This is a genomic window from Streptomyces sp. NPDC055099, assembly GCF_053607685.1.
Genome location: NZ_JBSGUA010000025.1, coordinates 28255 through 84685 on the forward strand (window position 1 = coordinate 28255; position 56431 = coordinate 84685).

Sequence of the window (56431 nt, forward strand, 5' to 3'; positions counted from 1 at the left end):
TTCACCCCCCCCCCCCCTCGCCCGCGGCGCCCCCCCGCCCGCCCCCGTTCCCCCGCCCCCCGCCGGGCGGGGCCGGGGCCCCCCCCGGGGCCCCCCCGGGCCCCGGCGATACTCTTGGGCCTTGTTCGAAACATGATTCGAGGCGCGAGGCGCGGGCGCGAAGCGCCTGCGCGGCGAAGGAGTTGAGGCCAGGTGGAGTTCCAGCTGCTCGGACCGGTGAGCGTCGCCGGAGGCAGCGGACCCGTCCCCCTCGGCCCGGCCAAGCGCCGCAGCCTGCTCGCGGCGCTGCTGCTGCGGGCGGGCACGCCGGTCTCGGTGGACGCCCTGACCGAGACCCTGTGGGACGGCGAACCGCCGCTGCACGCGCGCACCGTCATCCAGGGCCACATCTCCCGGCTGCGCGCCCTGCTCGTCGAGGCGGGCCTGGACGCGTACGGCGTGGAACTCGCCACGCAGGGCGGCGCGTACGCCCTCCAGTTCCCGGAGACCCTGCTCGACGTCAGCCGCTTCGAGGACCTCGTCAAACTGGCCGGACGGCAGCGCGAGCCCTCGGACACGGCGCTGATGCTGCGGGAGGCGCTCGCGCTGTGGAACGGGCCCGCGCTGACCGGCACCGTCGCCACCGAGCCGATGCTGGCCGCCGCGCGGGGCCTTGAGGAGAGCCGCCTGGTCACCGTAGAGCAGCTCGCCGAGGCGTACGGAAAGCTCGGCTCGCACGGCCAGGCCGTGGGGCTGCTGCGCGCGGAGTCGGTACAGCACCCGCTGCGGGAGGCGCTGGTGGCGGCCCTGATGCGGGCCCTCCAGCGGTGCGGCAGGCAGTCCGAGGCGCTGGAGTTCTACCACCGGACGCGCGAACTCCTCGCCGAGGAGCTGGGGGTCGACCCCGGCAAGAAGCTGCGCCGGGCGTACGAGGAGATCCTCAACGGCGAGCCCGACACCGGGGCCCACCCGATGCTGGGCGCTCCTCCGCCGCGCCCGCGGGGGCGGTACGACATGGGGTTCGGGGGTGGCGGTGCTTCGTCCGCCGCGTCCGCGGGCCCTGCCGGGGTCGCCGCAGCCGCCGGGGCTCCCGCTCGCGGGGAGGCCGGCCGGGGCGTGCGGCAGGCAGACCCGCCTCCGGTCGAGCAGGGCCGGGGGCCCACGGTTGCAGGGCGGACGCAGCCCGCGGTGCCCGGCGCGGGTGCCGGCGCGGGTGCCGGTGCCGGTACCGGTACCGGTACCGATGCCCAGGGCGCGAGCCCCGCCGCCGCACCCGTCACTCCCGCCACACCCGTCACGCCCTCCGCTGCCGCCACCCCCGACACCCCGGCGGACGCGCCCCCGCCGGGCAACGCGATCCCCCGCCTGCTGCCCCGGGCGCCCCGCGCCTTCGCCGCCCGCGAGGAGCAGCTCGCCGCCCTGGAGACCGTGCTCGCCGAGGAGACGGAGGCGCCGATCGTCCTGCTCACCGGCCCCGCGGGCGTGGGCAAGACCGCCCTCGTCCTGCAGTGGGCGCACCACCACGCGGACCCGCAGGCGGAGGGCCACCTCTTCGCCGACCTCCGCGGCTTCAGCGGCGGCGACCCCGCCCACCCCGAACGCGTCCTGCGGGAGTTCCTCCTCGCCCTGGGCGTACGGCAGCAGGACGTGCCGGCCGGCATCGAACCGGCGGCGGCCCTCTACCGCTCGCTCCTCGCCGAACGGCGCATCGTCGTCGTACTCGACAACGCCCACGACTCCGCCCAGGTCCGCCCGCTCCTGCCCGGCGCGCCCCACTGCACCACCCTGATCACCAGCCGCAACCGCCTCGACGGCCTCGTCGCGTCGGACTGCGCGCGCCCCGTGCCGGTCGGCGCGCTCAGCGAGCGCGACGGCGCCGAGCTGTTCCTGCGCGCCCTGGGGCAGAGCGCGGGCCTGGACGCCGACTCCGATGACGTACGCCGGATCGCCCGCCTCTGCGACGGGCTCCCGCTCGCCCTGCGCACCGCCGCCGCCCGGCTCATCGGGCGCCCGCAGCGGTCCGTGGCCAGCCTGGCCGCCGAACTCGCCGACGAGGAGCAGCGGCTGGCCCTGCTCTCCGCCGAGGACACCGGGGTCGCCGCCGCGCTGCGCACCTCGGTGGGCCAACTGCCGGGCAGTGACTCCTGGTTGCTCGCCGCACTGGCCCGCGCCTCCACCCCGGACGTGGACGCGCACCGCGCCGCCGACCTCGCGGGGGCGAGCCTGTCCGCCACCCGCGAGGGGCTCGACCGCCTGGCCGCTGCGCACCTGATCCAGGAGGAGGGCGCGGGGCGCTACGTCCTGCCCGATCTGGTGCGGCTCTTCGCCCGCGGCCTGGACGGATCGGCGACCACGACGTTCCGCAGGCCCCGTCCCGAGGAGCTGCGGCGGCATTAGCCAGGTGTTAGCGGAACGCCAGTGGCGGGCGGCAGGCTCAGTGGAACAAGCCCGAGCGACCACCACTGACGGGGGAGTCACCGCCATGCGCACCACCGCTCGCAGCACGCGTGCCGCGCTCGCCGTCGCGGCGCTCGCCGCGCTCTCCCTCTCGCTCACGTCGTGCCACGGCGACAGCGGGAGCGGTGACGGGAGCAACGACGGGAGAGCGAGCACGGCCGGAAGCGGGAGCGGGGGCTCCGGGGGCGAGGCCTCCGGCACCGGCAAGGCGTCGGCCACCGCGTCCGGCGGCCCTGAATCGGAATCACCCGCTCCGGCCGCCGACGGCGACTGCACGCCGCGCACCGCGCAGATCAGCATGGAGGACACCGGCGGCACCGCGCCGCTCGTCCTGCTCAAGATCACCAACAACGGCGGCAAGGCCTGCGCGGTCCTCGGCGCCCCCGTCGTCAGCGACCCGACGGCGGGCAAGAACCTCCCCGTGGCCAAGGACACCCGCCCCCGGTCGGTCGTCCGCCTCGCACCGGACCGGTCCGCCTACGCCGCGATCAGCCTCGCGAGCATCGACGCCGACAGGACCCACCGCGCCAAGAAGCTCGGCGTCACGCTCGTCACCAAGGGCGGCAAGGCCACGGACGGCCACGTCACGGTGAACTCCCCCGGCGCGGCGGGCCTGCTGCTCGACGCGGGCTCGCACGTCACGTACTGGCAGAACAACCTTGAGGACGCCATGTCGTAAGGACGACGGCCTGGCGCGACGCCTTCGCGTCCTCCCCAGATCCACAGCCGGTCTGTGTCCCACTTTCCCCCGAGTGGCACGGGCCGGCTGTGTCATGCGCGCCACGGGGTAGGCATCGCCGCATGAAACTTCTCGTACGCGACCGGCTGCTCGGCATCGGTGACGACTACTGGATCGAGGACGACCGGGGCCAGAAGGTCTTCCTCGTCGACGGCAAGGCGATGCGCCTGCGCGAGACCTTCGAGCTGAAGGACATGGAGGGCCGCGTCCTCATCGACATCCGCGCCAAGATGCTGTCGCTGCGCGACACCATGGTGATCGAACGGGACGGCGGGGAGCTGGCCACGGTCAAGCGCAAGCGCCTCTCGCTCCTGCGCAACCACTACCGCGTGGACCTGGTCGACGGCACCGAGCTCGACGTGAGCGGCAAGATCCTGGACCGCGAGTTCGCCATCGAGTACGACGGCGAACTCCTGGCCGACATCTCCCGCCGCTGGTTCCGGGTCCGCGACACGTACGGCCTGCAGATCGTGCGGGACGACGCCGACGCGTCCCTCCTCCTGGCCGTCGCGGTCTGCGTGATCCGCCTGGCCGAGAAGGAGAGGGGCGACGACGACTGAGCGGGCCGGACACGGCGTCCGGGCGGGCCTGTCCCGGCGTCAGCGCTGTGGTGCGTCCATTCCGAGGAGCCGGTCCTTCAGCGCCGGGAACTGCTCGCGCGTGGCCGCGACCTTCGCCGGGTCGAGCTCGACGGTGAGGACCTCCTCGCCGTCCCCCGCCTCGGCCAGCACCTCGCCCCACGGGTCGACGACGACGCTGTGCCCGGCCTGGGGAACCCCGGCGTGCGCACCGCCCGTTCCGCACGCGAGGACGAACACCTGGTCCTCGACCGCCCGCGCCCGGGCGAGCAGCGTCCAGTGCTCACGCCGCCGCGCGGGCCAGCCCGCGGGGACGACGAACATCTCGGCGCCCGCGTCGACGAGCCCCCGGAAGAGCTCGGGGAAGCGCAGGTCGTAACAGGTGGCGAGCCCGATCGTCGTCTCCGGCGTGCGCACGGTGACCAGTTCGCCCCCCGCGCCCATCAGGACGGCCTCGCCCTTGTCGAAGCCGAACCGGTGGATCTTCCGGTACGAGGCGGCGAGTTCACCCTCGGGCGAGAAGACGAGCGAGGTGTTGTAGAGGTCCCCCGAGGCGTCCCGCTCCGGAATGGACCCCGCGTGCAGCCAGACGCCCGCGTCGGTCGCGGCCTTGGCCATCGCCTCGTACGTAGGCCCCTCAAGCGGCTCCGCCTCGCCCGCGAACGACTCGTACGCGAAAGCGCCCGTGGTCCACAGTTCGGGAAGAACGACGAGATCCGGCCGCTCTCGCGCGGCTGTCTCACGCACCAGTGAAGAGACCCGCGAGCGGCGGGAATTGACCGATTCGCCCTCGTCTACGGCGATCTGGATGAGGGAGGCGCGCACACTACCACCGTCCTGGCATTCGAGCCGTCAATGCAGGCCTACGATCGTCACACGAAAGCACTGCCGGGGTGCCTGCGGGCAGCGTAACTTAGCGTCCCAGACACCCACCGCCCGCGTACGACCGTCGAGGGGTCCCGTGAGTCTCCATCCCAGCCTGCAAACCTACGCCGACGCCTGGACCCAATCCGTATCAGCCATATCCGAGCTGGTGTCACCGCTCGCCGAGGGAGAGTGGAACTGGGCCACGCCCTGCCCCGGCTGGTCGGTGCGGGATGTCGTCTCCCACGTCATAGGCCTGGACTGCGAGATGCTGGGCGACCCGCGTCCCATCCACACCCTGCCCCGCGACCTGTACCACGTGAAGACCGAGGGCCAGCGGTACATGGAGGTGCAGGTCGACGTCCGGCGCCACCACACCGCGCCCGAGATGACCTCCGAGCTGGAGTACACGATCATCCGCCGCTCACGGCAGCTGCGGAACGAGTCGCGTGACCCCTCCCACAAGATCCGTGGCCCGCTCGGCACCGAGCAGACCCTCGAACTGGCCATGCGCATGCGGGCGTTCGACGTCTGGGTGCACGAGCAGGACCTGCGCACGACGCTGAAGAAGCCCGGAAACCTGGACTCCCAGGGCGCGTTGGTGGCGCGGGACCTCCTGCTGCAGGGGCTGCCCAAGGTCGTCGCCAAGAAGGCCGCGGCCCCGGCGAACTCGGCGGTCGTCTTCGACGTGAGCGGGCCCGTCGAGTTCCTGCGCACGGTCCGTGTCGACGCCGACGGCCACGCCACGGTCGACAGCGCCCCCTCGCTCGGCCCGCTCGCCACGCTGAGCCTGGACTGGGAGACGTACTTCCGCCTGGCGTGCGGCCGCGTCACGCACGCTGCGGTGGCCGACCGGATCAAGATCGAGGGCGATCACGGCCTGGGCGAGGCGATCCTGCGGGAGTTCGCGGTCACGCCGTAGCCCTGGTCCTGAGTGGGTCAGACAGGTACGTGGACTGCCTCGACGCGGCTGGCGACCAGGCGCTCCTTCTCCCTGCGCACCGCGCGCGTGCGCAGCCGCAGGATCTGGCTGAGGCCCACCGCCTCCAGGACGAAGACGGCGGAGAAGGCGATCCGGTAGTTGTCGCCGGTCGCGTCCAGGAGCACGCCGATGGCGAGCAGCGTCGTCATGGAGGCGACGAAGCCGCCCATGTTGACGATGCCGGACGCGGTGCCCTGGCGCTCCGGCGGGTTCGCGGGCCGCGCGAAGTCGAAGCCGATCATGGACGCGGGGCCGCAGGCGCCGAGCACGACGCACAGCGCGATGAGCAGTCCCATCGGGGCGTGGTCGCCGGGGTAGTGGATGGTGACCGCCCACATCACGGCCGTCATGGCGACGGTGCCGATGGCCAGGGGTGTGCGGGCCGCGTGGTGCCGGGCGACGATCTGGCCGTAGACCAGGCCCACCACCATGTTGGACAGCACGACGAGGGTGAGCAGCGCCCCGGCCGTCCCGCGCGTGAGCCCCTGCGCCTCGACGAGGAACGGCAGGCCCCACAGGAGCAGGAAGACCATCGCGGGGAACTGCGTGGTGAAGTGCACCCACAGTCCGAGCCGGGTGCCGGGCTCGCGCCAGCTCAGGGCGATCTGCTTGCGCACGAAGGCCCCGCCGGTGTGCCGCACGGGCTCCGGCTCGTGCCCCTCGGGGTGATCCTTGAGGAACAGCGTCATCAGGACGAGGACGACGACTCCGCACAGCGCGCTGCCCGCGAAGGCCGCGGTCCAGCCGACGGAGTGCAGCAGCCGGGCGAGGACGAGGGTGGAGACGAGGTTGCCCGCCATGCCGACCAGGCCGGCGAGCTGGGCGACCAGCGGGCCGCGCCGGGCCGGGAACCAGCGGGTGCCCAGGCGCAGGACGCTGATGAAGGTCAGCGCGTCACCGCAGCCGAGCAGCGCGCGGGACGCGAGCGCCATTGCGTACGAGGGGGAGAAGGCGAAGCCGAGCTGTCCCAGCGTGAAGAGCACGACTCCGATCGTCAGCACGCGCTTGGTGCCGAGCCGGTCGACCATCAGGCCGACGGGTATCTGCATGCCCGCGTAGACGAGCAGCTGAAGGATCGAGAAGGTCGAGAGCGCGGACGCGTTGACGTGGAACCGGTCGGCGGCGTCGAGCCCGGCGACGCCGAGCGAGGTCCGGAAGATGACGGCGACGAAGTAGACGGCGACACCGATCCCCCAGACGAGCATGGCTTTCTTGCCGCCGGGGGGATCGCCGGGGAGGGAGACGGGGGCGGAGGCAGAACTCATCGCGAGAACCTCCGGGTGCCCCAGGGGCTCCTACGGGGGTGGTGTGCTGCGGGGTTTCGGGTGGGCGGGTGGGAAACATGCCGCGAAGCGGCAAAAGAAATCCCACCACCGGCGGACGGAGACCGGTCAAAGAGCAACCTCACCGGACCTCACCCCGAGCAAGATCCCGGAACCACCCCACGTGCCGGGTGACCACGGCAACCGCACCCTCCGCGTCCCCGGCCCGCAACGCCTCAAGAATCTCCTCGTGCTCGGCGAGCGTCTTGGCGATCCGGTCGGGATGGGAATGCATCACCGCAACCCCCATCCGCAACTGCCGGTCACGAAGCTGGTCGTACAGCCGGGCGAGGATCTCGTTCCCCCCGCTCCGCACGATCTCGGCATGAAAGCACCGGTCGGTGACGGCGGCAGCGGAAAGATCCCCGGCGGCGGCCTGCTCCCGCTGCTGCCGCAGCAGCTCCTCGAGGCGGGCGATCAACGCCGGAGGCGCGGGCACCGCCTTGCGCACCGAGTGCGTCTCCACCAGGAGCCGCGTCTCGACGACATCGGCGATCTCCTGCACGGACACCGGCAGGACCAGCGCGCCCTTCTTCGGGTAGAGCCGCAGGAGCCCCTCCACCTCCAGCTTCAGGAGGGCCTCGCGCACCGGGGTGCGGGACACCCCGACGGCCTCCGCCAGCTCACCCTCGGTGAGCAGCGTGCCGCCCTCGTACCGGCGGTCGAGCACGCCCTGCTTGACGTGCGCGTACACGCGCTCGGCGGCGGGTGGCTGCTTCAAGGTTCGAGCAGGGGCCCGGGAGGGGGAAGAGGCGGGTGCGACAGGCATGCGCACAGCATAGATACAACACGTACCCATGAGGTCGTCCATTCCACGATCCGGACATCACCCACATCACCCTTAATTGACGGTGTTCAGGCGCATCCATTTGCCCCTCTCGTGTGTCTCACTATCGAGCGGCACCCTCATGTGGCCGCATTCCAGGGGCATTTGGAGCATTCATCTTGAACACCCCCATTAAGGGCATTCGCCGCGCATCGGCCGTAATCGTCACCGCGGGTGCGGTAATCGCGGGCGGAGCCCTCACGACCCCGGCCCATGCGGCCGCACTGCCCAAGCCGTCGATCGCCGCCAAGGGCGGCTACGTCATGAACAACGGCACGGGCAAGACGCTCTTCACCAAGGCCGCGGACACCCGCCGTTCGACGGGCTCGACCACCAAGATCATGACGGCGAAGGTGGTGCTGTCGCAGTCGAACCTGAACCTCAACTCCAAGGTCAAGATCGAAAAGGCCTACAGCGACTACATCGTCAGGAACACCGCCTCGTCCGCCCGGCTGATCGTCGGCGACAAGGTCACCGTCCGCCAGCTCCTGTACGGCCTGATGCTGCCGTCCGGCTGCGACGCGGCGTACGCGCTCGCGGACAAGTTCGGCAAGGGCTCCACCCGCTCGGCCCGCGTGAAGTCGTTCATCGGCAAGATGAACGCGCAGGCCAGGAGCCTCGGCATGACGAACACGCACTTCGACTCGTTCGACGGCATCGGCAACGGAAGCAACTACTCCACGCCCCGCGACCTGACGAAGCTCGCCAGCAGCGCGATGAAGAGCTCCACGTTCCGTACGGTCGTGAAGACGAAGTCGACGAAGCAGAAGGTCACCACGAAGAGCGGCGGCTACCGCTACATGTCGTGGACGAACACGAACACCCTGCTCGGCAGCTACAGCGGCGCGATCGGCGTGAAGACCGGCTCCGGCCCGCAGGCCAAGTACTGCCTGGTCTTCGCCGCGACGCGCGACGGCAAGACGGTCATCGGCACGGTCCTCACCTCGACCTCGTCGACGAACCGCACCAAGGACGCGAAGAAGCTGATGGACTACGGCTTCAAGAAGTAGGCGGACAATCCTTCACCGGATACGCCAAAGGGGGCCCGCCGCGCTGCACGCGGCGGGCCCCCTTTCACGTGATCTCCGGTTCTACGCCCAGGTCATGAGCCGCTTGGGCTGCTCCAGGATCGCCGCCACATCGGCCAGCACCTTGGAGCCGAGCTCGCCGTCGACCAGCCGGTGGTCGAAGGAGAGCGCGAGCGTCGTCACCTGACGCGGCTTGACCTTGCCCTTGTGGACCCAGGGCTGGAGCTTGATCGAGCCCACCGCGAGGATCGCGGACTCGCCGGGGTTCAGGATCGGCGTGCCGGTGTCGACGCCGAAGACGCCGACGTTCGTGATCGTCACCGTGCCGCCCTGCATCGCGGCCGGCGACGTCTTGCCCTCGCGGGCCGTGGACACCAACTCGCCGAGGGACTCGGCCAGTTCCGGCAGCGTCTTGGCCTGCGCGTCCTTGATGTTCGGCACGATCAGGCCGCGCGGGGTCGCGGCGGCGATGCCCAGGTTCACGTAGTGCTTCTGGACGATCTCCTGGTTCGCCTCGTCCCAGGCCGCGTTGACGTCCGGGTTGCGCCGGATCGCCACGAGCAGCGCCTTGGAGATGAGCAGGAGCGGGTTCACGCGCAGACCGGCGAACGCCTTGTCCTGCTTCAGCTCCTCGACCAGCTTCATCGTCCGTGTCACGTCCACCGTCACGAACTCCGTGACATGCGGTGCCGTGAAGGCCGAGCCGACCATCGCCTGCGCGATGGCCTTGCGCACGCCCTTGACGGGGATACGTGTCTCGCGGGCGCCCGCGCCGACCGCCGTGGCGGCTGTGGCTGCGGCTGCTCCGGCGGGAGCGGAGGCCTCGGTCGGCACCTGCTCCGGCGCGGACGCCGGGGCCGGGGCGGTGGCGGGGGCGGCAGCGGAGGCGGGGGCCGGGGCGACCGCCGCGTGCACGTCCTCGCGCGTGATGATCCCGTCCGGGCCGGACGGGACGATGGCCGCGAGGTCAACTCCCAGGTCCTTGGCGAGCTTGCGCACCGGCGGCTTGGCCAGCGGCCGGCTGCCCACGGGGGCGGCGGGCGCGGCGGCGGCTGCCGAGCCGGAGCCGTTCAGCTCGGCCTGGACCGCTGCCGCGTAGTACGTCCCGGCGGCCTCCGCCTGCTCCGAAGCGGCCTTGCGCGCGCGCCGCTTCGTCGAGGACTCGGCGACCCCGTAGCCCACGAGCACGGGCTGCCGACCCTCGGGAGCGGCCTCCTCGGCAGGAGCTTCCGCGGCGGGAGCAGCCGTGGCGGGAGCTTCCTGCGCCGGAGCTGCGGCTTCGGCGGCCTCAGCAGGCGCGGCGGCCTCAGCAGGCGCGGCGGTCGCGCTTCCGGCGCCTCCGCCGGACACGTCCACCGCGATGATCACCTGGCCGACATCGACCGTGGTGCCCTCGGGAAAGCGCAGTTCGCTCACGACACCGTTGAACGGGATGGGCAGCTCGACGGCGGCCTTGGCCGTCTCGACCTCGCACACCACCTGCCCGTCGGTGACCGTGTCACCCGGCGCCACGAACCACTTGAGGATCTCTGCCTCGGTGAGCCCCTCGCCCACGTCGGGCATCTTGAACTCGGCGAGCGCGGCACTTGTCATCGTCGTCACGACCCTCTCCCTCAGTACGCCAGCGAGCGGTCGACAGTGTCGAGCACCCGGTCGAGGCCCGGCAGGTACTCCTCTTCCAACCGCGCCGGCGGATACGGCGCGTGGAAACCGCCGACCCTCAGCACGGGAGCTTCGAGGTGGTAGAAGCACCGCTCGGTGATGCGCGCCGCGATCTCCGCGCCCGCACCCAGGAAGACGGGGGCCTCATGGACCACGACGAGCCGCCGGGTCTTCTCGACCGAGGCCTGCACCGCGTCGAAGTCCATCGGCGACATGGAGCGCAGGTCCACGACCTCAAGGGACTTGCCCTCTTCGGCGGCCGCCGCCGCGGCCTCCAGACAGACCTTCACCATCGGGCCGTACGCGACGAGCGTCAGGTCCGTGCCCTCGCGGGCGACCCGGGCCTTGTGCAGCGGCGCGGGAATGGCCTCGGTGTCGACCTCGCCCTTGTCCCAGTAACGCCGCTTCGGCTCGAAGAAGATCACCGGGTCGTCGCTCTGGATGGCCTGCTGCATCATCCAGTAGGCGTCGGACGAGTTCGACGGCGAGACGACCTTGAGCCCCGCCACGTGCGCGAACAGCGCCTCGGGCGACTCACTGTGGTGCTCGACGGCGCCGATGCCGCCGCCGTACGGAATGCGGATGACGACCGGCATCTTGATCTTGCCGAGCGCGCGGGCGTGCATCTTCGCGAGCTGCGTGACGATCTGGTCGTACGCCGGGAAGACGAAGCCGTCGAACTGGATCTCCACCACCGGGCGGTAGCCCCGCAGGGCCAGGCCGATGGCCGTGCCGACGATGCCCGACTCGGCGAGCGGGGTGTCGATGACACGGTCCTCGCCGAAGTCCTTCTGCAGCCCGTCCGTCACCCGGAAGACGCCGCCGAGCTTGCCGACGTCCTCACCCATGATGAGGACCTTGGGGTCGGTGTCGAGCGCCGTACGCAGCGATTCGTTGATCGCCTTGGCGAGGGGAAGTTTCTGTACGCCCATGGTCACTTACCGCCTTCTTCAGCGAAGGACGCCTGGTACGCGGCGAACTGCGCGCGCTCCTCGTCGACCAGCGCATGCCCGTCCGCATACGCGTTCTCGAAGATCGCCATCAGATCCGGATCCGGCATCGCCCGCACCACCTCTCGCACTCGCTTTCCCAACGCTTCGCTCTCCGCCTCGAGTTCCGCGAAAAATCCCTCATCAGCGTGACCTTCGGACTCGAGATAGGTCCGCAGGCGCAGGATCGGGTCCTTGGCCTCCCAGGCCTCGCGCTCGTCGTCGTTGCGGTACTTGGTCGGGTCGTCGGACGTGGTGTGCGCGCCCATGCGGTAGGTGAACGCCTCGATGAGCGCGGGCCCCTCACCCGTACGCGCCCTCTCCAGGGCCCACTTGGTGACGGCGAGCACGGCGAGGACGTCGTTGCCGTCGACCCGCACACCCGGGAAGCCGAAGCCCTGCGCGCGCTGGTAGAGCGGCACCCGGGTCTGCTTCTCGGTGGGCTCGGAGATCGCCCACTGGTTGTTCTGGCAGAAGAACACGACGGGAGCGTTGTAGACCGCGGAGAAGGTGAACGCCTCGGCGACGTCGCCCTGGCTGGAGGCACCGTCCCCGAAGTACGCGATCACGGCCGAGTCCGCGCCGTCCTTGGCCACGCCCATCGCGTAGCCGGTGGCGTGCAGGGTCTGCGAGCCGATGACGATCGTGTAGAGGTGGAAGTTGTTGCTGTTCGGGTCCCAGCCGCCGTTGTTGACGCCGCGGAACATGCCGAGCAGGTTCGTCGGGTCCACCCCGCGGCACCACGCGACACCATGCTCGCGGTAGGTGGGGAAGACGTAGTCGTCGTCGCGGGTGGCCCGGCCGGAGCCGATCTGGGCGGCCTCCTGGCCGAGCAGCGACGCCCACAGGCCCAGCTCGCCCTGACGCTGCAGGGAGGTGGCCTCGGCGTCGAAGCGGCGGGTGAGGACCATGTCGCGGTACAGGGCGCGCAGCTCGTCGGCGGTGATGTCCGCGACGTAGGCGTCGTACTCGGAATTCTTGACCCGCTTGCCTTCAGGGGTCAGCAGCTGAATGAGCTGGGGTTCCGTGCTCCCCGTGCCGGCCGTGCTTTTCTTCGGCGCGGCCTTCTTGGCGCTGGCGCGCTTCCCGCCGCTGGTCGTGCTGCGGCGCGGTGTGCGCGCGGCGGTGCTCTCCACGGTCACGTGTGCTCCTCCGTCGGTCCGGCCCCCGGGATTACCGGGTAAGCCAGTGCGGCTCGCCTGATCCGTGCCCGCGCACGGGGTGGGTGCGACTCGGCCGGGAACAGGCGTGACAGGTGCCCCGGCGAGCGCCCTGCACAATGCACGTTACCCAGTGCTTCCCATTTCTGTGAAACCCCATCTGACCTGCGAATTTGCTTGGATTTCCAAGTATCTGACTGCTTGGATTACCGAGTAAATCCAGAAAGTCGGGAACAGTTCCTGGTCACAGCACTGATCACAGCCTGGCAGGGGGCCGGAACACCGGCACGTTATCCCGGCCACCCCGCGCACGGGAAGGGTTCAGCCCAGGCAGCGGGAGAGATCGTGTGTGAGACTGACTCCGTGCGCGATGACGGAAAAATTACGGTATTTCTCCTCGACGACCATGAAGTGGTGCGGCGGGGAGTCCATGAGCTGCTCTCCGTGGAGTCCGACATCGAGGTCGTCGGAGAGGCCGGAACAGCGGCGGACGCCCTGGTCAGGATCCCGGCGACACGCCCGGACGTGGCCGTTCTCGACGTGCGCCTTCCGGACGGCAGCGGCGTGGAGGTATGCCGCGAGATCCGTTCCCGGAACGAGGACATCAAATGCCTGATGCTCACCTCGTTCGCGGACGACGAGGCCCTCTTCGACGCGATCATGGCGGGTGCTTCCGGCTATGTCCTGAAGGCCATTCGCGGCAATGAACTCCTCTCCGCCGTACGTGATGTGGCAGCCGGAAAGTCCCTGCTCGACCCTGTCGCCACGGCCCGCGTACTGGAACGGCTGCGTGACGGAAACACTCCCAAGGGCGACGATCGTCTGTCGAACCTCACGGACCAGGAGCGGAAGATCCTGGACCTGATCGGCGAGGGTCTGACCAACCGGGTGATCGGCGAACGGCTGCACCTCGCCGAAAAGACGATCAAGAATTACGTCTCCAGTCTGCTCTCGAAGCTCGGCATGGAGCGCCGCTCCCAGGCAGCCGCGTACGTGGCCCGAATGCAGGCGGAACAGCAGCACTGAATGCGGGCGGAACAGCGGCACTGACGCTTTCCGTCACGATGCGTGACAATTCGTGACCGGAAACGGGACTTACGTCCCCGTCGCACAGGGCCGGGATCCCCTTCCCCGGCCCCCCGCCGGTGCCAGAGGGTGGACGCATGCCCTCCGACGCCCATGAACAGGACGAACGGCTCGCCTTCGAACTGCTCGGCCGCACCGACTACGGCCGGGTCGCGACCAGCATGCGCGCGCTCCCCTTCCTCGCCGCGGCCCGCCACGTCGTCGCGGACGGGCGGATTCTGCTGCGGATGCACAAGGGATACGGCTACCACGAGGCCTGCATCGGCAGCGTCATCGCCTACGGGGCGGACAACCTCAGCGCCGAGACCGCGCGCACGGGTCAGTGGACCGTGCAGTTCGTCGGCCTGTGCGAGGCCATCGAGCCGACCACCGCCGAACTGGAACTCTTCGGCCCCGGCCCGCATTACGTGGACGGTGAGCTCTACGACCCGGTCTACATGCGCATAGAGCCGCAGGTGGCCACGGTGCACACCCTGCACGGCGGCCGGCGGCAGGAGCCCCGGCGCAGCTTCTCGACGAGCGCACCCGCCAGGTAGAGCGGGCAGAAAACGAGCACGCGCGCGTGGTGCCCTTTCGGGGCTCCACGCGCGCGTGCGTCTCGTCTACGGGCCGTGCGGCCCGGTTCAGCCGTCGCCCTCGTTGCCGCCGGCGACCTCGCCGGTGCCGCCGTTCGTCACCGGCGGGTCCTCGGTGTCCGGATCGCTGGGCTCCCCGGTCGGCGTCGTCGGGTCGTCCGTCGGCTCGGTGGGCTCGTCCGTCGGCTCCGTCGGCTCGTCCGTCGGCTGGCTCTCGGTGGGCGTAGTGGGAGCCGTCGGGCCGGTGGTGTTCGGCTGCTCGGGCGTCCAGTCGCCCTGACCGCCCGACCCGTCGCCGGGCGTCGCGGTCTCGTCCGAGGTCTCCTCGTCCGCGCTCTTGCTCGGCTTCTTGGACTCCGACTGCTTCGTCGGCGCCTTGGTCGGCGTCTCCTTGTCCTTCGTCTTGTTGTCGGCCGCCGACAGCGCGAACGCGACACCCACGGCGATCGCGATGATCGCGAGCACGACGAGGATCCACACCTTGCCCCGGCCGCCGCCCTTGCCGTCGCGGTGACCGCCCTCGAAGCCGCCGTCGTCGCCGCCCGGCGGACGCAGCATGGCGCCCGGGATCTGCGCGGTGCCGGAGTCGCCCGGGTGCTGCATCGCGGCGGCGCCCGCGACGCCCATCGCCGGGGTGCTGCCGCCCTCGTGCATGCCCGCGACATCGACCGGGCCGGTGTTCCAGGTCCCGGTGTGGCTGCCCTGCTCGTGCAGCATCTGCAGCCCGTACTGGACCAGGCCACGCATCTCCTCGGCCGTCTGGAACCGGTCGTCCGGGTCCTTGGCGAGCGAACGCATCACGAGGCCGTCGAGCTCCGGCGGCGCGGCGTCCGAGGTCTCGGACGGCGGGACCGGGATGTCCTGGACGTGCTGGTACACGACGGAGAGCGGCGTCTCACCGGTGAACGGGGGCCGCAGCGCGAGGAGTTCGTAGAGCAGACAGCCGGTCGCGTACAGGTCGGAACGGTGGTCGACGGCCTTGCCGAGCGCCTGCTCAGGGGAGAGGTACTGGGGCGTGCCCATGACCATGCCGGTCTGGGTCATCGTCGACTGGGCGCCGTGCAGCGCACGGGCGATGCCGAAGTCCATCACCTTGACCGCGCCGGTGTTGGTGATGATCACGTTCGCGGGCTTGATGTCACGGTGCACGATGCCGTGCTGGTGCGAGTACGCGAGCGCCTCGAGCACCCCGGAGACGATGATCAGGGCCTGCTCGGGACCCGGCGCCTCCGCGTTGAGCAGCAGATCGCGGATCGTCCGGCCCTCGACGATCTCCATGACGATGTACGGGACGACGCTCGGCCCGACGACGTCCTCACCGGAGTCGTAGACCGCCACCACGGCGTGGTGGTTGAGCCCCGCCACCGACTGGGCCTCGCGCGTGAAGCGGGCCTTGGAGACCGGGTCCTCGGCGAGGTCGGAGCGGAGCAGCTTGACGGCCACCGTACGACCGAGCCGTACGTCCTCGGCCGCGAAGACCTCGGCCATGCCGCCCCGGCCGAGTCTGTGGGTGAGCCGATACCGGCCATCCCCTACAAGCCCGCCGTTGCCCCACAACTCCGGCGCATCTGACATACCGCCGCCAGTCGCCTCGGGGTCGGACGGGCCCTGAGCGCGCTGCGTCTGTGCCATCAGTCCTCGCCGTCGTTTCTGGTCGTGGTGCTCGGTGGTACCGGGGGAACCCCGCCGGGCCACGCTACAGCCTTCGGGCGGCACGGCGGTTCGAGGTGGACCGGACATCAAACCCGCCGAGTGCCCCCGCGCGCAAACTTGTAACGCTTCCGAGACGCTTCTTGCGCGTACGGTCACGGAACGGGCATCGAGCTTGACGTGTCGGTGCCCTCGGGCAGACTTGGCCAGGAATAGCGGGAATCGATCACCGATCGCGGAGCCGTCCGGCACACCGCGCCGATGGGGGACGCACGACATGAGCAGCCAGGACGGCGCACAGGGACGGTATGCGGGGCGCTCGCTGGCCGGCGGCCGGTACCAGCTGCGCGATCTTCTCGGTGAAGGCGGCATGGCCTCCGTTCACCTGGCGTACGACTCCGTGCTCGACCGTCAAGTCGCGATCAAGACGCTTCACACCGAGCTCGGCCGCGAACAGTCCTTCCGCGAGCGCTTCCGCCGCGAGGCCCAGTCGGTGGCCAAGCTCACGCACACGAACATCGTCTCGGTCTTCGACACCGGCGAGGACGAGCTGGACGGCGCGACGATGCCGTACATCGTCATGGAGTACGTGGAGGGCAAGCCGCTCGGCTCCGTGCTCGACGCGTCCGTCACCCAGTTCGGCGCGATGCCGACCGACCAGGCGCTGAAGATCACCGCCGATGTGCTCGCCGCCCTCGAGATCAGCCACGAGATGGGCCTGGTCCACCGCGACATCAAGCCCGGCAACGTGATGATGACGAAGCGCAACGTCGTCAAGGTCATGGACTTCGGCATCGCCCGCGCCATGCAGTCCGGCGTCACCTCCATGACGCAGACCGGCATGGTCGTCGGCACCCCCCAGTACCTCTCCCCGGAGCAGGCGCTCGGCCGCGGCGTGGACGCCCGGTCCGACCTCTACTCCGTCGGCATCATGCTGTTCCAGCTGACCACCGGACGGCTGCCCTTCGAGGCGGACTCGCCGCTGGCCATAGCGTATGCGCACGTCCAGGAGGAGCCCGTCGCTCCGTCCTCGATCAACCGCTCGCTGCCGCCCGCGGTGGACGCGATCGTCGCCCGCGCGCTGAAGAAGAACCCGAACGAGCGCTTCCCCACGGCCGAGGCGATGCGCGACGAGTGCCTGCGCGTCGCCCAGTCCCTGCAGGCGGCCGCGCCGAGCATCGTGCCGGGCGCCCAGACCGCGAGCGGCGCGGGCGTCGGCGCCGCGGTCTTCCCGCCGGTCGACTCCTCGCTCCCGCAGCAGGGCGGCGTCCAGACGCCGTACCAAACGGGTCCCCAGTCGGGTCCGTACGGCTCGCCCACCCCGGCCCCCGGCCCCGTCACCCCGGGCTACGGCTACCCGCAGCAGGGCGGCTACCCGACCCCGGCGCCCACCAACGCGTACGCCCCGCAGGGCGCGCAGACCCCGCCCCCGTACACGCTCTCGCCGCAGCAGTCGCAGACCTCGGTGCAGGGCTCCGGCTCGGGCTCGGGCGGCGGCAAGCGGAACATGCCGGTGATCGTCGGCTCGATCGTCGTCGCGCTGCTCGCCATCGGCGGTCTGATCACGGCGATGTCGATGAGCGGGGGCGACGACGACGGCAAGGGCGACAAGGGCAAGGAGTCGGCCGCGCCCGTCGCGGGTCACCGGGGTCCTGACCGGTCGAAGACAATCGAGACCGAAGAGTGCACGGAACCCGACACGGCGTACAACGACGAGAACAAGATCAAGGTCCCTGACTTCACGTTCAGGGACTGGCGCTCGGTGCAGAAGTGCCTGCAGGCGGCCGGCTGGCAGTTCGACAAGCGCACGATCGACGAGAACACCTATGGGGAGGACACGGTCATGATGCAGTCCCCCAAGGAAGGCTCCGACGTCGACCCGGACGACGTGAACATCGAGTTCACCATCTCCACGGGCAACCCGGCCTGATCTTTGGCGCACTTGAACGTGAAGGGCCCGGTCACCTCGTGACCGGGCCCTTCACGTAGTCCTGTCCTGCCACCGCCTAGAGGTAGGGCCCTCCGGTCCGTCCCGCGATGCCGCCGTCCTCTTCCTCCTCGCCGCCGCCCACACCGGGCGGCAACGCGCGCCGCATCGATTCGAGCTGCGCCCGCGCCGCCATCTGCTGCGCGAAGAGGGCCGTCTGGATCCCGTGGAAGAGCCCCTCGAGCCAGCCCACCAGCTGGGCCTGCGCGATGCGCAGTTCGGCGTCGCTGGGTACTCCGTCGTCGGTGAAGGGGAGGGAGAGCCGCTCCAGTTCCTCGACGAGCTCGGGGGCGAGACCGTCCTCGAGCTCCTTGACCGAACTGGCGTGGATCTCCTTGAGGCGCACTCGGCTCGCCTCGTCGAGAGGTGCCGCCCGCACCTCCTCGAGCAACTGCTTGATCATGCTGCCGATGCGCATGACCTTCGCCGGCTGTTCGACCATGTCCGTCACCGGGACCTCGCGGGATTCGTCGTCTCCGCCGCCGCCGAGTGCCATTCCGTCCTGGCCCACGACCAGGACCTGCGGGCTCTCGGGCGACCTTTCGTTCCTCGGCATCTCCATGCCGCCATTCTCTCGCACCCGTACATCACACATCGGTGGTGCCCCCATTTGCCACTGATCCACCGTGTACGAAGGGTCCGTACGTGTCAGCCCATCTGTGTCAGCCCGCCCGTGTCAGCCGCGGCGCAGCCGTACGGCGAAGAACCCGAGACCGAGGCCGATGAGGACCAGGCCGCTGCCGAGCGGCAGGACGCGAAGGGTGGGTACGACGGGTTCGGCGGCCGTCCGGCGGGTGACGTCGGACGCGGTGGTCGCCCGGCCCTGGGGCCACACCTCGGGGGCCGGGGTGGCGGCGGGCGTGGGAATCCGTGGCGGTGGCCTGCGGGGCGGCTCGGACGCCGCCGCCGACGGCGGGGGTTCGTCCCGGCCGGGCCTGGCACGGCCCTCACCGGAGACGCTGCCGGCCCGGGTCCCGCCGGGAGAGGGCTCGACCGCGTACGAGAGGGAGACAGGGGAGACGGCCATCAGCACCGTCAGGATCATCAAGGGGCGAAGCCATGGAGTCACCGCGCCGGCTCCCTCCCGTTTCCGGGTCGGAGAGATCACTGAAGCTGGAGCAAGCGTCACATGGTGACGCTTGTCCGGCATCTCGAGTGCTCACCGGTCATCCCGGCCGTCCAGCGGCGCGCTCAGCGCACGAGCAGCACCTTCCCGATGTGGTTGCTCTCCTCCAGGACGCGGTGGGCGGTCGCCGCGTCACTCATCGGCACGGTCTGGTCGACGATCGGGCGTACGTGACCGGTGGCGATCAGCGGCCACACATGCTCGCGTACGGCGGCGACGATGGTCGCCTTCTCCTCTGCGGGGCGGCCCCGCAGCGACGTCGCGGTGACGGCAGCGCGCTTGTTGAGGAGTGCGGCGATGTTCAGCTCGCCCTTGACGCCGCCCTGCATGCCGATGATCGCGAGGCGGCCGTTGGTGGCCAGCGCCTGCACGTTCCGGTCCAGGTACTTGGCGCCCATGTTGTCGAGGATGACGTCCGCGCCCGCGCCGTCCGTGGCCTTCTTGATCTCCTCGACGAAGTCCTGCTCGCGGTAGTTGATGAGAATGTCCGCGCCCAGCTCCGCGCAGAAGTCGAGCTTCTCCTTGGTGCCCGCCGTGACCGCCACCTTGGCGCCGACGGCCTTCGCCAGCTGGATCGCCATGGTGCCGATACCGCTGGAACCGCCGTGCACGAGGAACGTCTCGCCCGGCCGCAGGTGGGAAATCATGAAGACGTTGGACCAGACGGTCGAGGTCACCTCGGGCAGCGCGGCCGCCGTGACGAGGTCGACGCCGTCGGGCACGGGCAGCAACTGCCCGGCGGGGACGACGACCTGCTCGGCGTAGCCGCCACCGGCGAGCAGCGCGCAGACCTCGTCGCCGATCTTCCACCCGGAGACGCCCGGGCCGATGTCGGTGACACGGCCCGCGCACTCGAGCCCCGGATAGGGCGACGATCCGGGTGGCGGGTTGTAGAAGCCCTGGCGCTGGAGCAGGTCGGCGCGGTTCACGGCGCTGGCCACGACGTCGACCAGCACCTCGCCCTCGCCGGGTACGGGATCGGGGACCTCGGCCCACACGAGCGCTTCGGGTCCGCCGGCTTCGGGGATCGTGATCGCATGCATGCGGGCGAGGCTACTCTCTGCGCTTTCCCGACGGTCCGATTACGTGCGCAGACCTCCGCGCGGCGGATTCGACTTGGCGTCGGGCGCCATCGGTGAGGTCGGTGTCGCCCGCACGATAGTGATCAGACGGTCCATCAACTGCAGCTTGCCGACGGCGGGATCGTCGTAACCGAGCACCCGATGTCCGCGTACGACACTCACGACGAGGTCGTCCGTCTCGCGGACTCCCATCCCTACCTCGGCCTTTATCACCGGCCGCTCGACGAGATCGAGTCCGCTGCCCTGCTGGATCAGGTCCTCCATGACCATGCCCGCGCTGGGGCTGAGCACGGAGAGGCCGAGCAGCCGTCCCGCCGCGCTGGCGCTGGTGATCACGGCGTCGGCGCCGGACTGGCGCAGCAGCGGCGCGTTCTCCTCCTCGCGCACCGCGGCCACGATCTTCGCCCCGCGGTTCATCTGCCGGGCGGTGAGCGTGACCAGGACGGCGGTGTCGTCCCGCTGGGTCGCGATGATGATCTGCCGGGCGCGCTGCACCTCGGCACGCAGCAGCACATCGCTGCGCGTGGCGTCGCCGATGACGCCCGCGTACCCCTCCGCTGTGGCGGCGTCGACGACCTTCGCGCTCGGGTCGACGACCACGATCTGTTCGGGCTTCAGACCGGTCGCGCAGACGGTCTGGATCGCCGAGCGACCCTTCGTGCCGAAGCCGACGACGACGGTGTGTTCACGCAAGTTGGACCTCCAGCGGTTCAGACGCCATTCCTCGCGCGTACGTTCCGTGAGCACTTCGAGAGTGGTGCCGACCAGGATGATCAGGAAGAGCACGCGCAGGGGCGTGATCAGGAGAATGTTGCAGAGCCGCGCGCTGTCGCTGTACGGGACGATGTCGCCGTACCCGGTGGTCGAGAGCGTCACGGTCGAGTAGTAGGCGGCGTCGAGGAAGTCGAGCCGGTTGTCCGAGTTGTCGTGGTAGCCGTCGCGGTCGATCCAGACGATGAAGGTCGTCAGGGCGAGCACCGCGAGCGCCATGAGGAGACGCTTGGCGACCTGCCGCAGAGGCCGCTCGACGATCTGGCGCGGCAGCTTGATGCGGTGGGTGACGAGGTGCTCGTCGGGGTTGCGGGCGATGGCGTCATGGCCGGGCAGTTTCACGTGAAACACTCCCCGGCCGTGTCGGTGTGCAGATCCGGACCGGCCCACGGGAGGTCGAGGACCTCCAGCTCCTGGCCGCGCCGCGCGCCGCCCGGTGGGACGACCGCGAGCCCGTCGGCCACCGCGATCCCGCGCAGCATCGCCGGGCCGTTGTAGTGCAGGGGCACGGCGTGATCGGCGCGGAGGGTGACAGGGACGAGCCGGGTGTCGTGCGGGTGCCCATGCACGTCCTCGCGCAGCACGGCGGTGTACGGCGACGGCGCGGGGCGCCCGGAGAGCGTACGCAGCAGGGGCTCGGCCAGGGTCAGCAGGCCGGAGACCGCGGCCAGCGGGTTGCCGGGCAGGCCGACGAGGTGCTGATCGGGGCGGATGCGGGCGAGCAGCATCGGGTGCCCCGGGCGGACGGCGACGCCGTCCACGAGGAGCTCGGCGCCGATGCGGCGCAGGATGGGGTGGACGTGGTCGACCGGACCGGAGGCGGTACCGCCGGTGGTGACGATGAGGTCGGCCGCGGAGGTGGTGAGGGCCTGGTGGAGCGCCTCGGCATCATCACCGAGCCTGCGTACGGCGATGACGTCGGCGCCCAGCGAGCGCAGCCAGGGCGGCAGCAGCGGCCCGAGCGCGTCACGGATGAGCCCCTCGTGGGGGAGCCCCTGGGTCAGCAACTCGTCCCCCAGGATCAGCACTTCGGCGCTGGGCCGGGGGACCACGGGCAGTTCGTCGTACCCGGCGGCTGCAGCGAGGCCGAGCACCGCCGGGGTCACCAGGGAGCCGCTCGGCAGGAGTTGGTCACCGGAGCGGCATTCCTGGCCGCGGGGCCGGATGTCCTGCCCTTGGGTGACATCGCGCCGGGGGTGCAGCCGCCCCTTGTCGTCGGTGAGGCCGTGCTCGCTGCGGATGACGGCGGTGGCCTCCTGCGGGACCCGCGCGCCGGTCGCGATCCGCACGGCTTCCCCGTCGGAGAGCGGCTCGGGCCGCCCGTGCCCGGCAAGAATCCCGTCGGCCCGGACATCCCAGGGACCGGGCCCCGCGACGACCCAGCCGTCCATCGCCGAGGTGTCGAAGGAGGGCAGATCGGTGAGGGCGACGAGCGGCGCGGCCAGAACGAGGCCGAGCGCTTGCCCCAGGGGGACGGTGACGGGCGCGGAGGACGCCGGCCGTGGGGCACGGCCGGCAGCGGTGCGGGCGGCCGGCCAGGGGGTGATGTCGCGGTGCTGAGGTTGGGCGGTGGGGTCGGTGTCGCCGCGGAGGTCGGACGCGGCGGGGGTGGGCGCGGGGGCGGCGGGGGGCTGGGGCACGGTGGCGTGTCCGGGGCCGCCCGAGGTGTCTCGCGCGTTTCGGGGGTCGCCGCCTGCGGGACCGGCGTCGGCGCGCCTGCTGGTCCTGCGGTCATGGTCGTCGTTCACCAGGGCGAGAGCCTCGTCGAGCTCGGCGTCCGGCGCGGGCTGCCCACTCATCCGGCATCCGGCCGCATGTCGCCCCTGGCACCCTGCCCCGGGTCGGGGCGGGCGCCCTGGGGCTTGGCGTCGGGGTGGGTGCCCTGGTGAGTGACGCCGGGGCGGGCGCCCTGCTGGGTGGCGCCGGGATGGGTGGTGTCGGGGCGGGCGCCCTGCTGGGTGGCGTCGGGCGTGGCGGTCGGCTTTCCGCCGGGGACCGCTTCCGGGGCCACGGCAGGCGCACCGGCAGGCCCCGCGTCGGCGTCGGCCTCCTGGGCCCATCGCGTGGCCAGCGCCGCCGCCTTGCGGGCCGCGTCGGCCACGGCTTCGGGTCCGCCGCCCTGCGCGGCCCGCGCCGCCGCGTACCCCACCAGGAAGGTGGTCAGCGGAGCCGCAGGCCTGGCCACGCCGTGTGCGGCGTCGCGCGCGAGGTCGAGCAGCAAGCTGGTGTCGACGTCGAGCTCGATGCCCAGTTCGTCCTTGACTGCGGAAATCCATTCATCCAACACGTGCCCATGCTCCCTGATGCGGGCCCGAGCGGCCGCGATGTCGTCCCAGGTGTCGCAGTCGAAGGACGCCACCGCGTCGGTGACCCGGGTGAGTTCGAGCCGCGCGGTGAGTGACCGCAGCGGAAGTCCCGTCAGACCGTCGTGCTCGGCGGCGAGCCGCGCGATCTCGCGTCTCAGCGCGGCACTGCGATAGGCGGCGACCAGCGGCTGGTCCCGGCCGCCGGGATCTCTCAGGACCGCGCCGTCCGCGCCGCTCTCACGCAGCTCGGCGAGGAGACTGCCCACCGTCCGCTCCTCCAGGAACGGCAGATCGGCGGAGAGCACCACCACGTGCTCCGCCCGCGTACACCGCAGCCCCGCGTCGAGCGCGGCGAGCGGCCCCGCCCCGGCGGGTTCCTCGCGCGCCCACTCCACGGGGCGGGCGGTCGGGCGGGGCGCGGCAACGACCACGGTCGTCCCCGCGCCGGAACACGCGCCGAGCACCCGGGCGAGCAGCGCGCGGCCACCTACCCGCAGGCCCGGCTTGTCCACACCGCCGAGCCGCCTCGCGCCACCGCCCGCGAGCACCACGGCGTCGTACGGAACGGCTCTCGGGGAGGCATTCTGTGAGGCGTACGCGGCATCGGTCGGGGCGGCATGCCGAGGATCGGGCGGGTCGGCATGCCGAAGATCGTTCGGGGCGGCGTCCGAGGCGGCGGAATCGGCGCCGCCCGGAGCCCTCTGCGCGGTCATGCCCCGAGTATGGGCGCACGAAGGATCAATGCCACCCCTCATACGGGGTCTGACATCACCTCTGTACGCAGACTCACATCACGGCGCCGCCGCCCGCACCGCCGTCCCGCCCCTCTTCACACCGACCGCAGCAGCATCGCGGGCTGCTCCACGCAGTCCGCCACGAACCTCAGGAAGCCGCCCGCAGTGCCGCCGTCGCAAACGCGGTGGTCGAAGGTGAGCGAGAGCTGCACGACGTGCCGCACCGCCAACTCCCCTTGGTGCACCCACGGCTTGGGCACGATCCGGCCCACGCCGAGCATGGCCGCCTCGGGGTGATTGATGATCGGCGTGGAGCCGTCGACCCCGAACACCCCGTAGTTGTTCAACGTGAACGTGCCGCCCGTCAGTTCCCCGGGCGTCAGCTTTCCGTCCCTCGCCGACTCCGTCAGACGGATCAGCTCGGCGTTGACCGATTCGGTGGTCCTCGTGTGCGCGTCGCGCACCACCGGGACGACCAGACCGCGGTCGGTCTGCGCGGCGAAACCGAGGTGGACATCGGAGAGCCGGACGACCTCGCGCGCTTCCATGTCCACGGTGGAGTTGAGCATCGGATACCGGGCCAGCGCGGCCACGCTGATGCGGGCGAACAGCGCGAGCAGCGAGATCTTCTGGCCTGCGCCCTCCTTCGCGGCGCCCGACTTGACGGCTGCGTTCATCGCGGCGCGCGCCGCGAGCAGTTCGGTCGCGTCGGCGTCGACCCAGCAGGTGGCTTCCGGTATCTCGCGCCTGCTGCGGGACATCTTGTCCGCGACGAGGCCGCGGATGCCGGTCAGCGGATAGCGCTCCTGCGCCCCCGCCTGCGCGCCATGCGTCTCCTCGCTCGACGGCCCCACCGGCGTACCCGTGATCGGGGCCGTGTCCGCGGCCGTACGCTCCGCCGCGATGGCGCTCTCCACGTCGGCCCGCATGATCAGCCCGTCCGGGCCGGTGCCCGTCAGCTCCCGCAGCTCCACGCCGTTCTCACGGGCCAGCTTGCGTACGAGCGGTGAGATCACCGGTATCGGACCGTCGGGGCGCGGAAGGGCGCCCGGGACCGTGAACGGCTCCTCCGGCGGGGCGGTCCGCGGCGCAGGCCGCGCGGCAGGCTTCGGCGCGGTCTTCGTGCCGAACCCCACCGATCGCACCCGCCTGCGTCGCGCGGGCGCCGCCGCCGTGCCGTACCCCACCAGGACGTTGCCGGACGACTCCTCGGCGACAGCCGCCTGAAGGGCCCGCTCCGCGGGCTCCTGGGGGGCGGCGGACGTGTCCGAAGCTCCGGCCGCGGCGCCGACGGCGACCGTCAACAAGGGCGCCCCCACCGGCAGTTCCACCCCCTCCTCGCCGAAGCGGGCCGTCACCACGCCCTCGTACGGGCAGGGCACCTCGACCATCGCCTTCGCCGTCTCGACCTCGACGACGGGCTGGTCCACGGCGACGAAGTCGCCGACCTGCACGAGCCAGCGGACGATCTCCGCCTCCGTGAGCCCCTCGCCGAGATCCGGCAGCTTGAACTCAAGGCTGTTCACGTTCAGACCGGGCGCCATCAGCTGTCCGCCTCCCACTGCAACCGCGCGACCGCGTCCAGGATTCGGTCCACGCCCGGCAGGTGATGCCGCTCCAGCATCGGCGGCGGATACGGGATGTCGAATCCGGCGACGCGCAGGACCGGCGCCTCCAGGTGGTGGAAGCACCGCTCGGTGACGCGAGCGGCGATCTCTCCGCCCGGTCCGCCGAATCCGCTCGACTCGTGCACGACGACAGCGCGACCGGTCCGGCGCACGGAGGCGGCCACCGTCTCGTCGTCGAAGGGGACGAGGGAGCGCAGGTCGACCACTTCGAGGTCCCACCCCTCGGCCACCGCAGCCTCGGCCGCTTCAAGGCAGACGGGGACGGAGGGCCCGTACGTGAGGAGCGTGGCGCTGCGCCCGGGGCGTCGCACCACGGCTTTGCCTATGGGTTCAACGGCCTGCGGCGCGTCCGGGTTCCAGTCGGCCTTGGACCAGTAGAGGCGCTTGGGCTCCAGGAAGACGACCGGATCGTCGGAGGCGATGGAGGCCCGCAGCAGGCCGTAGGCGTCGGCGACCGTGGCGGGCGTGACGACATGCAGCCCCGGTGTCGCCATGTAGTACGCCTCGGAGGAGTCGCTGTGGTGCTCGACTCCGCCGATGCCACCGCCGTAGGGCACGCGGACCGTGATGGGCAGCGGCATCGCGCCCCGGGTGCGGTTGCGCATCTTCGCCACATGGGAGAGGAGCTGTTCGAAGGCGGGGTAGGCGAACGCGTCGAACTGCATCTCGACGACGGGCCGCAGCCCGTACATCGCCATGCCGACGGCCGTTCCCAGGATGCCCGCCTCGGCGAGCGGAGTGTCCGTGCAGCGGTCCTCGCCGAACTCCTTGGTGAGTCCGTCGGTGACCCGGAAGACCCCGCCGAGCGCCCCGACGTCCTCCCCGAGGACGTGCACGGCCGGGTCTTCGGCCAGGGAGTCGCGCAGGGCGCGCCCGAGCGCCTGCGCCATGGTGGCCGGTTTGGCTGCCTTCTTGGTGGCCCGTTCGGCCGCGACCGTACTCATCGCGCGTTCTCCTCGCCGTCCGTGCCGTCCGTGCCGTCTTCCGATGCCTCGAGTTCAGCCCGCAACTGGGCTGCCTGTTCGCGCAGTTGCGAGGTCTGCTCGGCGTACACATGGCCGAACAGGTCCATGGGGTCGAGCTCGGGGTCCTGGTTCATGCGTTCTCGCAGATCGGCTGCCATGGCCTCGGCGTCGTCGCGGGCCGCCCGCACCCGGTCCTCGTCGAGGAGGCCCCGCTCGGTCAACTCCCGCTCCAGGAGCAAGATCGGGTCGTGCGCCCGCCAGGCCTCGACCTCGGCGTCCCCGCGGTAGCGCGTGGCGTCGTCGGCGTTCGTGTGGGCGTCCATGCGGTAGGTCACGGCCTCGACGAGCGTGGGCCCGCCGCCTTCCCGCGCGCGGGAGACCGCTTCGCTCAGCACCTCGTGCATCGCCGCCGCGTCGTTGCCGTCCACCAGGCGTCCCGGCATTCCGTACCCGACGGCCTTGTGGGCCAGGGACGGGGCCGCCGTCTGCTTGTCGAGCGGCACGGAGATCGCGAAGCCGTTGTTCTGCACCAGGAAGACGACGGGTGCCTGCCAGACAGCCGCGAAGTTCAGCGCCTCGTGGAAGTCGCCCTCGCTGGTGCCGCCGTCGCCGACCATGGCGAGCGCGACCACGTCGTCGCCCTTGAGGCGTGCGGCGTGCGCGAGCCCCACGGCATGCGGGAGCTGGGTCGCGAGGGGGGTGCACAGGGGCGCTATGCGGTGCTCGCGCGGGTCGTACCCGGTGTGCCAGTCGCCGCGCAGCAGGGTCAGCGCCTGGACGGGGTCGAGGCCGCGGGCGACCGCGGCGAGCGTGTCCCGGTAGCTCGGGAAGAGCCAGTCCCGCTCCTCGAGGACCAGCGCGGCGGCCACCTCGCACGCCTCCTGACCGGTGCTGGAGGGGTAGACGGCGAGTCGGCCCTGCTTCGTCAGGGCGGTCGCCTGCGTGTTGTACCGCCGTCCGCGCACGAGCTGGGCGTACAACCGGGCCAGGAGTTCCTCGTCGGCCTTGCCGGCGGCCTCCGTGCCCAGGACGCGATACGGCTCGGCGTCGGGCAGCAGCGGCGCGGGATCGGTCCTGAGCTGCCATGCGGGTGGCGGGGTGGGCCGGTAGACGCCCCGCTGCTCCATGACCGTCATGTCGGCACCTCCAGGTGGAAGCGGTCTCCTCGTGGGAGCGGCAAAGAGGCGCGGCAATGTGAGGCGCCTCACCTACCGATTGTTCGGTCGTCGGCACATTTTGGCTACAGGCACCTCCAGGCTGTGGACAAACGGTTCTGCACAGCCTGGGATGGATGCAGTACGTCCATGGTAGGGAGGCGGGGGGACATGGCATCTGAACGAATGGCCGACGGACGCGACGGTGATCGTCCGGAAGGCCGGCCCGGGGACCGCCAGGAGGGCCTGCCCCGCCCGAGGGACCCGGCCGGGGACCGCCAGGAACCCCTGCCGCGCCCGCTGGACTCGATCGACCGCGACATCCTGCAGATCCTGCACACGGACGGTCGCGCGTCGATACGGGCCGTGGCCGAGCGCGTCCATGTGTCACGGGCGAACGCGTACGCGCGCATCAACCGGCTCATCGACGACGGGGTCATCCGGGGCTTCGGCGCCCGGATCAACCACGAGCGGGCGGGCCAGGGCGCGTCCGCGTACATCACGCTCAAGATCGTCCAGAACACCTGGCGCACGGTCCGCGAACATCTGCGCACGCTGCCGGGCGCCTCGCACATCGCGCTGGTCAGCGGCGACTTCGACGTGCTGCTCCTGGTGCACACGCCGGACAACCGAGCGCTGCGCGAGCTGGTCCTGACCCGGCTTCAGTCCATCCCCGAGGTGCTCAGCACGCGTACGTTGCTGGTCTTCGAGGAGGACGACCTGGAGCCGGAGAACTGACCGGGCGGGCCTGGCTGACCGAGCCGGAGAGCTGTCCCGTCAGCCGCTGCTGCGGAGCCCCGCGAAGGCGAGCTGGACGACGGCATCGGCGACCTGCTCGCCCGACGAGGCACCACGGGCGTCCGGGCGGTACCACTCCACGATCGAGTTGATCATCCCGAAGAGCAGCCGGGTGGCGAGGCGCAGCTCGACGTCCGAGCGCAGGTCGCCGTCGGCCACGGCCTCCTTGAGCAGGTCGGCGACCTGCTGGTCGAACTCCCTGCGCCGCTCCATGGCCCACCGCTCGGTGTCCGTGTTGCCGCGCACGCGCAGCAGCAGCGTCACGTAGGGCAGTTCCGCGATCAGCACCTCGACGGTGCGCCGCGTGACGTGCTCCAGGCGCTGCACGGCGGTGCCCACGCGCGCGTGGTCCTCGGTGAGGATCCCGAAGAGCCCGTCGAGCGCCCGGCTCACCGCGCGGCGCAGCAGCTCTTCCTTGCCGGAGACGTGGTGGTAGATCGAGGACTTGGAGATACCGGCGGCCTTGGAGAGGTGCTCCATGGACGTGCCGTCGTAACCGCGCTCGTTGAAGACCCGGACCGCCACCGTCAGGAGGGTCTCCGGGGTGTACGTGTCGCGCCTGGTGGTGGTCATGAGCGGTGGTCCTCTCGCGCTGCCGCGCGGCGCAGCGCCTGGGAGGGCGCGTAGCGGCCGGTGGGGTACTCCAGGTGCAGTCTCTCCAGCGTTTCGCGGACCCAGCCCGCGCCGAGTTCCTCGCCCCACGCGAGCGGTCCGCGCGGGTAGTTGACGCCGAGGCGCATCGCCGTGTCGACGTCCTCCTTGTCGGCGACACCGCGTGCGACGGCGTCCTGGGCGAAGTCGACGAGCATGGCGACGGTACGGGCCACGATCAGCCCCGGGACGTCGGCGACGACACTGACCTGCTTGCCCAGCGCCTGGAAGAGACCCACGGCCTCACGGAGCTGGTCGTCGCTCACCTTCGCGGCGGGCGCCAGGGCCATCCTGGTCGCCGCCCTGTAGTCCAGCGCTAGATCGAAGTGGATGACCGGTGCGTCGGCGTCGTCCGCGGCACAGCCGTCGGCGAGGAAGAGCTTCCCTCCGGCGGGCAGTTCGATCCAGCCGGGGTGCTCGGGGTCGATGGGCTCCTCGTACGCGACGTCGATCCCCGCGCCGACGATCAGCTCGATGAGGGCGTGCGCCTGGAAGAGCCTCCCGTGCACCGCGACGGACGCCGGGGCCGGTGCGGGGGCCGCGGTGTGCGGCTCCGCGCGCGGGGCGTCGTCCCCGTAGGCGTACCAGCCCTGTCCCGACTTGCGGCCCAGGCGGCGTGATTCGACGAGGCGGCGCTGGGCGAGTGACGGCGTGAACTTGGGGTCCTGGAAGAAGGACTCCCACACGGAGCGGGTGACGGCCTCGTTCACGTCCTGGCCGATGAGGTCGGTCAGCTCGAAGGGGCCCATCTTGAAGCCGCCGCATTCGCGCAGGACGGCGTCAATGGTGGCCGGGTCGGCGGCCCGCTCCTCGTGCAGGCGCAGCGCCTCGGCGTAGAAGGGGCGGGCGACGCGGTTGACGATGAAGCCGGGGGTGTCCGCGCTGCGCACCGGTGTCTTGCCCCAGGCGCGCGCCGTCTCGTACGCGCGCGTGGCGGCCGTTTCGTCGGTCGCGGAGCCGCTGACGACCTCGACGAGGGGGAGCAGCGGTGCGGGGTTGAAGAAGTGCAGGCCGACGAAGCGGCCTGGCTTCTTGAGCGTGCCCGCGATGGCGGTGACGGAGAGGGAGGAGGTGTTCGTGGCGAGGAGGCAGTTCTCGTCGACGATCTCTTCCAGCTCTTCGAAGAGGCGCTGTTTGACCGGAAGTTGCTCCAGGACCGCCTCGATGACGAGTCCGCACCCGGTGAGCTCGGCGAGACCGGCGACCGGTGCGAGCCGGTCCCCCGCGGCGGACCGGTCCTCCGCCGTGAGCCTGCCCTTGGCGACGAGGCGGTCGAGGCGTGCGGCGATGGCGGCGGCCGCGGTCTTCGCCTGCCCCTCCATGGCGTCGTACAGCCGCACGGGGTGGCCCGCCAGCAGGGCGACCTGGGCGATGCCCTGGCCCATGGTTCCGGTGCCGACGACGGCAACGGGGCTGCTGAGCTCGAGTGCTGTCATGCTCGCGATCCTCCCGCACGAGGTGTCCGCCGGAGGGTGCGGGGGTGCCCGGCGAGAAGTTGTCCACAGGTTGGCCGGACCCCCTTGTCCCGACCGATCGTTCGGTTACTCTAGCTCTGTCCGTGCGTTCCCGCACTGCCCTGCCCAGCTCGCCGGCTCGACGAAGAGCCGGCTCGACGAGGAGTTGGTCCGATATGGCCGCCGAACTCACTGCGCACCAGCTGATCGCCACGCACCGGCCCACACTCGACCAGGCGCTGGAGACGATCCGCACGCGCGCGTACTGGTCGCCGCACCCCGAACACCCCAAGGCCTACGGGGAGAACGGCAGCCTGAGCCTGCCCGACGGCAAGGCCGCCTTCGACGCCCTCCTGGGCAGCCGCTTCGAGCTCGACCAACCGGGCACGGACGACTGGACAGGCGCGGAGGTCTCTCCGTACGGGCCCGAGCTGGGCATCACGTACCCCCACCCGGACATCGACACGCTGCTGCCCGCCATGCGCACCGGGATGCGCGCGTGGCGCGAGGCGGGCGCGGAAGTGCGCGCGATGGTCTGTCTGGAGATCCTGTCGCGCATCAGCGCCCGCACGCACGAGATGGCGCACGCGGTCATGCACACCAGCGGCCAGGCCTTCATGATGGCCTTCCAGGCGGGCGGCCCGCACGCCCAGGACCGAGGCCTCGAAGCGGTGGCGTACGCGTACGTCGAGCAGGCCCGCACCCCCGACAACGCGGAGTGGTCCAAGCCCCAGGGCAAGCGGGACCCGATCGGCCTGGACAAGCGCTTCACGCCCGTGGCCCGCGGCATCGCGCTCCTGATCGGCTGCAACACCTTCCCGACGTGGAACGGCTATCCGGGCCTGTTCGCCTCCCTGGCCACCGGCAACCCCGTCCTGGTCAAGCCCCACCCGCGCGCGGTGCTCCCACTCGCGCTGACGGTGCGCATCGCGCGCGAGACCCTCGCCGACGCGGGCTTCGACCCGAACCTGGTGTGCCTGGCCGCCGAGCGACCGGGCGAGGGCATCGCCAAGACCCTCGCCGTCCGCCCCGAGATCAAGATCATCGACTACACGGGGTCGACCGCCTTCGGCGACTGGCTGGAGGCCAACGCCCGCCAGGCACAGGTCTACACGGAAAAGGCCGGCGTGAACACGGTCGTCGTGGACTCGACGGACAACTACAAGGGGATGCTGTCGAACCTGGCCTTCTCCCTGTCCCTCTACAGCGGCCAGATGTGCACGACCCCGCAGAACCTCCTGATCCCCCGGGACGGCATCACGACGGACGCGGGCGCGAAGTCGTACGACGAGGTGGTGTCCGACCTGGCCGCGTCGGTGAACGGCCTGCTCGGCGACGACGCCCGGGCGAACGGCATCCTCGGCGCCCTGGTGAACCCGGACGTGAAGGCACGCCTGGAGGCGGCGGCCGGCCTCGGCGAAGTGGCCCTCCCCTCACGGGAGATCAGCAACCCCGAGTTCCCTGACGCCGTGGTCCGCACCCCCGTCATCGTCAAGCTGGACGGCGCCAAGCCGGACGCCGAGGCGGTGTATCTCGAGGAGTGCTTCGGCCCCGTCTCCTTCGCCGTCGCGGTCGACTCGGCCGCGGACGCCGTGGACCTGCTGCGCCGCACGGTGCGCGACAAGGGCGCGATGACGGTCGGCGCGTACACGACGTCGGACGAGGTGTCCGGCGCCGTGGAGGAGACCTGCCTGGAGGAGTGCGCCCAGCTCTCCTTGAACCTCACGGGCGGCGTCTATGTGAACCAGACGGCGGCCTTCTCGGACTTCCACGGCTCGGGCGGCAACCCCGCCGCGAACGCAGCCCTGTGCGACGGCGCCTTCGTCGCCAACCGCTTCCGTGTGGTGGAGATCCGCAGGGACGCCTGACGCCCGGCGGCGGGTTCAGGCCTCCGTGCCCGGAGGCCTGCCCGCCGACCAGTGGAAGAGCGTCATGCCGACGCTGGTGGCCAGGTTGTAGCTGGAGACCTGGGGCCGCATCGGCAGGGACACCAAGTGATCGGCGCGCTCCCGCAGCGGCGCCGACAGACCGCTGCGCTCGGACCCGAAGGCCAGCACGGCGTCGTCCGGCAGCTTGAGACCGCGGATGTCCTCGCCCTCCGCGTCGAGCGCGAACACCGGCCCCGGCGGCAGCGCGGCGACGTCCATCCGCTCGACGGCCGTGGCGAAGTGCAGGCCCGCGCCACCGCGTACGACCGTGGGATGCCAGGGGTCGAGCGTGCCGGTGGTGACGACTCCCGTCGCCCCGAAGCCCGCCGCGAGCCGGATCACGGCCCCGGCGTTGCCCAGATTGCGCGGATCGTCGAGGACCACGACCGGCGCGCTCCTCGGCATGCGGGCCAGCGTGTCGAGGTTGGCCGTGCGGGAGGGGCGTGCCGCCAGGGCCGCCACCCCCGTGGGATGCAGACGCGGCACGAGGGCGCGCAGGGTGCTGTCCGGAACCTGCACGAGAAGCGCGTCGAGGGCGTCCTTCACGTCCGGCGCGAGCTCGTCGGCTAGGGCGAGCACGGCGGCCCTGTCGCTGGTCAGCGCCGAGGGGACGTGCGCCGCGAAACGCAGCGCGTGCTTGATGGCGTGGAAGCCGTCGAGGAGCACGGAGGTCTCGGAGATCTCCCGCCAGGCCCGCACAGCACCGTCCGGTCCACTCTGGTGCGTCCCGCTCATCCCCCGTACGTCCCGTTCATGAGGGAAAGCCTACGCGCGCGTGCTCGGGGGATTCCGGGGCCGGTTCCTCGTCCGTGCCGCGCTGCCCCGGCACCGCGCCGGGGCGCGGCAAGCGCGAGAACAGCGCTCCACGCGCGCGTGCCGTCCATCCCCCGACGCGGCGCAGGAACGACGTCGGCAGGAACACCGCGTCGGCCGCGATCATCGCGAGCGAGAAGAACGGCAGGCCGAGGAGGACCGCGATGACCGCGTGCTCGAAGATCATGGCGGCCAGCAGGACGTTCTTGACCCGCCTGTTGAAGAGGGTGAAGGGGAAGGCGACCTGCACGGCGACCGTCCCGTACGTCACCAGCATCACCATCAGGCCGTGCGAGACGAGCAGGTCGGAGAGTGCGGGCCAGGGGGAGAAGTAGTCGAGACGCAACGGGTAGTAAACGGCCGTGCCGTCCTGCCAGCGGCTGCCCTGGATCTTGTACCAGCCGGCCGTCGCGTAGATCAGACACGCCTCGACCATGATCACAAGGAGTGCGGCGTTGTGCGCGAGCCTGACGATGACGTCGAGCAGCTTGCGCGCCTCACCGTCGGGCGCGCGCCGTCCGACCGCCCACCACAGGGCGTGCGCGCACCACAGCCCCCAGAAGACCAGCAGCCAGCCCCCGCTGAGCTCTCCCATGAACGTCACCACGGAGAGACCGAGCCCGAGCATCCACCACAGCACGGGCCCCACCTTGTCGGCGGGCTGCGCCGTTCCCAACAGGTCGACCGGCGCCTTCCCGTCACCGACGGAGGCGGCACGCGCGCGTGCCGCTCGGCGGGCGTCGAGCGACCAGACCTGGCCGCAGCGCGTGAACACCAGATAGGTGGCCATGAGGTGGATGACGTTGTCGCCGCCGTCGCCCATGAAGATGGAGCGGTTCTGCAGCGAGAGCACGCCGATCATGAAGAGCACGGACATCGTGCGCGTGCGCCAGCCGAGCATCAGCAGGGCGCTGCTAAGGACGGCGAGTGCGTAGACGACCTCGAACCAGACGTGCCCGTCGGACCACATCAGGGCCGTGAAGGCGTCGTTCTCCGCGATGAGCTGCTGGGCCATGTCCCAGCTCCACGGGCCGTCGGGGCCGTAGAGCTCCCGGCGGTGGGGGAGTTCACGCAACAGGAAGAGCAGCCAGGTGGCGGCGAACCCGATGCGGATCACGGCGGTCTGATAGGGGCCGAGAGCGGACGCGGTGACGTGCTCGATGCCGCGCCCGAGCAGGGAGCCGAAGCGGTTCATCGGGCTTCCACCTCAGCTTCCCGGGCCTTGCCCAGGGGCATGTCGTCGGGTGTCACGGACCACCACGGCAGCTGGCGGATCACCGGTTTCGTCGAGACCTTCTCGTCGCTCCACTCCGGGGGCGGCACGTTCGTGGTCTTCGAGCGGACCTGGACGCGCTCGATGCCGGCGCCCCGGTCCAGGGGTTCCTCACGCTCGACGCGCATCATCACGATGCGGCGGATGTAGCGCTCCGAGAGCTGACCGCGCAGGCCGCGGGGACGATTCTGCGCGTCGTGCGCGCCCACGTAGAAGTCCCAGGCCCTTCGCAGCTCGTTCTGCTGCGTGTGGCTGGGCAGCAGATTGCCGTCGATGGCGGCTCCGTCGCGCGCCGACAGGTCGTACCAGCCGGTCGTCCGGGTCGAGCCGTCGGCCGTACGGATCTCGGCGCGGGCCTGCACCGCGATGTTCTGCTGCATCGGGTTGGGCGCGAAGAGCTTCCAGTTCTGCTCGAACTCGGGGTAGATCCAGTCGTCGACGGCCTCCCCGTGCTGCTTGGTCATGGTGTTCGCGGGGGCGACATGCAGGAAGAGCATCCCCACGTGGACGCAGGCCGTGACGGCGATGAGCGCGAGGGCGAGCGCGGCCACCGCCTGGTAGCGCGGGGAGAGGGCGGCGATGCCGGTACGCGGCTCGGGCGGGGTGGCTGTCACCAGGGTGTGGGCCGCGGCTCCCGGGGCGGCTTCCGACGACGGGGCGGCGGGGGCGCCCTCGGCGGGCGAGGAAGCGGCGTCGATGGGCGAGGAGGCGGCGTCGATGGGTGGGGGCGGCGACTCGTGCGCGTTGTTGTCGTTCGCGTCCATTTGGCCCCGTTTCCGATCCCGCACGGTGATGCACCCGTCGGCCGCCCGTCACACGGCTCTCGACCGCCCGTCGCAGCGGAACGGTACTCATGCCTGCGCGCCAGGCACAGCGTCCGTGAAGTTATCCACAGGGTTGACACCTTATGGCGCTGAGCCGCACCATTGAATTCCACGAACCGAACGATCGGTCGGTAGCTAGCTAAAGGTCGAGGGGGACCGCGATGGCGACAGCAGCCGAGCATCAGACGGCCCGGTCCGGACCGGACCAGGCAGCGGCCGACGCCGCACGCACGGCGGCACACGAAGCGGCATTCGACGCCGCGGTCGCGGCCGACGAGCGCATCGAGCCCCGGGACTGGATGCCCGACGCCTATCGCGCCTCACTGGTCAGGCAGATCGCCCAGCACGCCCACTCCGAGATCATCGGCATGCAGCCAGAGGCCAACTGGATCACCCGCGCCCCGTCCCTGCGGCGCAAGGCGATCCTCATGGCCAAGGTCCAGGACGAAGCCGGCCACGGCCTGTATCTCTACAGCGCGGCCGAAACCCTGGGCACCAGCCGCGACGAACTGCTCGACAAACTGCACTCGGGCCGCCAGAAGTACTCGTCGATCTTCAACTACCCCACGCTGACCTGGGCCGACGTCGGCGCGATCGGCTGGCTGGTGGACGGCGCCGCGATCACGAACCAAGTCCCGCTCTGCCGCTGTTCGTACGGCCCCTATGCCCGCGCGATGGTCCGCGTCTGCAAGGAGGAGTCGTTCCACCAGCGCCAGGGATACGAATCCCTGCTCGCCCTCAGCCAGGGCACCGAGGCCCAGCACGCCATGGCACAGGACGCGGTGAACCGCTGGTGGTGGCCGTCCCTGATGATGTTCGGCCCGCCCGACGACGAGTCGTCGCACTCGGAACAGTCGATGACCTGGAAGATCAAGCGTCACTCGAACGACGAGCTGCGCCAGCGCTTCGTGGACATCTGCGTCCCCCAGGCCGAGTCCCTCGGGCTCACGCTCCCCGACCCGGACCTCGCGTGGAACGAAGAGCGGGGACATCACGACTTCGGCCCGATCGACTGGACGGAGTTCTGGGCGGTCCTCAAGGGCAACGGCCCGTGCAACGAACAGCGGATCACGCAGCGCAGGAGCGCGCACGAAGAAGGCGCGTGGGTGCGCGAGGCAGCAGCGGCGTTCGCCGCCAAGCACGGGGAGGCGAAGGCATGAGCAGCTCGACCGACTGGCCGCTGTGGGAGGTGTTCGTGCGCTCCCGCCGCGGGCTCTCCCACACCCACGCCGGCAGCCTGCACGCGCCGGACGCGGAAATGGCCCTGCGCAACGCCCGCGACCTCTACACCCGCCGGAGCGAAGGCGTCTCGATCTGGGTCGTGCCGTCCACCCAGATCACCGCCTCATCGCCCGACGAGAAGGACTCCTTCTTCGAACCGGCGGGCGACAAGCCCTACCGCCACCCGACGTTCTACGACATCCCGGACGGGGTGAAGCACCTGTGACCGCACCCCTGGCCCCGACGGCCACCGCCACCGCCCTCGCCCTGGGCGACGACGCCCTGGTGCTCTCGCACCGGCTGGGGGAGTGGGCGGGCCACGCGCCCGTCCTCGAAGAAGAGGTCGCCCTGGCGAACATCGCCCTCGACCTGCTCGGCCAGGCACGCGTCCTGCTCTCCCTGGCCGGGGACGAGGACGAACTGGCCTACCTCCGCGAGGAACGCGCCTTCCGTAACCTCCAGCTGGTCGAGCAGCCGAACGGCGACTTCGCCCACACCATCGCCCGCCAGCTCTACTTCTCCACGTACCAAACGCTGCTGTACGGCGCGTTGGCGAGCGGCGACAGCACGTTCGCCCCGCTGGCGGCGAAGGCGGTCAAGGAAGTCGCCTATCACCAGGACCACGCGGAGCAGTGGACACTGCGGCTCGGCGACGGCACCGCGGAGAGCCACGAGCGCATGCAGCGCGGGCTCGACGCACTCTGGCGTTTCACCGGCGAGATGTTCCAACCGGTCGAAGGCCTCGACGGCACGACGAATGCCTCGGCAGGCGTCGACTGGCCGGCGCTGCGCACGAGCTGGACCGCCTCGGTGACCGCCGTCATCGAGAAGGCCACCCTGACCGTGCCCACCGGCCCGCAGGAAGGGGCCTGGGCGGCCGGCGCGGGCCGCCAGGGCCTGCACACCGAATCCTTCGGACGGATGCTCGCCGAGATGCAGCACCTGCACCGCAGCCACCCGGGGGCGTCATGGTGACCACCGCCCTCGAAGAGGAGCTCCTCGCCCTGGCGGGCTCCGTGCCCGACCCGGAGCTGCCGGTCATCACGCTGGCCGAGCTCGGGGTGCTGCGCGGCGTGCACGTACGCGGCATCGGCAAGGTCGACGTCGAGCTGACCCCCACGTACACCGGCTGCCCGGCCATAGAGACCATGACCGCCGACATCGAGCAGGTCCTGCGCGAGCGCGGCATGGCGGAGATCTCCGTGCGCACCGTGCTCTCCCCCGCCTGGTCGACGGACGACATCAGCGCCGAGGGCCGCCGCAAACTCGCCGAGTTCGGCATCGCACCCCCGCGCCCGCACAGCGCCGGCGGCCCGATACCCCTCACCCTCTCGGTCCGCTGCCCGCACTGCGGCTCGACCGACACCGAACTGCTCAGCCGCTTCTCGTCGACGGCCTGCAAGGCCCTGCGCCGGTGCGTCTCCTGCCGTGAACCCTTCGACCACTTCAAGGAGTTGTGATGGCCCGCTTCCACCAGCTCCGGGTAGCGGCGGTCGAGCGGCTCACCGACGACTCCGTGACCCTGACCTTCGAGGTGCCCCCCGCCCTGCGCGAGGAGTACCGCTTCGTGCCGGGCCAGCATCTCGCCCTGCGCCGCTTCGCCGATGGCACCGAGATCCGGCGCACGTACTCGATCTGCGCACCCGCGCCCCACCCCGAAAGCCCCTCGGAGCCGCGGACCCTGCGGGTCGGGGTGCGCTTCGTCGAAGGCGGCGCCTTCTCGACGTACGCCCTGAAGGAAATCGCCGTCGGCGACCTCCTCGAAGTGATGACCCCGGCCGGGCGCTTCACGCTGGACCCGGCACCCGGCCGCTATGCGGCCGTCGTCGGCGGCAGCGGCATCACCCCGGTGCTCTCCATCGTCACGACCCTCCTCGAACGCGAACCAGACGCCACGTTCTGCCTGATACGCAGTGATCGCACGGCCGCGTCGACGATGTTCCTGGAGGAGGTCGCCGACCTCAAGGACCGCTGGCCTGACCGGTTCCAGCTGGTCACCGTGCTCTCCCGGGAGGAGCAGCAGTCGGGGCTCGACTCCGGGCGGCTCGACGAGGAGCGGCTCGGCAGGCTGCTGCCGGCGCTGCTGCCCGTCCAGGAGATCGCGGGCTGGTTCCTGTGCGGCCCACTCGGCCTCGTGCAGGGCGCGGAGAAGACACTGCGCGGCCTCGGCGTGACGCGTCAGCGCATCCACCAGGAGATCTTCCACGTGGACGGCGGCCTCACGGCCCCCAGCCCCGCCGCCGCGACGGCCGCCCCCGCGCACAGCACCGTGACGGTGACGCTCGACGGGCGATCCGGCACCTGGCCGGTGCGGGACGGGGAATCCCTCCTCGACACCGTGCTGCGCAACCGCGCGGACGCGCCGTACGCCTGCAAGGGCGGGGTGTGCGGGACCTGCCGCGCCTTCCGGGTCTCGGGCGAGGTGCGGATGGACCGCAACTTCGCCCTGGAGCCGGAGGAGACCGACGCGGGATACGTGCTCGCGTGCCAGTCCCACCCGGCCACGGACGCAGTGGAGTTGGACTTCGACCGCTGAGGAATTCCCCCCGTCCCTTCGGCTGCGGCGACCGCGGCGACTGTGGTGACTGTGGCGACCGCGACGTTCACTGTTCCCTTCCCGTAGAACCTGTTCTATCTTGACGACCCGTCAGAAACGGCGGGCGTGGCAAGGACAGAACCGTCGGGCCGGTGCGCGGGAGGACAAGCAGTGGACTTCACCTTCACCGAGGAACAGCAGGCCGCCGTCGAGGCGGCGAAGGCGCTCTTCGCCTCCGTCGCCCCCGACGGCGTACCAAGCCCCGCCCTCGTACCAGGCGCCGTCGCCGAGGACTTCGACCGCCCCCTGTGGGCCAAGCTCGCCGAAGCCGACCTGCTGAGCCTGCTCCTCGCCCCCGAGCACGGCGGCGCGGGCCTGGACGCCATCGCCCTCTGCCTGATCCTGCGCGAGTCCGCGAAGAACCTCGCCCGAGTACCGCTCCTGGAGAGCAGCGCCGCCGCGTACGTCGTACAGAACTACGGCAGCCAGGAACTGAAGCAGCGCATCCTCGCGAAGGCGGGCCGCGGCGAGCTCGTCCTGACCGTCGCGGCGAACGGCCGCAGCGGACACGACCCCGCCGAACTGGCCGTCACCGCACGCCAGGACGGCGACGCCTGGCTGCTCGACGGCACACAGACCGCCGTTCCCTGGGCACAGAACGCCGACCTCATCGTGGTACCCGCCCACACATCCGCCGGCCGCACCCTCCTCGCCCTGATCCCCCGCGAGCACGAGGGCCTCACCCTCGCCGATCAGGTGTCCACGAGCGGCGAACGCCTCGGCGAGATCAACCTCGCATCCGTACGGATCGACGGCACCGACGTCATCGACACCGACGGAGCCTGGGACTGGCTGCGCGACCTGCTCGCCACCGGAACCTGCGCCCTCGCGCTCGGCCTCGGCGAGAGCGTGCTGAGCATGACCGGCGAATACACCGGCAAGCGCGAGCAGTTCGGCTTCCCCGTCGCCACTTTCCAGGCCGTGGCGGTACAGGCCGCCGACCGCTACATCGACCTGCGCGCGATGGAGGTCACCCTCTGGCAGGCCGCCTGGCGCATCAGCACCGGCGCGAGCGGCGCCCTGCCCGCCACGGGAGACGTGGCCGTCGCCAAGATCTGGGCATCAGAGGGCGTACGAAGGGTGGTGCAGACAGCCCAGCACCTGCACGGCGGCTTCGGATCCGACACCGACTACCCCCTGCACCGCTACCACGCGTGGGCCAAGCAACTGGAGCTGTCCCTCGGCCCGGCAGCGGCACACGAGGAGACCCTCGGCGACCTACTGGCCGCCCACCCCCTCGGCTGAAGGCCGCGGGCCCGAAACCAGAAGCCCGGCACCCGCAGCGCCGCCGAACTAGATCACGACGCCCGGCTGGCCCTTGTCGTCGACGACGGGCCGGCCCGCGGCCTCCCAGCTCTGCATGCCACCGTCGACGTTCACCGCGTCGATCCCCTGCTGGACGAGGTACATGGCGACCTGCGCCGAACGACCGCCGACCCGGCAGATGACATTGACCTTGCCGTCCTGCGGGGCGGCCTCGGTCAACTCGCCGTACCGGGCGACGAACTCGCTCATCGGAATGTGCAGCGCACCCGCGGCATGACCCGCCTGCCACTCCTCGTCCTCACGGACGTCCAGGAGAAAGTCGCCGCTCGCGAGGTCGCCGACACCGACCGTGGGCACATGAGATCCGAAAGCCATGCGTCCGACGCTACCCGACCCGCTAGGCCGTCAGCCGCGCAAGCTCCGCCTCACGCTCGGTGACCTGCGCGAGCAACTGCTCGGCGATCTCCTCGAGGAGCTGATCCGGATCGTCCGGCGCCATCCGCAGCATCGCGCCGATCGCCCCCTCCTCCAGCTCCCGCGCGACCACTGAGAGCAGCTCCTTGCGCTGGGAGAGCCACTCAAGACGGGCGTAGAGCTCCTCGCTCTTGCTCGGCCACTGCTGCTCGCGCACAGGACCCGCGGCCCACTCCTCGGACAGCTCCCGCAGCAAGGGCACGTCGCCACGCGCGTACGCGGCGTTCACCCGCGTGATGAACTCCTCGCGGCGCCCGCGCTCCTGGTCGTCCTGGGCGAGGTCGGGGTGGGACTTGCGGACGAGCTCGCGGTAGAGCTTGCGGGCCTCGTCACTGGGCCGCACCCGCTGCGGCGGCCGCACCGACTGATCGGTCAGCATCGCGGCGGCCTCCGGGTAGAGGCCCTCGCCATCCATCCACCCGTGGAACAGTTCCTCGACCCCCGGCATCGGCATGACCCGCGCCCGCGCCTCGTCCGCCTTGCGCCGGTCCTCGGGGTCACCGCTGCGGGCGGCCCGGGCCTCGGCGATCTCGGCGTCCAGCTCGTCGAGCCGCGCGTACATCGGGCCAAGCTTCTGGTGGTGCAGCCGAGAGAAGTTCTCCACCTCGACCCGGAACGTCTCCACGGCGATCTCGTACTCGATCAGCGCCTGCTCCGCCGCCCGTACCGCCTTCTCGAGGCGGTCCTCCGGCCGCGCAGCGCCACCCTGCCCCGCTGCCCCGTCAGGGCCTCCGCGACCAGCGGTCACGTCATCGGGATCGGGCGTCTGAGGCTGCGTAGGCTCGGTTTCCGGGGTCGTCACCCGTCCAGCCTAGGCCACCGTGCCCCCACCCCGGCGGAGCGGCGGCCGGGGCTTGCGCGGGAGCCTCCGAGCCCTCTCCTCACACTTCCGGCGATCCGGGGGGCCTCCCCCCTCCCCTCCCTCCCCCACCCCCCTAACCCCTCACCCCCTCAAACCCCCACCTCCGCCCCCACCCGCCCCTCTTTCACCGCGCGCACGAGTTCCGCGTGGTCCGCCTCCGTCCGGTTCGCGTACGCCACCGCGAACTTCGCCACCGCCGTGTCCAGCTCGTCGTTCTTGCCGACGTAGCCGGCGACGAGCCGCGGGTCGGCGCTGTGGGCGTGCGCGCGGGCCAGCAGGGCTCCGGTCATCCGGCCGTAGTCGTCGATCTGGTCGGCGGCCAAGGCCGCCGGGTCCACGCTGCCCTTGCGGTTCCTGAACTGCCGTACCTGGAAGGGCCGCCCGGCCACGGTCGTCCACCCCAGCAGGAAGTCGCTGACCACCTGCATCCGCTTCTGCCCGAGCACCACCCGGTGCCCTTCGTGCGCGACCTCGGGCACCGTGAAGCCCGCCGTGGGCAGATGCGGCAGCAGGGCGGAGGGCCGTGCCTCCTTGACCTGGAGCACCAGCGGCTCGCCCCGGTGGTCGAGCAGCAGCACCACATACGACCGCAGGCCCACGCTGCCCGTGCCCACGACGCGGAAGGCCACGTCCTGGACGGCGTACCGCGCGAGGAGCGGCAGCCGGTCCTCGGACAGCGTGCCGACGTAGTCCGCGAGGGCGGCCGCGACCTCGGCCGCCTCCGCGTCCGGTATTCGGCGGAGCACCGGTGGGGCGTCGACGAAGCGGCGGCCCACGACGCCGGCCTCGTCCTCCGTGCGCTCGGTCGACTTGGCCGCGAACTTGGCGCTCGTGTTGTGCCGTGCCTTCTCGGAGACGCTCTCCAGGGTGCCGAGCAGGTCTTTCGCGTCCGTGTGGGAGACCAACTCCTCGTCCGCGATGGCGTTCCACGCGTCGAGCGCGGGGAGCTTCGCGAGCAGCCGCATCGTGCGCCGGTACGCCCCCACCGCGTCGAACGCCGCTTCCTTGCAGACGTCCTCGCTCGCCCCGGCCTCACGTCCGGCGAGCACGAGGGAGGCCGCGAGCCGTTTCACGTCCCATTCCCAGGGGCCGTGTCCCGTCTCGTCGAAGTCGTTCAGGTCCATGACGAGCCCGCCGCGTGCGTCCCCGTACAGGCCGAAGTTCGCCGCGTGGGCGTCGCCGCATATCTGGGCGCCGATGCCCGTTACGGGGGTCCGCGCGAGGTCGTACGCCATCAGGCCGGCGGCTCCGCGCAGGAAGGCGAAGGGCGAGGCGGCCATCCGGCCCGTCCGGATCGGTGTGAGTTCGGGGAGCCTGCTGCGGTTGGTCTCCTGCACGGCATCGACCGGATCGGGGCGGCCGTCGTCCTCGACGAACCACTCGTGCGAGGCACGGCTGACGCGTGCCCGCAACGCCTTGCCCTCCCGTTTCGGCGACATCGCCGCCCCGGCGGCACCCTCCGAAGCATCCGCAGCCGCAGCCGCATCCGCATCCGTCCCACCTCGCTGCGAGGGCCACCGCGCGAACCCCTCCACGTACGGCAGTCGCGCACCCTTGAACTCCGTCATGCTCACCCCCACCGATCGGGCGCCCCCCGCGGGCTCACCTGGCATGAAGGTACCGCCGGGTGCCGAACGGCGTCAGAGCCTGTGGACAACCTGCGAGCTGTGGACAACTCGGCGCACCGTTCCAGCGCCCGGTGACATAGATCACCATGATCATCACCCGGGAGGCGATCGCGGTGCCGGCCCCGAGTACGTACAACGACCACACCCCCGGAGCACAACGAAAAGCGGGCCCCCACCAGGAATTTCATCCTGATGGAGACCCGCTCCACATGGTGCGCGAGGGGGGAGTTGAACCCCCACGCCCTTTCGGGCACTGGAACCTGAATCCAGCGCGTCTGCCTATTCCGCCACCCGCGCATGGGTGTTGTCCTGGGCCTCTCACCGTCTGGTGTGAACACTGTGTGCGAACACTGTTTGGTGCGAGCGCCTTCCGACATCCAGAAGATTAGCACGCTGGCAGGGGTGGATTCACATCCCTATTCGCGGGCACCTGCCCTGTTGATCCGGAGAGGACCGGGTGACGCCGACCGTCCGACCGACCGACTTGCGCCGTACCCGGCGAAGCTCCGCAGTCGGGTGCGGGACACTGGTTTGAGGCCCCCTCTACGATCCCTGGTAGAGGAGCCTGAGAGGAGCCCGTACGGATCCCGGAACCCTGGTGCGGGCATGCCTTGTGAGAGGCGACACTCATCGACTGGGCGGACAGGGGGAACCAGCCGATTTCCCGGCGCGTGGATACGATCAGTAAGCAGTACCAGGATGACTACGACGGAGGAGGTGCCCCATGGGAGTCATGAAGAAGTTCGAGCAGCGACTCGAAGGTCTCGTCAACGGCACCTTCGCCAAGGTGTTCAAGTCCGAGGTCCAGCCCGTCGAGATCGCCGGCGCCCTGCAGCGCGAGTGCGACAACAACGCGACGATCTGGAACCGCGAGCGGACCGTCGTCCCCAATGACTTCATCGTGGAGCTCAGCGCGCCCGACTTCGAGCGCCTGAGCCCCTACTCGGGGCAGCTCGGCGACGAGCTGTCCGGGATGGTGCGCGAGTACGCCAAGCAGCAGCGGTACAGCTTCATGGGTCCCATCAAGGTCCACCTGGAGAAGGCCGAGGATCTCGACACGGGCCTGTACCGGGTACGCAGCCGCACGCTCGCGTCCAGCACCTCCCAGAGCCCCGACAGCGCCCCGGTCGGTCCCGCGGGCCCCGCGGGCGCCGGTCACGGCCCCGCCAGGCCCCCTGCGGGTGGCGCGGGTGGTGGCTATGGCTACCCACAGCCCGCCCAGCCCTCCGGCGCTCCTCCCATGCCCGCCGCGCCGCCTCCCGGTGGCCGTCCGGGCGGACCCGCACCGGTGCCGAACCGTCCTCAGGGACCCGGCGCCGGACCCCTTCCGGGTGCGCAGGTGCGGCGCTGGATCGAGATCAACGGCAATCGCCATCAGATCTCCCGCCCGACGCTGGTGCTGGGACGCAGCACCGACGCCGATGTGCGGATCGACGACCCCGGCGTATCGCGCCGGCACTGTGAGATCCGGACCGGAACGCCCTCGACGATCCAGGATCTCGGGTCTACCAACGGCATCGTGGTAGACGGGCAGCACACCACCCGCGCTACGCTCCGCGACGGCTCGCGGATCGTCGTGGGCCAAACCACCATCGTTTACCGGCAAGCCGAAGGGTGAAGCGGGGGCAATGTCAGAGCTGACCCTGACGGTCATGCGGCTGGGTTTCCTAGCCGTTCTGTGGCTGTTCGTGATCGTGGCCGTCCAGGTCATCCGTAGCGACCTGTTCGGAACACGCGTCACACAGCGCGGCTCGCGCCGTGAGAACGCGCGACCGCAGCAGGCCGCCCGCCAGCAACAGCAGGCGGCCACACCACCTCCCCAGCGCCAGCAGCAGGGCGGCGGGCGGCAGCGCCGTGGCGCCCCCAGCAAGCTGGTCGTGTCCGAAGGGATCCTCGCGGGCACGACGGTCGCCCTGCAGGGCCAGACGATCACGCTGGGCCGGGCGCACGATTCGACGATCGTGCTGGACGACGACTACGCGTCCAGCAGGCATGCCAGGATCTACCCGGACCGTGACGGCCAGTGGATCGTCGAGGATCTCGGGTCCACCAACGGCACGTATCTGGACCGGACCCGACTCACCACCCCGACGCCTGTTCCGCTGGGCGCGCCGATCCGCATCGGCAAGACCGTCATCGAGCTGCGGAAGTAGTACGAAAATGAGCGAGCGGAGCGAGCGAGCCGACGCGGTCCACACACTGGACGCCAGCGCGCTCCCGACCGGAGGGTGGGCACCGTGCGGATGTACCCGGAGCCGACGGGCGAGGTGCGCATGAGTCTGTCTTTGCGCTTCGCCGCCGGATCGCACAAAGGCATGATCAGGGAGGGGAACGAGGACTCGGGTTACGCCGGTCCGCGGCTCCTCGCGATCGCCGACGGCATGGGGGGCCAGGCCGCGGGTGAGGTGGCGAGCTCCGAGGTGATCTCGACGCTCGTCACCCTCGACGACGACGTGCCGGGGTCGGACATCCTCACGTCGCTCGGCACCGCCGTGCAGCGCGCCAACGACCAGCTGCGTCTGATGGTCGAGGAGGACCCCCAGCTCGAGGGCATGGGGACGACCCTGACCGCCCTGCTGTGGACGGGTCAGCGCCTCGGTCTCGTCCACGTGGGCGACTCGCGTGCCTATCTGCTGCGGGACGGTGTCCTGACGCAGATCACCCAGGACCACACGTGGGTGCAGCGTCTGGTCGACGAGGGCCGGATCACCGAGGAAGAGGCCACCACCCACCCGCAGCGCTCCCTGCTGATGCGCGCGCTGGGCAGTGGTGAGCATGTCGAGCCGGACCTCTCCATCCGTGAAGTCCGCGCCGGCGACCGCTACTTGATCTGCTCGGACGGTCTCTCCGGCGTCGTCTCGCACCAGACGATGGAAGACACCCTCGCGAGCTACCAGGGCCCTCAGGAGACCGTGCAGGAGCTCATCCAGCTCGCGCTGCGCGGCGGCGGCCCCGACAACATCACGGTGATCGTCGCCGATGTCCTGGACATCGACAGCGGTGACACCCTCGCCGGTCAGCTCTCCGACACCCCCGTGGTCGTCGGCGCTGTCGCCGAGAACCAGCTCCAGGCGCAGGACGACGGCGCCATGCAGACGCCTGCGGGCCGCGCGTCGGGCCTGGGCCGTCCGGTGCCGCCACAGCCCTCCGGAGGCGGCTTCGGGCCGCCCGGGAGCGGTGACACGACCGGATACGTGCCCGAGGGGAACTTCGGGGCGTACAGCGACGAGGACTTCGTCAAGCCGGGCGGTGGCCGCAAGTGGCTGAAGAGATCGCTCTACACGGTGCTCGCTCTGGCGGTCATCGGCGGCGGCCTGTACGGCGGCTACCGCTGGACCCAGACTCAGTACTACGTGGGCACGAACGACAAGAACGTCGCCCTGTACCGCGGCATCGACCAGGATCTGGCGTGGGTCAGCCTGTCGAAGGTCGAGGAGAACTACCCCAAGATCGAACTCAAGTACTTGCCGCCTTACCAGCGCAAGCAGGTCGAGGGGACCATCCCCGAGGGCAATCTCGACGACGCCAAGAGCAAGATCGAGGAGCTCAGCATGCAGGCCTCGGCCTGCGAGAAGGACGCCAAGCGCCGCGAGGCCGAGCGCGAGAACGCCAAGCCCGGTGAGGGTGAGGCAGGCGGCACGACCGGCCTGTCGGCCAAGGCTCCCACCGACGATCCGACGGATCCGGCGGACAAGAACGACACGAACGACAAGAACAGCTCGACCGACAAGAACAAGTCCAAGACCGCACCGACTCCCACACCCGGCCCCAGCCTCTCCGAGGACGAGGAGAAGCTGGTCCCACTGTGCGGTAAGCAGTAAGCAGCCGTTGGGGGCCTTTGCACGCCATGAGCAGTAGCACTACACACACGTCGACCATCGGCGCGATCGGGGCGCCGAGCAGGCGCAACACCGAGCTCGCGCTCCTCGCGTTCGCCGTCGTCATCCCGCTGTTCGCCTACATCAACGTGGGCCTCGCGCTCGACGGCAAGCTGCCGCCCGGCATGCTCGGCTACGGCTGTGGCATCGGGCTGCTCGCGGCCGTCGGCCACATCGTGGTGCGCAGGTTCGCGCCCTACGCGGACCCGCTGCTGCTGCCGCTCGCGACGCTGCTCAACGGCCTCGGTCTGGTGGTCATCTGGCGTCTGGACCAGTCGGAGAAGCTGCAGAACCTCGCCAAGGCGGCGACGGGCTCCTTCAGTCCGTCCGCGCCCAAGCAGCTGATGTACTCGGCCATCGGTATCGCGCTCTTCGTGGGCGTGCTGCTGCTGCTGAAGGACCACCGCGTCCTGCAGCGCTACACGTACATCTCCATGGTCGCCGCGCTCGTCCTGCTGCTGCTGCCGCTCGTGCCGGGTCTGGGCATGAACGTCTTCGGCGCCAGGATCTGGATCAGCGTCGGCGGGTTCTCCATCCAGCCAGGTGAGTTCGCGAAAATCGTCATCGCGATCTTCTTCGCGGGCTATCTCATGGTGAAACGCGACGCGCTCGCCCTGGCCAGCCGCCGCTTCATGGGGCTGTACCTGCCGCGTGGCCGTGACCTCGGTCCGATCATCGTGGTCTGGGCGATGTCCATCCTGATCCTGGTCTTCGAGACCGACCTCGGTACGTCGCTGCTGTTCTTCGGCATGTTCGTCGTGATGCTGTACGTCGCCACGGAGCGGACCAGCTGGATCGTGTTCGGTCTGGTGATGTCCTCGGTCGGCGCCGTCGGTGTGGCCACGTTCGAGCCGCACGTGCAGGAGCGTGTGGACGCCTGGCTGAACCCGTTCTCCGACGCCGTCATCGCCTCCACGGGCAGCGACCAGATCGCCCAGTCCCTGATGGCGTTCGGCTCCGGTGGCGTGCTCGGCACCGGCCTCGGCCAGGGCCACTCCGACCTGATCGGCTTCGCCGCCAACTCCGACTTCATCCTCGCCACCTTCGGCGAGGAGCTCGGTCTGGCCGGCGTCATGGCGATCCTGCTGATCTACGGCCTGATCGTGGAGCGCGGTGTGCGTACGGCGCTCGCCGCCCGCGACCCGTTCGGCAAGCTCCTGGCGATCGGCCTGTCCGGCGCCTTCGCCATCCAGGTGTTCGTCGTCTCCGGCGGCGTCATGGGCCTGATCCCGCTGACCGGTATGACCATGCCGTTCCTCGCGAACGGCGGTTCCTCCGTGATCGCCAACTGGGCGCTGATCGGAATCCTCATTCGCATCAGTGACACCGCGCGCCGCCCGGCGCCGGCTCCCGCCCCCAACCCCGACGCCGAAATGACGCAGGTGGTCCGACCGTGAACAAGCCCCTGCGCCGGATCGCGATCTTCTGTGGGCTGCTCGTCCTCGCCCTGCTCGTCAGGGACAACTGGCTTCAGTACGTACAGGCCGACACGCTGGCCGAGCACGACAAGAACCGCCGCGTCTCCATCGAGCGGTACGCCCAGCCGCGCGGCGACATCATCGTCGACGGCAAGGCCATCACCGGGTCCAAAGAGGCCGGCAGCGGTGACTACAAGTACAAGAGGACGTACAAGGACGGGCCCATGTGGTCCCCCGTCACCGGCTTCGCCTCACAGCGCATCGGTGCCACGCAGATCGAGTCCATCGAGGACGGCATCCTCACCGGCAACGACGACCGGCTCTTCTTCACCCGCAGCCTGGACATGATCACGGGCAAGAAGAAGGAGGGCGGCAACGCCGTCACGACGCTCAACGCCTCCGCCCAGAAGGCCGCGTACAACGGCCTGAAGGGCCTCGGCAAGGGCGCGGTCGCCGCGCTCGACCCGTCGACCGGCGCGATCCTGGCGCTGGCCTCCGCTCCTTCGTACGACCCCTCGACCTTCGCGGGCAACACGAACGAGGAGGCCGAGGCGTTCGGGAAGCTGGACAAGGACAAAGACCAGCCGATGCTCAACCGCGCGCTGCGCGAGACGTATCCGCCGGGCTCCACCTTCAAGGCGGTGACGGCCGCGGCGGCGCTGGAGCACGAGCTCTACACCGACATCGACGCGCCGACGAAGTCGCCGCTGCCGTGGACGATGCCCGACACCCAGACGCCGCTGAAGAACGAGGGCAACATCCCCTGCAAGAACGCCACGCTGCGTGAGGCGCTTCGGGTGTCCTGCAACACCGTCTTCGGCAAGATCGGTTCGGACCTCGGCAAGGACAAGATGCTCGAGACGGCCGAGAAGTTCGGCTTCAACGAAGAGCAGTTCGTGCCGGTCCGTTCGAACGCCTCCGTCTTCCCCAAGAAGATGGACCGGCCGCAGACCGCGCTCTCCTCCATCGGCCAGTTCGAGACGGCCGCGACGCCGCTGCAGATGGCCATGGTCGCCTCGGCCATCGCCAACGACGGCAAGCTGATGGAGCCGTACATGGTCAGCGAGCTGCAGGCCCCGAACCTGGACGTGATCGAGAAGCACGCGCCCAAGGAGATGAGCCGTCCGCTGTCCGAGGAGAACGCGCAGAAGCTCCAGGACATGATGGAGACGGTCATCAACGAGGGCACCGGCACGAACGCCAAGATCCCCGGCGTCACCGTCGGCGGCAAGACCGGTACGGCCCAGCACGGCGTCGACAACAGCGAGAACCCCTACGCCTGGTTCATCAGCTACGCGAAGACCGACTCCGGTTCGCCGGTGGCCGTCGCCGTGGTCGTCGAGGACAGCAAGGCCAGCCGCGACGACATCTCCGGTGGTGGTCTGGCCGCCCCCATCGCCAAGGACGTGATGCAGGCGGTGCTCGACAGCAAGAAGTGACCCCCGTCACGGCCTCTCCACATCAGTGCACGTTGCGGTACCGGTCCTGTATCGGGTGACGGTCGTGGCCGGGTCACGTAAGGCGAGCCGGGTACGGTATGCCCGGACAGCACACCGCCGGACCACACAAGGGTGCGGTCGGGACTGACGGAGAGGGCTGGATTAGCTATGGAAGAGCCGCGTCGCCTCGGCGGGCGGTACGAGCTGGGCCAGGTGCTCGGCCGAGGCGGGATGGCGGAGGTATACCTCGCGCACGACACCCGCCTCGGACGCACCGTGGCGGTGAAGACGCTGCGCGTTGACCTCGCGCGCGACCCGTCATTCCAGGCCCGGTTCCGCCGCGAGGCCCAGTCGGCCGCCTCGCTCAACCATCCTGCGATCGTCGCGGTCTACGACACCGGCGAGGACTACGTGGACGGGGTCTCCATCCCGTACATCGTGATGGAGTACGTCGACGGCTCGACCCTGCGTGAGCTGCTGCACTCCGGGCGCAAGCTGCTGCCCGAGCGTGCCATGGAGATGACCATCGGCATCCTCCAGGCCCTTGAGTACTCCCACCGCAACGGCATCGTCCACCGTGACATCAAGCCCGCGAACGTCATGCTGACGCGCAACGGCCAGGTCAAGGTCATGGACTTCGGCATCGCCCGCGCCATGGGCGACTCCGGCATGACGATGACGCAGACCGCGGCGGTCATCGGCACCGCGCAGTACCTCTCGCCGGAGCAGGCCAAGGGCGAGCAGGTCGACGCGCGCTCCGACCTCTACTCCACGGGCTGTCTGCTCTACGAGCTCCTCACGGTGCGCCCGCCCTTCGTCGGGGACTCCCCGGTGGCGGTCGCCTACCAGCACGTACGGGAGGAGCCGCAGGCCCCGAGCGTCTTCGACGGCGAGATCACGCCGGAGATGGACGCGATCGTCCTGAAGGCCCTCACCAAGGACCCGGACTACCGCTACCAGTCGGCCGACGAGATGCGCGCCGACATCGAGGCCTGCCTCGACGGCCAGCCCGTCCAGGCCACCGCCGCCATGGGCGGGGTCGGCTACGGCGGCCACCCGGACGACCAGCAGACGGCGATGCTGCGCCCGCAGAACGGCGGCGGCCAGACGTCGATGATGCCGCCGGTCGGCGGCCCTGACGACGGCTACGACGACCACTCGCGCCGCCGCCAGAAGAAGAGCAACACCTCGACGATCCTGCTGGTCCTTGCGGGGCTCCTCGTCCTGGTGGGCGCGATCCTGATCGGCAAGTGGGCGTTCACCGGGGGCGGTGGCGGCAACGACTCGCTCAAGGCTCCGAACTTCGTGGGTGAGACGGTGGCGGAGGCCAAGAAGTCCGCCAAGAACGTGGATCTCGTACTCGACGCCTCCGAGAAGAAGCCGTGCGACAAGTACCCGAAGGGCGAGATCTGCTCCCAGGACCCGGGCGCGAACGCGACGGTGAACAAGGGCGACACGATCTCCGTGACGGTTTCCACGGGCGCGCCGAAGGTGGCGGTGCCGAGCGTCATCGGCCTGGACATCGACGAAGCCACCAAGAAGCTCGAGAGCTCCAAGTACAACCTCACTGTCGAGCCCAAGCAGGTGGAATCGCCCGAGACCCCGGGTGAGGTGCTGGAGCAGGACCCGACGTCCGGCACCGAAGTGCAACAGGGCAGCACCATCACCCTGGACGTCGCCAAGGAAGCCGCCAAGTCCGTGGTCCCCGACGTCACCGGCAAGACCTGTGAAGAGGCCAAGGCCCAGCTGAAGACCAACGACCTCGTGGGTACGTGTGAGGAAGAGGAGAGCGACTCCGTAGAGGCCGGCAAGGTCATCTCACAGAGCCTCGCCCCGCAGACCCAGGCCGACCCCGGTTCGACCGTGACGCTGAAGGTCGCCAAGAAGCCCGAGCAGGCCACCGTTCCGGCCCTCACCGGCCAGAAGCTCAAGGACGCCCGCAAGACCATCGAGGAAGCCGGCCTCACGGTCGGCACCATCACGGGCCCGCAGGACGACGAAGCCCTCGTGGTCCTCTCGGATCCGCCCGCCAATCAGCAGGTCGCACCCGACACCGCGATCAACCTGACCACGGCAGGCGGCCCCGGCGGCGACAACGGAGGCGGCAACGGCGGGGACGGCGGTGGCTTCCTGGGAGGCAACGCCGGCTTCTCCCGGAGCGACGAGGACTGACCCTCTCCGTAGGAGTACGAAAAGAGCCCCGGACACCGCTCAGCAGGCGGTGTGCGGGGCTCTTTCGATTGCCGGTACCGGACTGCCCTACCGGAGGGCTCAGGCCGGTTCAGTTCAGCTCAGCAGGCGGCGTGCGCTTGTTGTCGACCTTTTCGATGCGCTCCAGCTCGCCCCATACCACGTAGCGGTAGTTCGACGTATAGACCGGCGTGCACGTCGTCAGGGTGATGTAGCGGCCCGGCTTCTTCGCGCCCGATTCCTTCGGGATGGGGTTCAGGGCCTTCACGTTGTACTTCGATGTCTCGGGGAGGGTCGAGTACACCTTGTACACGTACCACTTGTCCCGGGACTCGAAGACGATCGCGTCGCCCTTCTTGATCTTGTCGATCTTGTGGAACTTCGCGCCGTGGCCGTCGCGGTGCGCGGCCAGCGTGAAGTTGCCTTCCTTGTCCTGAGGAAGGGCCGACTTGATCGGGTCCTCGTAGTAGCCCGCGACGCCGTGGTTGAGCACCTTGCTGCTGGTGCCCTTCCTGACCAGGATGTCGCCGTTGCCCATCGCGGGAACGTGCAGGAAGCCGATGCCGTCCTTGGTGTTCAGGTTCCCCGGGCCGCCCGCCCAGCGGTCGCGCACCTTGTCGCCCTGCTTGTGCGCCTCGCGGTCCGCGACGACGTTCGTCCACCACAGGGAGTAGACGACGAAGAGGCCGAGCACCAGGCCCGCGGTGATGAGGAGTTCGCCGAATACGCTGACCGCCGTGGCGATGGGACCTCGTCCCCGTGGCCGTGGTGTGCGCGCGGGCGCGGGCGCCTCGGCCTGCTCCTCCGCCTGCTCCTCGTCGTGGTCGGTCGTGGCTGCCACTGGATCTGCCCCGTTCTCACCGTTCTAGTTGACGAGTGCGCTCGGTTTGCCCTTGCTGCGCGCCCGTTCCTCGACCATCTTGCCCCAGACGATCATTCGATACTTACTCGTGAATTCCGGGGTGCAGGTGGTCAGTGTGATGTACCGGCCCGGTTTGGTGAAGCCCGACCCCGGCGGGACGGGCCCGATCACCGAGATGTTGTTGGGCTGTGTCTGCGGCAGGATGCTCGCCATCTTGTAGACGAAGTACTTGTCCTGCGTCTCGACGATGATGGGATCGCCCGGTTCGAGCTGATTGATGTAACGGAACGGCTCGCCATGGGTGTTGCGGTGCCCGGCGACCGCGAAGTTGCCCGTCTTGGCGTCCGGCATGGGCGTCTTGGTGCCGCCCTCGTTGTAGTGGCCGACCATGCCGCGGTCCAGGACCTTCGACTTGTCGATGCCCTCGGCGATCGGCACGACCACGTCCAGGCGCGGGATGTGCAGGAGCGCGAAGCCCTGTCCGGGCTCGAAGGCGCCGGGCTTGCCCTTGCCGTTGGCCCACTTCTCCTGGAGGTCGCTGGCGGCGCCGTCGGCCTGCTGGTGGGCGCGGATGTTCGTCCACCACAGCTGGTAGGTCACGAACAACAGCATCAGGACGCCGACCGTGATGAACAGTTCGCCGATTCCCCGGCTCGCCACGGCGCCCGCGGAGGGCTTGCGGGCCCGCTCGGCACGACGGGCCTCCACACGGGAGAGGGGGGCGCCGGACGCTGCCGTGGAGGGCTGCTGGGGGGCGCCCTTCTTGGCGGCCTTGCGGCGGGCGGCGCGGCCTTCCGTGGGGGTCTGGGGGCCCGGCTCGGGTCTCGGCTCGGGCTCGGGCTCGGCTATTCGGCGGGTGTCCGCCGTCCGCAGGCCGACTGTCGCGTCGTCGACCGGTGCCTGAGGCAGCGGCGAGGGCTGAGGTGCGGGCTGTGGGGCGTACGCGCCGTACAGCTGCTCGTACGTCGGTTCCTGCGGCTGCTGTGGCGGTGCCTGCTGCTCCCCGTACCAGTCGCGGGCGTACCCCTCGGGGTCGTACCACTCCTGCTCCTGGGGCTGCTCCGGCGCAGCCGCAGGCTGCGGCGCCGGCTCGGCGGGCCCGCTGCGGAACCACGGCGAAGGATGCTGACCCGGCTGACCCGGCTGCCCCGGCTGCCCCGGCTGCCCCGGCAACGGGTCGGTCAGCGGATCGGCAAGGTGGTCGACAGCCGCCTCGAACGCCCCGGGCTCCTCAAACGCCCCAGGCTCCCCGTACGACGCGTACTGCTCGTCGTACGGAACTCCGGAGGAATCGTGCTCGGGACGCACCGCGGTCACGCCGTGGCCCTGCCCACCACCGGGGCCAGCCCGCTCGACCTGCCGATGGCCCCCGCGTCCCCGCACTCCACCAGCCAGTTGGCGAGCATGCGGTGGCCGTGCTCGGTGAGCACCGACTCGGGGTGGAACTGCACGCCCTCGACCGGAAGTTCACGGTGGCGCAGGCCCATGATGATGCCGTCCTCCGTGCGCGCGGTCACTTCCAGCTCCGCGGGAACCGTGGCCGGCTCGGCGGCGAGCGAGTGGTAGCGCGTCGCGGTGAACGGCGACGGCAGCCCCGCGAAGACGCCCTTGCCCTCGTGGACCACCGCGGACGTCTTGCCGTGCAGCAGTTCCGGCGCGCGGTCCACCACTCCGCCGTACGCCACGGCCATCGACTGCATGCCGAGGCAGACGCCGAACACGGGCACACCGGTGCTCGCGCAGTGCCGCACCATGTCGACGCAGACGCCCGCCTGCTCGGGCGTTCCGGGGCCCGGCGAGAGGAGGACGCCGTCGAAGCCGTCCTGCGCGTGGCGCAGCTCGACCTCGTCGTTGCGCAGGACCTCGCACTCGGCGCCGAGCTGGTAGAGGTACTGGACGAGGTTGAAGACGAAGCTGTCGTAGTTGTCGACCACGAGGATGCGGCCCGGCCGCCCGTCGATGCTCACTGGCCGTCCACCGTCACATCGTTGAAGGGAAGCAGCGGCTCGGCCCAGGGGAAGACGTACTGGAAGAGCACGTAGACCACAGCGAAGACGAGCACCAGCGAAAGCAGCGCCCTTACCCATGCGTTTCCCGGCAGATGCCGCCAGATCCAGCCGTACATGCCGTCCCTTCCGTAGCCGTACGGCACCAGACTAACGGCGTAGTGCCTCCGGTTTCCCGGCCTCGACGGGCTGGGTGGCATCGAGGTGTGCCCAGACGATCAACCGGTGGCTGTGTCCCCACTCTGGCTCACAGGTCGTAAGGGTGAGGTAACGGCCCGGCCCGTCGTATCCGGACTTGCGCGGAACCGCGTCGATGACCCCCGTGTCGCCGGGCAGCGTCTTGTAGGGCTTGTTGGCGATGCGGTACGTGAACCACGTGGTGCCGTCGGTCAGGACCACGGGATCGTTCGGCCGCAGCTTCGGGAAGTCCTTGAACGGGTCTCCGTACGTGCGCCGATGGCCCGCCACCGAGAAGTTGCCCCGCTGGCCGAGCTGCGCGGTGTCCCCGTAGTGGCCGAGGCCCTTCTTGAGGGTCTCGGTCCCGGTGCCCTGGAGCACCGGCTTGTTCCACGTGAAACCAAGCCGCGGGATGTACATGACGGCGAAGGGCTTGCCGTCCTCGTAGGGGGCAGGCTTCTTCGGGGACGTCGCCTTCGAGGGCGCGTCGTCCGTGTGCGCCGGCACCGACCCTTGCGCCCACTGGTCCTGCAGCGTGTCGATCTGGCTGTCCATGGCGTTGTCGGCCTTCACGCCGGTCCAGAACAGGACGTACACCACGAAGAGCACGATCAACGTGCCGACGGTGATGCACAGTTCGCTGAACGTCCTGACGAGCACTCGCACCGACACAGGCTCCCCCAGCGGCTTACTCCACGGGTTATTCCACGGGCTTCGCGTAGTGGAGATCCACTGTGCCCGAGTAGCCGGGAAGAGTCATCGCCCCGTCGTCGTCGACTTTCCAGCCGAGGCCGTACGCGTTCACGTACAGCATGTAGTTCTGGATCTCCGGGGACGCGGCGAGCGCCGTCTTGAGCTTCTCCGGGTCGCCCACCGCGGTCACCTTGTACGGGGGCGAGTAGACGCGGCCCTGGAGGATCAGGGTGTTGCCCACGCAGCGGACGGCGCTGGTGGAGATGAGCCGCTGGTCCATGACCTTGATGCCTTTGGCGCCGCCCTGCCAGAGCGCGTTGACCACGGCCT

51 protein-coding genes, 1 tRNA gene and 1 pseudogene (1 of these 53 cut by a window edge) are annotated in these 56431 nt (G+C 70.3%); 22 read left to right on the forward strand and 31 right to left on the reverse strand.

Annotated elements, in window-relative coordinates; genetic code table 11:
* Window positions 1-192 precede the first annotated feature (192 nt).
* From ACWFRU_RS38050 to ACWFRU_RS38060, 3 genes are all read left to right on the forward strand, one after another.
* Window positions 193-2376 carry a BTAD domain-containing putative transcriptional regulator gene (locus tag ACWFRU_RS38050; RefSeq protein WP_453692708.1) on the forward strand — a complete coding sequence of 728 codons (2184 nt, stop codon included), beginning with the start codon at window positions 193-195 and terminating at the stop codon, window positions 2374-2376.
* Between the two features lie 85 nt (window positions 2377-2461).
* Window positions 2462-3115 carry a DUF4232 domain-containing protein gene (locus ACWFRU_RS38055; protein WP_453692710.1) on the forward strand — a complete coding sequence of 218 codons (654 nt, stop codon included), beginning with the start codon at window positions 2462-2464 and terminating at the stop codon, window positions 3113-3115.
* Window positions 3116-3237: 122 nt separating this feature from the next.
* Entirely contained in the window at window positions 3238-3735 is a 498-nt protein-coding gene (locus ACWFRU_RS38060; protein WP_453692712.1) for an LURP-one-related/scramblase family protein, read from the forward strand.
* Window positions 3736-3774: 39 nt separating this feature from the next.
* Here ACWFRU_RS38060 and ACWFRU_RS38065 read toward each other — a convergent pair whose 3' ends face one another.
* Entirely contained in the window at window positions 3775-4578 is an 804-nt protein-coding gene (locus ACWFRU_RS38065) for a carbon-nitrogen family hydrolase (protein WP_453692714.1), read from the reverse strand.
* A gap of 136 nt (window positions 4579-4714) precedes the next feature.
* On the opposite strand from ACWFRU_RS38065, the gene ACWFRU_RS38070 reads away from it, so the two are divergent.
* Window positions 4715-5539: a maleylpyruvate isomerase family mycothiol-dependent enzyme gene (locus tag ACWFRU_RS38070; RefSeq protein WP_453692716.1), complete on the forward strand. Its 825-nt coding sequence runs from the start codon at window positions 4715-4717 to the stop codon at window positions 5537-5539.
* A 17-nt stretch (window positions 5540-5556) separates the two neighbouring features.
* Here the strand turns inward: ACWFRU_RS38070 and ACWFRU_RS38075 are convergent, their stop codons facing one another.
* Window positions 5557-6864 carry an MFS transporter gene (locus ACWFRU_RS38075; protein ID WP_453692718.1) on the reverse strand — a complete coding sequence of 436 codons (1308 nt, stop codon included), beginning with the start codon at window positions 6862-6864 and terminating at the stop codon, window positions 5557-5559.
* A 139-nt stretch (window positions 6865-7003) separates the two neighbouring features.
* Window positions 7004-7690: a GntR family transcriptional regulator gene (locus tag ACWFRU_RS38080; protein WP_453692720.1), complete on the reverse strand. Its 687-nt coding sequence runs from the start codon at window positions 7688-7690 to the stop codon at window positions 7004-7006.
* 176 nt (window positions 7691-7866) lie between these two features.
* On the opposite strand from ACWFRU_RS38080, the gene ACWFRU_RS38085 reads away from it, so the two are divergent.
* Window positions 7867-8757, forward strand: coding sequence for a D-alanyl-D-alanine carboxypeptidase family protein (locus ACWFRU_RS38085; RefSeq protein WP_453692722.1), 891 nt, complete (start codon window positions 7867-7869; stop codon window positions 8755-8757).
* A gap of 81 nt (window positions 8758-8838) precedes the next feature.
* On the opposite strand, the gene ACWFRU_RS38090 is transcribed toward ACWFRU_RS38085, so the two are convergent.
* The 3 genes from ACWFRU_RS38090 to pdhA (ACWFRU_RS38100) are packed head-to-tail and all read right to left on the reverse strand — an operon-like array spanning window position 8839 to window position 12568.
* Window positions 8839-10377 carry a dihydrolipoamide acetyltransferase family protein gene (locus ACWFRU_RS38090; RefSeq protein ID WP_453692724.1) on the reverse strand — a complete coding sequence of 513 codons (1539 nt, stop codon included), beginning with the start codon at window positions 10375-10377 and terminating at the stop codon, window positions 8839-8841.
* 11 nt (window positions 10378-10388) lie between these two features.
* Window positions 10389-11369: an alpha-ketoacid dehydrogenase subunit beta gene (locus ACWFRU_RS38095; RefSeq protein ID WP_453692726.1), complete on the reverse strand. Its 981-nt coding sequence runs from the start codon at window positions 11367-11369 to the stop codon at window positions 10389-10391.
* Between the two features lie 2 nt (window positions 11370-11371).
* Window positions 11372-12568 carry a pyruvate dehydrogenase (acetyl-transferring) E1 component subunit alpha gene (gene pdhA / locus ACWFRU_RS38100; protein ID WP_453692728.1) on the reverse strand — a complete coding sequence of 399 codons (1197 nt, stop codon included), beginning with the start codon at window positions 12566-12568 and terminating at the stop codon, window positions 11372-11374.
* A gap of 381 nt (window positions 12569-12949) precedes the next feature.
* Here pdhA (ACWFRU_RS38100) and ACWFRU_RS38105 point away from each other — a divergent pair, with 381 nt between their 5' ends.
* Window positions 12950-13612 (forward strand): response regulator, encoded by a 663-nt coding sequence (locus tag ACWFRU_RS38105; protein WP_453692730.1) that lies wholly within the window; start codon window positions 12950-12952, stop codon window positions 13610-13612.
* A 137-nt stretch (window positions 13613-13749) separates the two neighbouring features.
* A complete protein-coding gene (locus ACWFRU_RS38110) occupies window positions 13750-14208 on the forward strand; it encodes a pyridoxamine 5'-phosphate oxidase family protein (protein WP_453692732.1) in 459 nt (152 codons plus the stop codon).
* An 87-nt stretch (window positions 14209-14295) separates the two neighbouring features.
* Here ACWFRU_RS38110 and ACWFRU_RS38115 read toward each other — a convergent pair whose 3' ends face one another.
* On the reverse strand, window positions 14296-15879 hold the full coding sequence (locus ACWFRU_RS38115) for a protein kinase domain-containing protein (RefSeq protein WP_453692734.1): 1584 nt from the start codon (window positions 15877-15879) through the stop codon (window positions 14296-14298).
* 295 nt (window positions 15880-16174) lie between these two features.
* Between ACWFRU_RS38115 and ACWFRU_RS38120 the strand changes: the two genes are divergently transcribed.
* Complete coding sequence (locus ACWFRU_RS38120; RefSeq protein WP_453692736.1) at window positions 16175-17827, forward strand: protein kinase domain-containing protein; 1653 nt, start codon at window positions 16175-16177, stop codon at window positions 17825-17827.
* A gap of 76 nt (window positions 17828-17903) precedes the next feature.
* On the opposite strand, the gene ACWFRU_RS38125 is transcribed toward ACWFRU_RS38120, so the two are convergent.
* The 9 genes and pseudogenes from ACWFRU_RS38125 to pdhA (ACWFRU_RS38165) all read right to left on the reverse strand — a co-directional run bounded on the left by ACWFRU_RS38125 (window position 17904) and on the right by pdhA (ACWFRU_RS38165) (window position 27632).
* A complete protein-coding gene (locus ACWFRU_RS38125; RefSeq protein ID WP_249588835.1) occupies window positions 17904-18446 on the reverse strand; it encodes a bacterial proteasome activator family protein in 543 nt (180 codons plus the stop codon).
* A gap of 114 nt (window positions 18447-18560) precedes the next feature.
* The gene (locus ACWFRU_RS38130; RefSeq protein WP_453692738.1) at window positions 18561-18953 is read right to left on the reverse strand and encodes a hypothetical protein; all 393 of its coding nucleotides are present in this window, start codon (window positions 18951-18953) and stop codon (window positions 18561-18563) included.
* A 122-nt stretch (window positions 18954-19075) separates the two neighbouring features.
* A complete protein-coding gene (locus ACWFRU_RS38135; RefSeq protein ID WP_453692740.1) occupies window positions 19076-20053 on the reverse strand; it encodes an NAD(P)H-quinone oxidoreductase in 978 nt (325 codons plus the stop codon).
* A 39-nt stretch (window positions 20054-20092) separates the two neighbouring features.
* Window positions 20093-21214: a potassium channel family protein gene (locus ACWFRU_RS38140; RefSeq protein ID WP_453451378.1), complete on the reverse strand. Its 1122-nt coding sequence runs from the start codon at window positions 21212-21214 to the stop codon at window positions 20093-20095.
* Window positions 21202-22662 carry a molybdopterin molybdotransferase MoeA gene (locus tag ACWFRU_RS38145; RefSeq protein WP_453692742.1) on the reverse strand — a complete coding sequence of 487 codons (1461 nt, stop codon included), beginning with the start codon at window positions 22660-22662 and terminating at the stop codon, window positions 21202-21204. The genes ACWFRU_RS38140 and ACWFRU_RS38145 overlap by 13 nt, the downstream gene beginning before the upstream one ends.
* A 185-nt stretch (window positions 22663-22847) precedes the next feature.
* Window positions 22848-23882, reverse strand: a pseudogene (locus ACWFRU_RS38150) (NTP transferase domain-containing protein); the annotation flags it as partial.
* A gap of 116 nt (window positions 23883-23998) precedes the next feature.
* On the reverse strand, window positions 23999-25447 hold the full coding sequence (locus tag ACWFRU_RS38155) for a dihydrolipoamide acetyltransferase family protein (protein ID WP_453692744.1): 1449 nt from the start codon (window positions 25445-25447) through the stop codon (window positions 23999-24001).
* Entirely contained in the window at window positions 25447-26475 is a 1029-nt protein-coding gene (locus ACWFRU_RS38160; protein ID WP_453692746.1) for an alpha-ketoacid dehydrogenase subunit beta, read from the reverse strand. The genes ACWFRU_RS38155 and ACWFRU_RS38160 overlap by 1 nt, the downstream gene beginning before the upstream one ends.
* The gene (gene pdhA / locus ACWFRU_RS38165) at window positions 26472-27632 is read right to left on the reverse strand and encodes a pyruvate dehydrogenase (acetyl-transferring) E1 component subunit alpha (RefSeq protein WP_453692748.1); all 1161 of its coding nucleotides are present in this window, start codon (window positions 27630-27632) and stop codon (window positions 26472-26474) included. Before pdhA (ACWFRU_RS38165) ends, ACWFRU_RS38160 begins: the two co-directional genes overlap by 4 nt.
* Before the next feature lie 189 nt (window positions 27633-27821).
* Here pdhA (ACWFRU_RS38165) and ACWFRU_RS38170 point away from each other — a divergent pair, with 189 nt between their 5' ends.
* The gene (locus ACWFRU_RS38170) at window positions 27822-28388 is read left to right on the forward strand and encodes an Lrp/AsnC family transcriptional regulator (protein ID WP_453692750.1); all 567 of its coding nucleotides are present in this window, start codon (window positions 27822-27824) and stop codon (window positions 28386-28388) included.
* A gap of 39 nt (window positions 28389-28427) precedes the next feature.
* On the opposite strand, the gene ACWFRU_RS38175 is transcribed toward ACWFRU_RS38170, so the two are convergent.
* A complete protein-coding gene (locus ACWFRU_RS38175; RefSeq protein WP_453692752.1) occupies window positions 28428-29021 on the reverse strand; it encodes a TetR/AcrR family transcriptional regulator in 594 nt (197 codons plus the stop codon).
* A complete protein-coding gene (locus ACWFRU_RS38180) occupies window positions 29018-30535 on the reverse strand; it encodes a 3-hydroxyacyl-CoA dehydrogenase (protein WP_453692754.1) in 1518 nt (505 codons plus the stop codon). Before ACWFRU_RS38180 ends, ACWFRU_RS38175 begins: the two co-directional genes overlap by 4 nt.
* A 194-nt stretch (window positions 30536-30729) precedes the next feature.
* Here ACWFRU_RS38180 and paaN point away from each other — a divergent pair, with 194 nt between their 5' ends.
* Entirely contained in the window at window positions 30730-32421 is a 1692-nt protein-coding gene (gene paaN / locus ACWFRU_RS38185) for a phenylacetic acid degradation protein PaaN (RefSeq protein WP_453692756.1), read from the forward strand.
* 15 nt (window positions 32422-32436) lie between these two features.
* On the opposite strand, the gene ACWFRU_RS38190 is transcribed toward paaN, so the two are convergent.
* From ACWFRU_RS38190 to ACWFRU_RS38200, 3 genes are read right to left on the reverse strand one after another with little or no spacing between them, the layout of a single operon-like run.
* Window positions 32437-33216, reverse strand: a complete 780-nt coding sequence (locus ACWFRU_RS38190; RefSeq protein WP_453692758.1) for a TrmH family RNA methyltransferase — start codon at window positions 33214-33216, stop codon at window positions 32437-32439.
* A 16-nt stretch (window positions 33217-33232) separates the two neighbouring features.
* A complete protein-coding gene (locus ACWFRU_RS38195; RefSeq protein WP_453692760.1) occupies window positions 33233-34489 on the reverse strand; it encodes an HTTM domain-containing protein in 1257 nt (418 codons plus the stop codon).
* Window positions 34486-35331, reverse strand: a complete 846-nt coding sequence (locus ACWFRU_RS38200) for a DUF5819 family protein (protein WP_453692762.1) — start codon at window positions 35329-35331, stop codon at window positions 34486-34488. Before ACWFRU_RS38200 ends, ACWFRU_RS38195 begins: the two co-directional genes overlap by 4 nt.
* A gap of 221 nt (window positions 35332-35552) precedes the next feature.
* Here ACWFRU_RS38200 and paaA point away from each other — a divergent pair, with 221 nt between their 5' ends.
* From paaA to ACWFRU_RS38230, 6 genes are all read left to right on the forward strand, one after another.
* Window positions 35553-36551 carry a 1,2-phenylacetyl-CoA epoxidase subunit PaaA gene (paaA, locus tag ACWFRU_RS38205; RefSeq protein WP_453692764.1) on the forward strand — a complete coding sequence of 333 codons (999 nt, stop codon included), beginning with the start codon at window positions 35553-35555 and terminating at the stop codon, window positions 36549-36551.
* Entirely contained in the window at window positions 36548-36838 is a 291-nt protein-coding gene (paaB, locus tag ACWFRU_RS38210; RefSeq protein WP_160506146.1) for a 1,2-phenylacetyl-CoA epoxidase subunit PaaB, read from the forward strand. The genes paaA and paaB overlap by 4 nt, the downstream gene beginning before the upstream one ends.
* The gene (gene paaC, locus ACWFRU_RS38215) at window positions 36835-37587 is read left to right on the forward strand and encodes a 1,2-phenylacetyl-CoA epoxidase subunit PaaC (RefSeq protein WP_453692766.1); all 753 of its coding nucleotides are present in this window, start codon (window positions 36835-36837) and stop codon (window positions 37585-37587) included. Before paaB ends, paaC begins: the two co-directional genes overlap by 4 nt.
* Window positions 37581-38072, forward strand: a complete 492-nt coding sequence (paaD, locus tag ACWFRU_RS38220; RefSeq protein WP_453451364.1) for a 1,2-phenylacetyl-CoA epoxidase subunit PaaD — start codon at window positions 37581-37583, stop codon at window positions 38070-38072. Before paaC ends, paaD begins: the two co-directional genes overlap by 7 nt.
* Entirely contained in the window at window positions 38072-39148 is a 1077-nt protein-coding gene (paaE, locus tag ACWFRU_RS38225; RefSeq protein ID WP_453692769.1) for a 1,2-phenylacetyl-CoA epoxidase subunit PaaE, read from the forward strand. The genes paaD and paaE overlap by 1 nt, the downstream gene beginning before the upstream one ends.
* 171 nt (window positions 39149-39319) lie before the next feature.
* Window positions 39320-40453, forward strand: coding sequence for an acyl-CoA dehydrogenase family protein (locus ACWFRU_RS38230; RefSeq protein ID WP_453692770.1), 1134 nt, complete (start codon window positions 39320-39322; stop codon window positions 40451-40453).
* A 48-nt stretch (window positions 40454-40501) separates the two neighbouring features.
* Here ACWFRU_RS38230 and ACWFRU_RS38235 read toward each other — a convergent pair whose 3' ends face one another.
* From ACWFRU_RS38235 to ACWFRU_RS38250, 4 genes are all read right to left on the reverse strand, one after another.
* Window positions 40502-40849, reverse strand: coding sequence for a rhodanese-like domain-containing protein (locus ACWFRU_RS38235; RefSeq protein WP_453692772.1), 348 nt, complete (start codon window positions 40847-40849; stop codon window positions 40502-40504).
* Window positions 40850-40871: 22 nt separating this feature from the next.
* On the reverse strand, window positions 40872-41696 hold the full coding sequence (locus ACWFRU_RS38240; RefSeq protein ID WP_453692774.1) for a J domain-containing protein: 825 nt from the start codon (window positions 41694-41696) through the stop codon (window positions 40872-40874).
* A 203-nt stretch (window positions 41697-41899) separates the two neighbouring features.
* On the reverse strand, window positions 41900-43378 hold the full coding sequence (locus tag ACWFRU_RS38245; RefSeq protein WP_453692776.1) for a DUF2252 domain-containing protein: 1479 nt from the start codon (window positions 43376-43378) through the stop codon (window positions 41900-41902).
* Window positions 43379-43648: 270 nt separating this feature from the next.
* Window positions 43649-43735 (reverse strand) — tRNA-Leu (locus ACWFRU_RS38250).
* 427 nt (window positions 43736-44162) lie between these two features.
* Between ACWFRU_RS38250 and ACWFRU_RS38255 the strand changes: the two genes are divergently transcribed.
* The 6 genes from ACWFRU_RS38255 to pknB all read left to right on the forward strand — a co-directional run bounded on the left by ACWFRU_RS38255 (window position 44163) and on the right by pknB (window position 52345).
* Entirely contained in the window at window positions 44163-45056 is an 894-nt protein-coding gene (locus ACWFRU_RS38255; protein WP_453692778.1) for an FhaA domain-containing protein, read from the forward strand.
* 10 nt (window positions 45057-45066) lie between these two features.
* Complete coding sequence (locus tag ACWFRU_RS38260) at window positions 45067-45591, forward strand: FHA domain-containing protein FhaB/FipA (protein ID WP_361828992.1); 525 nt, start codon at window positions 45067-45069, stop codon at window positions 45589-45591.
* 120 nt (window positions 45592-45711) lie between these two features.
* Window positions 45712-47259 (forward strand): Stp1/IreP family PP2C-type Ser/Thr phosphatase, encoded by a 1548-nt coding sequence (locus ACWFRU_RS38265; RefSeq protein ID WP_453692780.1) that lies wholly within the window; start codon window positions 45712-45714, stop codon window positions 47257-47259.
* A 26-nt stretch (window positions 47260-47285) separates the two neighbouring features.
* On the forward strand, window positions 47286-48713 hold the full coding sequence (locus ACWFRU_RS38270) for an FtsW/RodA/SpoVE family cell cycle protein (RefSeq protein WP_365826916.1): 1428 nt from the start codon (window positions 47286-47288) through the stop codon (window positions 48711-48713).
* Window positions 48710-50173, forward strand: coding sequence for a peptidoglycan D,D-transpeptidase FtsI family protein (locus tag ACWFRU_RS38275; RefSeq protein ID WP_453692783.1), 1464 nt, complete (start codon window positions 48710-48712; stop codon window positions 50171-50173). The genes ACWFRU_RS38270 and ACWFRU_RS38275 overlap by 4 nt, the downstream gene beginning before the upstream one ends.
* Before the next feature lie 168 nt (window positions 50174-50341).
* The gene (gene pknB / locus ACWFRU_RS38280; RefSeq protein WP_453692785.1) at window positions 50342-52345 is read left to right on the forward strand and encodes a Stk1 family PASTA domain-containing Ser/Thr kinase; all 2004 of its coding nucleotides are present in this window, start codon (window positions 50342-50344) and stop codon (window positions 52343-52345) included.
* Window positions 52346-52454: 109 nt separating this feature from the next.
* On the opposite strand, the gene ACWFRU_RS38285 is transcribed toward pknB, so the two are convergent.
* The 6 genes in view from ACWFRU_RS38285 to ACWFRU_RS38310 are tightly spaced (at most 34 nt apart) and all read right to left on the reverse strand, a layout consistent with a single transcriptional unit that may run on beyond the window.
* Window positions 52455-53204: a class E sortase gene (locus ACWFRU_RS38285; protein ID WP_453692787.1), complete on the reverse strand. Its 750-nt coding sequence runs from the start codon at window positions 53202-53204 to the stop codon at window positions 52455-52457.
* A 24-nt stretch (window positions 53205-53228) separates the two neighbouring features.
* The gene (locus tag ACWFRU_RS38290) at window positions 53229-54542 is read right to left on the reverse strand and encodes a class E sortase (protein WP_453692789.1); all 1314 of its coding nucleotides are present in this window, start codon (window positions 54540-54542) and stop codon (window positions 53229-53231) included.
* Window positions 54539-55186 carry an aminodeoxychorismate/anthranilate synthase component II gene (locus ACWFRU_RS38295; RefSeq protein WP_453692810.1) on the reverse strand — a complete coding sequence of 216 codons (648 nt, stop codon included), beginning with the start codon at window positions 55184-55186 and terminating at the stop codon, window positions 54539-54541. Before ACWFRU_RS38295 ends, ACWFRU_RS38290 begins: the two co-directional genes overlap by 4 nt.
* A gap of 2 nt (window positions 55187-55188) precedes the next feature.
* Window positions 55189-55431: a hypothetical protein gene (locus ACWFRU_RS38300; protein ID WP_365826904.1), complete on the reverse strand. Its 243-nt coding sequence runs from the start codon at window positions 55429-55431 to the stop codon at window positions 55189-55191.
* Window positions 55382-56074, reverse strand: a complete 693-nt coding sequence (locus ACWFRU_RS38305) for a class E sortase (RefSeq protein WP_453692791.1) — start codon at window positions 56072-56074, stop codon at window positions 55382-55384. The genes ACWFRU_RS38300 and ACWFRU_RS38305 overlap by 50 nt, the downstream gene beginning before the upstream one ends.
* A gap of 34 nt (window positions 56075-56108) precedes the next feature.
* Window positions 56109-56431, reverse strand: partial view of a DUF881 domain-containing protein gene (locus ACWFRU_RS38310; protein ID WP_363210350.1) — the end only. Its footprint extends 448 nt past the window's final position; the window shows 323 of its 771 coding nt (coding positions 449-771); the start codon falls outside the window, past its right edge; its stop codon occupies window positions 56109-56111.

Bases quoted from the DNA above. Each gene is read 5' to 3' on its own strand.
- ACWFRU_RS38055 (WP_453692710.1), top strand. From the start codon at position 2,462: ATGCGCACCACCGCTCGCAGCACGCGTGCCGCGCTCGCCGTCGCGGCG.
- ACWFRU_RS38060 (WP_453692712.1), top strand. From the start codon at position 3,238: ATGAAACTTCTCGTACGCGACCGGCTGCTCGGCATCGGTGACGACTAC.
- ACWFRU_RS38075 (WP_453692718.1), bottom strand. From the start codon at position 6,864: ATGAGTTCTGCCTCCGCCCCCGTCTCCCTCCCCGGCGATCCCCCCGGC.
- ACWFRU_RS38080 (WP_453692720.1), bottom strand. From the start codon at position 7,690: ATGCCTGTCGCACCCGCCTCTTCCCCCTCCCGGGCCCCTGCTCGAACC.
- ACWFRU_RS38095 (WP_453692726.1), bottom strand. From the start codon at position 11,369: ATGGGCGTACAGAAACTTCCCCTCGCCAAGGCGATCAACGAATCGCTG.
- ACWFRU_RS38110 (WP_453692732.1), top strand. From the start codon at position 13,750: ATGCCCTCCGACGCCCATGAACAGGACGAACGGCTCGCCTTCGAACTG.
- ACWFRU_RS38115 (WP_453692734.1), bottom strand. From the start codon at position 15,879: ATGGCACAGACGCAGCGCGCTCAGGGCCCGTCCGACCCCGAGGCGACT.
- ACWFRU_RS38120 (WP_453692736.1), top strand. From the start codon at position 16,175: ATGAGCAGCCAGGACGGCGCACAGGGACGGTATGCGGGGCGCTCGCTG.
- ACWFRU_RS38125 (WP_249588835.1), bottom strand. From the start codon at position 18,446: ATGGAGATGCCGAGGAACGAAAGGTCGCCCGAGAGCCCGCAGGTCCTG.
- ACWFRU_RS38135 (WP_453692740.1), bottom strand. From the start codon at position 20,053: ATGCATGCGATCACGATCCCCGAAGCCGGCGGACCCGAAGCGCTCGTG.
- ACWFRU_RS38145 (WP_453692742.1), bottom strand. From the start codon at position 22,662: ATGAGTGGGCAGCCCGCGCCGGACGCCGAGCTCGACGAGGCTCTCGCC.
- ACWFRU_RS38155 (WP_453692744.1), bottom strand. From the start codon at position 25,447: ATGGCGCCCGGTCTGAACGTGAACAGCCTTGAGTTCAAGCTGCCGGAT.
- ACWFRU_RS38160 (WP_453692746.1), bottom strand. From the start codon at position 26,475: ATGAGTACGGTCGCGGCCGAACGGGCCACCAAGAAGGCAGCCAAACCG.
- pdhA (WP_453692748.1), bottom strand. From the start codon at position 27,632: ATGACGGTCATGGAGCAGCGGGGCGTCTACCGGCCCACCCCGCCACCC.
- ACWFRU_RS38170 (WP_453692750.1), top strand. From the start codon at position 27,822: ATGGCATCTGAACGAATGGCCGACGGACGCGACGGTGATCGTCCGGAA.
- ACWFRU_RS38175 (WP_453692752.1), bottom strand. From the start codon at position 29,021: ATGACCACCACCAGGCGCGACACGTACACCCCGGAGACCCTCCTGACG.
- ACWFRU_RS38180 (WP_453692754.1), bottom strand. From the start codon at position 30,535: ATGACAGCACTCGAGCTCAGCAGCCCCGTTGCCGTCGTCGGCACCGGA.
- paaN (WP_453692756.1), top strand. From the start codon at position 30,730: ATGGCCGCCGAACTCACTGCGCACCAGCTGATCGCCACGCACCGGCCC.
- ACWFRU_RS38190 (WP_453692758.1), bottom strand. From the start codon at position 33,216: ATGAGCGGGACGCACCAGAGTGGACCGGACGGTGCTGTGCGGGCCTGG.
- ACWFRU_RS38195 (WP_453692760.1), bottom strand. From the start codon at position 34,489: ATGAACCGCTTCGGCTCCCTGCTCGGGCGCGGCATCGAGCACGTCACC.
- ACWFRU_RS38200 (WP_453692762.1), bottom strand. From the start codon at position 35,331: ATGGACGCGAACGACAACAACGCGCACGAGTCGCCGCCCCCACCCATC.
- paaA (WP_453692764.1), top strand. From the start codon at position 35,553: ATGGCGACAGCAGCCGAGCATCAGACGGCCCGGTCCGGACCGGACCAG.
- paaB (WP_160506146.1), top strand. From the start codon at position 36,548: ATGAGCAGCTCGACCGACTGGCCGCTGTGGGAGGTGTTCGTGCGCTCC.
- paaD (WP_453451364.1), top strand. From the start codon at position 37,581: ATGGTGACCACCGCCCTCGAAGAGGAGCTCCTCGCCCTGGCGGGCTCC.
- paaE (WP_453692769.1), top strand. From the start codon at position 38,072: ATGGCCCGCTTCCACCAGCTCCGGGTAGCGGCGGTCGAGCGGCTCACC.
- ACWFRU_RS38235 (WP_453692772.1), bottom strand. From the start codon at position 40,849: ATGGCTTTCGGATCTCATGTGCCCACGGTCGGTGTCGGCGACCTCGCG.
- ACWFRU_RS38245 (WP_453692776.1), bottom strand. From the start codon at position 43,378: ATGACGGAGTTCAAGGGTGCGCGACTGCCGTACGTGGAGGGGTTCGCG.
- ACWFRU_RS38255 (WP_453692778.1), top strand. From the start codon at position 44,163: ATGGGAGTCATGAAGAAGTTCGAGCAGCGACTCGAAGGTCTCGTCAAC.
- ACWFRU_RS38260 (WP_361828992.1), top strand. From the start codon at position 45,067: ATGTCAGAGCTGACCCTGACGGTCATGCGGCTGGGTTTCCTAGCCGTT.
- ACWFRU_RS38265 (WP_453692780.1), top strand. From the start codon at position 45,712: ATGAGTCTGTCTTTGCGCTTCGCCGCCGGATCGCACAAAGGCATGATC.
- ACWFRU_RS38270 (WP_365826916.1), top strand. From the start codon at position 47,286: ATGAGCAGTAGCACTACACACACGTCGACCATCGGCGCGATCGGGGCG.
- pknB (WP_453692785.1), top strand. From the start codon at position 50,342: ATGGAAGAGCCGCGTCGCCTCGGCGGGCGGTACGAGCTGGGCCAGGTG.
- ACWFRU_RS38300 (WP_365826904.1), bottom strand. From the start codon at position 55,431: ATGCCACCCAGCCCGTCGAGGCCGGGAAACCGGAGGCACTACGCCGTT.